Below are 54,156 nucleotides of genomic sequence, written 5' to 3'. Positions count from 1 at the left end.
GGCGGCGACGGTTCTGATCCAGAACCCCGCATAGTGGACGTGCTGGTCGACCGGCCGGGCATCCCAGACTGGCGGTGGTGGCGCCGCAGGGCCCGTACTTGGAACGCTTGCCATATCGACCTTCCAGAAATCGCGCTTACGCTTAGGGGTATTTGACGACCAGGGTCCCGGCGATCATGTCGTGCAGGCCCCGCTTGCGATCGGTGAAGGCGATCATGATGAAGCCGATGCACAGGATGATGGCTGAAAGGATCTTGGCGAAGTAGCGGCCGGTGGCGTTCAGGAAGCTGAGGCGCTGACCGCTGTTGGAGACCACCCGCAGGCCGAGCGCCATCTTGCCGAGCGTTGCGCCGCGTTCGGAACTCTCCATGAGGGCGAAATAGAGCCAGCCGATGACCACCGAAACCAGGTTCAAGGTCGGATCGAAGCTCGCGGCACTTTCCGGGTCGAAAATATTGAAGCCCATGATCGAGGCGATGACGCCCACGACGACGCTGAGCACGATGGCATCGATGATGTATGCCACGAGACGGATCCAGAAGCCGCCATAGGCGACCTGGCTTTGCCCCGCGGGTTGGGCATTCCAAACGGGCGGCGGCGGTGCGGCAGAACCTGACTCAGGAACGCTGGCCATTGGCAGTCTCCCTCGATTTTTGCGACACAATTCTACCACAAGGCGTGAAGCACTGCCCGTGTACAAAGAAAACGGGCGGTGCATCACTGCACCGCCCGCGAAATTACCTCGCTGCGTGAAACGACTTACTGGAAGTCTCTCACGTCGGCGAGCGTGCCGCGGATCGCGGCAGCGACAGCCATCGCCGGGCTCACCAGATGCGTGCGGCCACCGCGGCCCTGGCGGCCTTCGAAGTTGCGGTTCGAGGTCGAGGCGCAACGCTGGCCGGGTTCGAGGCGATCGGCGTTCATGGCGAGGCACATCGAGCAGCCCTGCAGGCGCCACTCGAAGCCGGCTTCGATGAAGATCTTGTCGAGACCTTCCTTCTCGGCTTCGGCCTTCACCAGACCCGAGCCCGGGACGATCATCGCCGAAACGCTCGACGCGACCTTGCGGCCCTTGGCGATTTCCGCCGCGGCGCGCAGATCTTCGATGCGACCGTTGGTGCACGAGCCGATGAAAACGCGATCGATCGGCACGTCGACCAGCTTCATGCCGGGCGTCAGGCCCATGTAGGCGAGCGAGCGCGCCCAGGCCTCGCGGCGGTTCTCGTCCGGCGCATTGGCCGGATCCGGCACCACGTCGGTGATCGGCAGCGCATCCTGCGGGCTGGTGCCCCAGGTCACCATCGGCGGAATGTCCGAGCCGTTGAGGTCGAGCTGCGTATCGAAGTGCGCAGCCTTGTCGCTCGGCAGGCGACGCCACTGGCTGAGCGCCAGATCCCACGCTCCGCCCTTGGGCGTATAGGGCCGGCCGGTGAGATACTTGAAGGTGGTCTCGTCCGGTGCGATCAGGCCGGCGCGCGCGCCTGCCTCGATCGACATGTTGCAGACCGTCATGCGGCCTTCCATCGTCATCTCGCGGATGGCGCGGCCGGCATATTCGATCACGTAGCCGGTACCGCCGGCGGTGCCGAGCTTGCCGATGATGGCGAGGATCACGTCCTTTGGCGTAACGCCCAGCGGCAGGCTGCCCTCGACCGCCACGCGCATATTCTTGGCGGGCTTCTGGATCAGCGTCTGCGTCGCCAGCACATGCTCGACCTCGGAGGTGCCGATGCCGAAGGCCAGCGCACCGAAGGCGCCGTGCGTCGAGGTGTGGCTGTCGCCGCACACGATCGTCATGCCGGGCAGGGTCAGGCCCTGCTCGGGGCCGATCACGTGCACGATGCCGCGGCGCGGGTCGTTCAGTCCGAAGTAGGGGACGTGGAACTCGGTCGTGTTCTTTTCGAGCGTCTCGACCTGGATGCGCGACTCCTCGTCTTCAATACCCTGGCTGAAGTCGGTGGTCGGCGTGTTGTGATCGGCCACGGCGATGGTGGCGTCGGGCCGGCGGACGGGACGGCCGGCCATGCGCAGGCCCTCGAAGGCCTGCGGGCTGGTCACCTCGTGCACGAGGTGACGGTCGATGTAGATCACGCAGGTGCCGTCGTCCTGACGATGGACGACGTGGGCATCCCAGATCTTCTCGAAGAGCGTACGCGGCTTCGGAGGTTCAGCGGGCGGCGTAGCCGCCTTCTTGCGGAACGCCATGGCGCACCTACTTCTTGCCGCCGCCCTTGGCGGCGCGAACGTTGCCCTCGGCCTTCGGCTTTTCCTTCTTGAGGCGCTCGCGACGCGGACGCTTCGCCTGCTCCTCGGCCTGAACGGCGATCAGCTCGCGCTGGGCCTCGACGTCCTCGGCGATGCGGCTCGCCTTACCACGCAGGTCGCGCAGGTAGTAGAGCTTGGCGCGGCGCACGATGCCCTTGCGGACGACTTCGATTTCCCAGATGCCCGGGCTGTAGAGCGGGAACACACGCTCCACGCCTTCGCCGAAGCTGATCTTGCGCACGGTGAACGAGGAGTTGATCCCGTCGTTCTTGCGGCCGATGCACAGGCCTTCGTAGACCTGAATGCGCTCGCGGTTACCTTCCTGCACCTTGACGTGCACCTTGAGGGTGTCGCCCGGCTCGAAGCGCGGCACCGGCCGCTCGGCGACCACCTTGTCCATCTGGGCCTGGCCCAGCGTATCGAGAATGTTCATCGCATCCATCCTTTCGTCACTTCTCTTCGTTTCCCGACGCGGTCCGGCGCGCTGCCCAAAGATCGGGCCGGCGCCGCCGCGTAATCTCTTCCCGCTGCTTCATCCGCCAGTCGGCGACCTTGCCGTGGTGCCCCGAGACCAGAACCTCCGGCACACGCCGTTCGGTTCCATCGGGGCCCGCCCAGGTCGCGGGCCGGGTGTAGTGCGGGTACTCCAACAATCCGTCCTCGAAACTCTCCTCGCTTGCCGACGCCGGTTCGCCCATCACCCCGGGCAGCAGCCGTACGCAGCAATCCATCACCGTCATGGCCGCGATCTCGCCGCCCGAAAGCACGAAATCACCGACCGAAATCTCCTCCAGCGCATGGGCCTCGATGACGCGCTCGTCCACGCCCTCGAACCGCCCGCACACCATCAACACGCCCGGCCCCGCGGCCAGCTTCCGCCCGCGCGCCTGACTGAATGGCGCGCCTCGCGGCGAAAGCAGGATCTTCGGCACTCCCGGCTCGGCGACCGCCTCGATCGCCGCCGACAGCACGTCCGGTTTCATCACCATGCCGGCGCCGCCCCCGAAGGGCGCATCGTCGACCGTGCCGTGGCGATCCTTGGCGAACCGCCTGATGTCGACCGCCTGCAGCGACCATACGCCTTCCTTCAGCGCCCGTCCGGCCAGGCTCTCGCCCAATGGCCCCGGGAACATCTCCGGAAAGAGCGTCAGCGCCGTTGCGCGCCACACGTTGCCTTACGCCTCCTTCGCTGACCCGCCCGGCAGGACCCCTGTCGGTGGATCGACCACAATCTTGCCGCCCGGGACGTCGATCTCGGGCACCGCCTCGTCGGTGAAGGGCAGCATCACCGATTGCCTCGATGCGCTGCCTCCCGACACTTCCATCGTCAGCCCGGCGCCGAAATCGTGGAAGGCCATGACCTTCCCCCAATCCCGGCCATCCCGGCCGATCGCGGCGAGACCGATTAGGTCCGCCTCGTACCACTCCCGCTCGCCCGTCGCCGGCAGCCGCTCGCGCTCCACATAGAGCCGCAAACCCCGCACTGCCTCGGCCGCCGTTCGATCGGCTACGCCCTCGATCCGGGCGAGCACCGCGCCTTTGACGGCGCTGAGAGCCTCGACCCGGTACCACTTCTTCCCCGTCTCGTCCGACAGCTCGCCGTAGGAGGCGATGGCCATCGGGTCCTCGGTGAAGCTCCTGATGCGCACCAGGCCGCGTACACCGTGTGGCGCCGCGACCACGCCCAGCAGGACGCGCCCCTCACTCATCGGAGCACGCGCTCATCAGCTCGCTGCGGCTTCACCCTCGGCTGCCGGCGCTGCGGCAGCAGCGGCTTCAGCCTTCATGCGCTCCTGCGCCTTGGCGCGGGGCTGGTTCTTCTTGGTCTGCTCGCGACGCTCGCGCGGCGCCATCAGCTCGGCCTGCGACAGGAACTTCGCGACGCGGTCGGACGGCTGCGCGCCGACCTTCAGCCAATGGGCGATCCGCTCGGTGACGAGCGTGATGCGCTGCTCATGCTCGCGCGGCAGCAGCGGATTGTAGGTCCCGACCTTCTCGATGAAGCGGCCATCGCGCGGGCTGCGCGAGTCGGCCACGACGATGTGGAAGTAGGGCCGCTTCTTGGTGCCGTGCCGGGTCATGCGGATTGCTAGCATTCTTCAAGTCCTCTCTTTGTCTTTCGATTCGTCGGATACGTTGCGTTCACTGAACCTTCAGCGCGGGAATCCCGGCGGCACTCCCATGCCTCCGAGGCTGCGCATGAATCCCTTGTCGCCGAGCTTGTTGACGCGCTTCATCATCTTCAGCATGTCGGCGTGCTGCTTGAGCAGCTTGTTGACTTCCTGCACCTGCACGCCCGAGCCTTTGGCGATGCGCTTCTTGCGCGAGGCGTGGATGACGTCGGGGTTGCGACGTTCCTTGGGCGTCATCGACAGGATGATCGCTTCCTGGCGCTTGAGCTGGCCTTCGTCGATCTTGGCCTTGGACATGGCGGCCTTGGCCTGCATGGCGCCCGGCAGCATCCCCATCAGTCCCGACAGGCCACCCATCTTGCGCAACTGGCGGAGCTGGTTCAGCAGGTCGTCCATATCGAACTGACCCTTGCGGACCTTGGCCGCGAGCTTCTCGGCGTCTTCCTTGTCGATCGTCTCGGCGGCGCGTTCGACCAGCGAGACGATGTCGCCCATGCCGAGGATACGGCTGGCGATACGGTCGGGATGGAACGGCTCCAGCGCGTCGAACTTTTCGCCGACGCCGATCAGCTTGACCGGGCGGCCGGTGACGGCGCGCATCGAGAGCGCCGCACCGCCGCGGGCGTCGCCGTCGACGCGGGTCAGCACGATGCCGGTCACGGCGAGTCGCTCGTTGAAGGCCTTGGCGACGTTCACGGCGTCCTGGCCGGTCATGGCGTCGGCGACGAGCAGCGTCTCCTTGGGCTGGGAGAGGGCGCTGATGTCGGCGACCTCCTTCATCAGCTCTTCGTCGATCGAGAGCCGGCCCGCGGTGTCGAGGATCAGGACGTCGAAGCCTTCGCGCTTGGCGGTCTCGAGCGCGCGCCGCGTGATGGCGAGCGGCATTTCGAGCGGCACGATCGGCAGCGTCGGCACGCCGGTCTGCTCGCCCAGGATCTTGAGCTGCTGCTGCGCGGCCGGGCGGCGCGTGTCGAGCGAGGCCATCATGACCTTGCGCCGCGTGGCGAAGGTGCCGGTGAACATCTCGGCCGCCATGCCTTGCGGGCCCTGGCTCAGACGGTAGGCGATCTTGGCGGAGGAGGTGGTCTTGCCCGAACCCTGCAGGCCGACCATCAGGATCACGACCGGTGGCACGGCGCCGAGATCGAGGTCGGAGACGGTACCGCCCAGCATCTCGACCAGGTGATCGTTGACGATCTTGATCACCATCTGGCCGGGCGTGACCGAGCGGATCACGTCGGCGCCGATCGCCTTGGGCCGGACTTCGTCGATGAACTGGCGCACGACGGGCAGGGCCACGTCGGCTTCGAGCAGGGCGGTGCGGACCTCGCGCAGGGCCGCATCGACGTCGGCCTCGGTGAGCGCTCCACGCCCCCGCAGCCGGTCGAAAACATCGCCCAGACGCTTACTCAGACCCTCGAACATCGCGCTCCTGTTCGCTCAAAGACGTATCGCGCCGATGCGCGAACCTTCGCGGATCAGCGGAGCTCCCCCTGAGGGGGGAACCTTGTAAATCGGCACGACCGATTGAGCGGCCGGGGTATAAGGCCTGCCGCGGAAGGAGTCAAAACACTTGGCCGACTCTTCTAACTCGTTGTTTCAGAAGGATTTATGCCCGGTCCCGGGGCGGTCGATCCTGACTTTCCTGGCGGCTGGAGGCCTGATTGGCGGGTCGGCGATCTGGCTGTTGCCTGATCGTTCCATGATGCCGTTGCTGACGGCCTTCTTCGGGGCGGGGCTGGTGGCGGTCCTGATTTCGGTGTCGCCGCTGGGGCTCGCGGCCGGTACCCAGGCTCTGGGCCTGCGCCGCTTCGGCTGGCGGCCGGTCGTGCTGGGGGTGGTCGGCACCACGATCCTGTCTTTCGCCGTCAGCCAGACGGGCGTCCAGCCCGAAGGCGTCCGGCAAGTTACCGACGCCGTGCGGGATCCGGCAGTGCTGATCCCCACACTCCTGATCCTGGCGTTGCTGGCGCCGGTGGTCGAGGAGCTGGTTTTTCGCGGCCTGCTCTACGGCTGGGTCGCCGGACGGTGGGGGCCACTGCCGGCTTTCCTCGTGAGTTCGCTGGCCTTTGCCGCCGCCCATGCCGAACCCGCCCACATCATCCTCGTTCTTCCCCTGGGTTTCTGGTTCGGCTGGCTGCGCTGGCGCACCAACTCGCTGTTGCCGAGCCTGGTGGCGCACGTGATCAACAACGGTCTCGCCGTGATCGGGGCGGCGTATCTCGCCGGCGGCTAGGTCCGACGACGAGGGCCTACGACGCCAGCTTCCGGTCGACGAAGTCGAGACGGTCCTGGCCCCAGAAGATTTCGCCATCGATCACGAAAGACGGCGCACCAAACACGCCCTGGGCGATGGCGTGCTTGGTATAGGCTTCGCGCTTGTCGGCGAGCGCCGGGGCTTCGCTCGCTGCGACGACGGCGTCTGCATCGAGGCCGCAGCCGGAGATGATCTCCTTCAGCGTCGCAGGATCGCCGGTGTTCTTCTCCTCAGCCCACAAGCCCGTCAGCACGGCGTGCGCCAGCTTGATGGCATCGGCCATGCGGCCCTGCTCGCGCAGCGCGATCACGCACTTGGCGGCCGGGACTTCGTTGGCCGGAAAGAATTTCGGTTCCAGCGTAGTCTTCACGCCGAGATGATCGCGCCAGCGCTTCAGCTCCATCATGCGATAGGCCTGACGCTGCGGCGCGCGCTTGGGCAGCGGCAGGCCGCCGGAGACGGCGAACACCGAACCGAAATCGACCGGCCAGATGGTGATTTCCGCACCGTGCTTCTTGGTCATGTCTTCGAAGCGCTTGGCACCGAGATAAGTCCAGGGTGAGTTCAGCGAGACATAATAATCGACATGCTTGGCCATCGTTTCCTCACCATCGTTTCAGCGGCGTCGCGACTGTGGCGGATTGGCAGGCGACAGCAAAGCCCTGTTCGGCCAAGGTCCCTCCGGTGAGCGAAAGAGCGATTGCCCTGACGGGCGGCGACGCCGCCTATTTCGATTTTATGCGCGACTGCATTGCCTCGCTGCGGATGACGCCGGAGGGTCGCGCGCTCGCGCTGGGTGTGCTCGATTGTGGTCTCACCGAAGAGCAGCGCATCTGGTGCCAAGAGCAAGGTGCCGAACTGGTCGTGCCGCAATGGGATTTCGATTTCCCCGGCCGCGCCGCGTTGAAGGACGGTTACAAAGCGTTGACGGCGCGGCCCTTCCTGCCGCGCTACTTCCCGGGCTTCGATCTCTATTTCTGGATCGATGCCGATTGCTGGGTGCAGCAGGGCGATGCGATCACGCTGTTTCTAGCCGCGGCCCGCACTGGTGCGCTGGCCGTCGCGCCCGAGATCCATCGCTCGATGCGCCACTATCACCATGCCTGGGGCGAGTTCTCCGCGGTCTGCGGTGCAGCCTATGAGGCTTGCTTCGACAAGGAGACGGCGGAGCGGCTGATCCGCTATCCCATGATCAATGCCGGCGTCTTTGCGCTTGCCGCCGATGCACCGCATTGGGCGGGGTGGGCGGAGGTCTATGGCGCGGCGCTGCAGCGTTCGACCGATCTCACCGACCAACTCGCGCTCAACGTGCTGGTCTACGACAAGGGCTTCCGCCACGAGCCGTTGCCCAGCCGCTGCAACTGGCCCGTCCACCACGCCACGCCGGCTTGGGACGCTGACCGAAGCCTGTTTGTCGAGCCGGCCATGCCCTACGAGGCATTGGGCATCCTGCATCTCACGATCTATACGAAGCGGCTGGCGACGCTCGATGTGCGCGAAATCGGCGGGCCGCACGCCGGCCAAGTCCGGCCGCGCTCGTTGCGCTGGCCCGGCCGAACCGCCATATAGCGCCGCATGGCCGGAACGCCTTTTCTCAAGATGCACGGGCTGGGCAACGATTTTGTCGTGCTCGATGCGCGGATCAGCAAGCTCGATCTCTCGCCGCCGCGCCGGCGCGCCATCGCCGATCGCCGCCTGGGGGTGGGCTGCGACCAGCTGATCGTGCTGGAGCCGCCGACCGAGGGCGAGGCCGACGTGTTCATGCGCATCTACAATCCCGACGGCACGGAGGCTCAGGCCTGCGGCAACGCCACGCGCTGCGTTGCCTCGGTGGTCATGGACGAGCTCAAGGCCGAGGAAGCGACCATCCAGACGATCGCGGGCCTGCTCGAATCGCAGAAGGTCGGCCGCGGCGCCAACGGCTTGCCGGTGATTTCCGTCGACATGGGACTGGTGCGCATGGACTGGCGCGAGATCCCGGTCGCCAAGGCCTGCGATACCAACCGCATGCCGGTCGGCATCGGTCCGCTGCAGGAGCCGGTCGGCACCAACGTGGGCAATCCGCACGCGACCTTCTTCGTCGATGACCTGGCCGCGATCCCGATCACCGAGCTGGGGCCGAAGCTAGAGCACGATCCGTTCTTTCCCGAGCGCGTGAACGTCGGCGTGGCCCAGGTCATCGGTGAGAACAAGGTGAAGCTCAGCGTCTGGGAACGCGGCGCGGGTCTGACGCTCGCCTGCGGGTCGGGCGCGTGTGCGGCCGGCGTGGCCGCGGCGCGGCGCGGGCTCACCGGCCGCAAGGTCGATGTCGTCGTCGAGCACGGCACGCTCACCATCGAGTGGATGCGCGACGATCATGTGTCGATGACCGGCGGCATCGCGCTCGCTTACCGGGGCGAACTCGACCGTTCGCTGCTTTCCTGAGGTGCCGCGATGAGCGAGACGGAACCCGAGAAGAAGGGTTGGTTTGCGCGGTTTCGCTCCCGGGGGACCCCGGCCGTCGAGACGCCCAAGCCGGCCGAGCCTGAGGTCGAGAAAACCGAACCGGTAGAGCCGGCCGTCGCGGCCGAGCCCGAGACACAGGTCGCTCTGTCGCCGAGCGAGCCGGTGGTGCGGACGGCGCCGCAGCCCGAGACGGCCCCTGTCGAAGCGGTGGCCGAGAAAGAACCCGAGGTCGAGAAGCCCGAGGTCGAGAAGAAGGGCTGGCTGTCGCGTCTGCGCGACGGCCTCGCCAAGTCGACCAAGCGCGTCACCGAGAGCATCACCGGCCTCTTCACCAAGAAGAAGCTCGATCAGGAGACGCTGAACGAACTCGAGGATGCGCTGATCCAGGCCGATCTCGGCGTCACGGTCGCCGCGCGGCTGGTCGAGAAGCTCGGCAAGGAGCGCTTCGGCAAGGAAGTCACCGACGAGGAAGTGCGCGGCGCCTTTGCCGACGATATCGCCGAGATCCTGCAGCCGGTTGCGGTGCCGCTGGCCATTGACGCCGCACGCAAGCCGCACGTCGTGCTGGTGGTCGGCGTGAACGGCAGTGGCAAGACCACGACCATCGCCAAGCTCGCCAATCTCTATAGGGGCGAGGGTCGCTCGGTGATGCTGGCGGCAGGCGACACGTTCCGTGCCGCCGCAGTCGAACAGCTCAAGGTCTGGGGCGATCGCGCCGGCGTGCCTGTGGTGTCCAAGGGTACCGGCGCAGATGCTGCCGGGCTCGCTTACGAGGCGCTGGAGCGCGCGCGCGCCGAGAAGACGGATGTGCTGCTGATCGATACGGCTGGCCGCCTGCACAACAAGACCAACCTGATGGAAGAGCTCGCCAAGATCGTGCGCGTGATCCGCAAGCTCGATCCCGATGCTCCGCATTCCTGCCTGCTGGTGCTTGATGCCACCACCGGCCAGAATGCCCACGCTCAGGTTGAGACCTTCAAGACCATGTCGCCGATCGATGCGCTGGTGCTGACCAAGCTCGACGGCAGCGCCAAGGGCGGCGTGCTGGTAGCGCTGGCCGAGAAGTTCAAGCTGCCGGTCGTCGCCATCGGCGTCGGCGAGGGCATCGACGATCTGCGGCCGTTCGAGGCGCGGGCGTTTGCCCGCGGGTTGATGGGACTGCCGGCATGAAGCAACAGGCATGAGGCAGCTTGCATGAGCAACGAGCGGACAAGCGAAGAGGGCGGCGCGCGCAAGCTCTTCGCCACGGCGCTGGAACTGGGGCCGCTGATCCTGTTCTTCGTCGCCAACAGCCGCTGGGGCATCTACTGGGGCACCGGCGTCTTCATCGTGGCGACGGCGATCGCTCTGCCCTGCTACCGCATGCTCGAAAAGCGCTGGCCGATCATGCCGCTGGTCGGCGGCTTCTTCGTGCTGGTGTTCGGTGGCCTCACCATCTGGCTGCAGGACGACACCTTCATCAAGCTGAAGCCCACCATCGTGAACTGCCTGTTCGGCGTCATCCTGGGCGGCGGCCTGCTGTTGTTCAAGAAGCCGCTGCTGAAGCCGCTGTTCGGGGCCGCCTTCAAGCTCACCAACGAAGGTTGGTATCAGCTCACCCTGCGCTGGACGGTGTTCTTCTTCGTGCTGGCCGCGGTCAACGAAGTGATGTGGCGCAACTTCCCGACCGATACCTGGATTGCCAGCAAGATGTTCCTGAGCTTCCCGCTCACGCTCGCTTTCGCCTTCTTTCAGATCCCGCTGCTCAAGCGCTACTGGGATGGCGACGACAATCCCTTCGTACGCGGAAGCTGAGGCTTCTACTTAGACGCCGTTCGGTTTGCGCGGCGGCCACATGCGGGCGAGGTCGCCGGTGGGATTGGAATAGGTCGCGAAGTCGGCCTTGTCGCGCGACTCGTGGAAATGGGCCAGCGCCCAGACCACGGTCGGGAAGGCAAGCTGGTCCCAGGGAATGTCGGCCCAGTCGACCAGCGCCACTTCCTCGCTCTCGATGCCCGGCGCCACGTCGGCGCTGACGAGTCTCGCGCGGTACATGATCTGTACCTGGCCGATGCGCGCCACGCTGTACATGGCGAGCAGCCGGTCGATCTCGATGGTGGCGCAGGCCTCTTCCTTGGCTTCGCGTTGCGCCGCCTGCTCCGTCGTCTCGCCCAGCTCCATGTAGCCGGCAGGCAGAGTCCAGAAGCCCTTGCGTGGCTCGATGGCACGTTTGGCGAGGAGGATCTTCTCGTTTGCGCCTTCGCCCCAGGTACAGACGGCGCCCGCGACGATCTTGGGGTTCTGGTAATGGATGAACTCGCAGCGGCCGCAGACCAGCCGCTCGCGATTATCGCCGTCGGGAATGCGCTTCTCGAAATGCTCGGGGGGATCCCACGGCAGCCGGGGACGGTCGGGCAGGGGGCGTTCTGAGGAAGGGGGCGCGCTCATGGCGCCCAGTCCTACGCCGCCCGTATCAGGGCTGCAACGCCGGGCAGGGTCTTGCCTTCCATCCATTCGAGGAACGCGCCACCTGCGGTCGAGACGTAGGAGAACTTCTCCTCCACGCCCGCTGCCGCCAGTGCCGCGACCGTGTCGCCGCCGCCTGCCACCGAGAGCAGCTTGCCCGCTGTCGTCAGCCGCGCCACTTCCTGCGCCAATTCAACGGTGCCGGTGTCGAAGGGCTTCATCTCGAAGGCGCCGAGCGGGCCGTTCCACACCACGGTCGCGCAGGCCGCGAGTTCCTGCCGGTAGAGTTCGATCGACTTCGGTCCGACGTCGAGGATCATCTGGTCGTCGGGACAGGCATCGGCCTCGACGGTCGCGTTCGCGGCGCCTGCCTTGAATTCGGCGGCAACCACGACATCGACCGGCAGCAGCACCTGGCACTTGGCGGCCTTGGCCTTTTCCAGGATCTCGAGCGCGGTGGGGGCGAGGTCCTTCTCCGCCAGCGACTTGCCGATCTTGATCCCCTGCGCATGCAGGAAAGTGTTGGCCATGCCGCCGCCAATGATCAGCTTGTCGACCTTGCCCACGAGGTTGCCCAGCAGGTCGAGCTTGGTCGAGACCTTGGCGCCGCCGACGATGGCGCAAACCGGTCGCTTGGGGTTGCCCAGCGCCTTGTCGAGCGCTTCGAGTTCGCCTTGCATCAGGCGCCCGGCGACGGCGGGCAGCCGGTTGGCGAGGCCTTCGGTCGAGGCATGCGCACGATGGGCTGCCGAGAAAGCGTCGTTCACATAGACGTCGCCGAGCAACGAGAGCTTGTCGATGAAGGCTGCGTCGTTCTTCTCCTCTTCCTTATGGAAGCGGAGATTCTCCAGCAGCAGCACGTCGCCGGCTTTCATGTTGCGCACGGCATCCTCGGCCAGCGGCCCGATGCAATCCTCGGCGAATCCGACCGGCTTGCCGAGGACCTTCTCCAGCGGCTCTACCAGCGGGCGCAAGGACATCTCCGGCACCCGCTTGCCGTCGGGCCGACCGAAGTGGCTAAGCACGATCACCTTGGCGCCCTTGGCGGCCAGTTCGGCGATCGTGGGTGCGGCGCGTTCGATGCGCGTGGCATCGGTGACCTTGCCATTCTTCATCGGCACGTTGAGGTCGACGCGCACCAGCACGCGCTTGCCAGCCATGTCGGTGGAGTCGATCGTCTTGAACGTCGCCTTGGGCATGAAGTCTCTCTGCGATTTCGTCGAATACGCTGCCTGCCTAGCGTTTCCGGATGATGAAGACCAGTACCTCGCCTTCGCAGTCTGCCGAGACGAGCTCATGGCCGGTCTGGCGGCAATAGGCCGGGAAGTCGGCTTCGGCGGCGGGATCGGTCGCGCGCACCGTGAGCAATCCGCCCACGGGCAACTCGCGCAGCTTGCGGTTGGCACGCAGGACGGGCAGCGGGCACAGCAGCCCCGTTGCGTCGTATTCCAGTGTGGCAGGGGTGTCGTTCATCGCGGCCGATAATACTTCATCGCTTCGGGAAGCCAGCGCTTAATGTCGTTGATGCGTGTCGTGTCGGCAGGATGGGTGCTGAGCCATTCCGCCTGCTGCTTTCCGGAATTCGCCGCGCGCATGCGTTCCCACAGACCCACCGCTTCGCGTGGATCGTAACCGGCCATGGCCATCAGCACGAGGCCGATACGGTCGGCTTCGGATTCCTGGGCGCGCGACATCGGCAGAATGAAACCGACCGTCGCGCCGGCGCCCACGGCCGCCATCATGGCCGGCAGATAGGTGCGGCTGCGTCCGCTCACTGTCGCCGACAGGGCGACGGCAGCCGCCGTGGTGCCGACCGCAGCCACCATCTGGTCGCTCATGCGCTCCGCACCATGGCGTGCCAGCGCATGCGCCACTTCATGCGCGACCACCACGGCGAGGCCTGCCTCGGTCCGGGTGATCGGCAGCAGGCCGGTGTAGACGGCGATCTTGCCGCCCGGCAGGCAGAAGGCATTGGGCTCGTTCTTGTCGATGGTCTTGAACTCCCATCGGAAGTGCGGCGCGCGCCACATATCCTCTGGCGGTCGTTCGGCGGCAGCGGCAATGCGGCGACCGACCTTCTCGACCAGGGCATTGGCCTGGGTGTTGCCCGACAGCGGTTCCTTGCTCAGCACCTCACGATAGGCCTTGAGGCCCATGTCGCGTTCTTCGCTCTCGCTCACCAGCATGATCTGCGAACGACCGGACACCGGTGCCGTTTCGCACGCCGTGAGAGCGGCGGTGAGGCCGCACAATGTCAACACCAGGCGCAGAGAGAAGAACGTCTTAAGCATCGCGGTAATGCCATCCTCTTGATGAGGTCTCGAAGGTCGCCAAAATAACGAATGCGTGAACACGTGCCAAAACCCCGTATTTGCAGCCTCTATCCTGAGAAATCTGCCATGCAACGCTGCATGGCTTCGAGGGATGCGCGTCGTTGTGATTCCGCACAAGATACGCAAGCTATGTTCACCGCAGTGTATTGGGTTCGCGGGGTATCGCCTTCAGCGGAATGGATGTCCGCATGAGCGCCGTGGCCGAGATCATTCCCCTGTTTGCCACGCCGCTCGTTGTTTACGACGTGCCGGATGCGCCTGCACTCAATTCAGATCTGCGCCGCGTGATCGAGGAGCGGGAGAAGTCGCATCCGACGACCCAGCATTCCAACGAAGGCGGCTGGCAGTCGAGCTGGGATATGGATCGTTGGGGCGGCGCGCCGGCGCTGAAGTTGCTGGCGATCGGCCGTAACACCGCAAATAAAATGACGACCGACCGCAAGGGCACGGCAGGTACTGGTCCCCACCCCGGTTACTTTGCGGTGACTTGGCGCGCCAACATGTGGGCCAATATCAACCGAAGCGGCAACGCCAACCTGATGCATTCGCATCCGGGTTCCTTCTGGTCGGGCGTTTACTACGTTGAGGACGGCGGGATCTCTGAAAATCCGGCCTTGGGCGGTGCGCTCGAGTTCATGGATCCGCGTGGCGCCGGGCCGGTGATGTATGCGCCGCATCTCGGTTTCGCCATGGAGGGCGGCCTGTCGGGCGGCGCCAACGAATCTGTGCTACCTAAAGCAGGTCGGCTGGTGATGTTCCCGTCTTGGCTTGCGCATCAGGTACGGGCTTATCGCGGCAACGCCGAGCGTATTTCGATCGCGTTCAACCTGAGCCTGTGAGCCTTATTTCGTGAGTATGAGCGGCGACGAGCTGTTCGCGGCTGGCCGCTTCGACGAAGCGATGGCTGCCTATCGCAGGGTGCTGGCGCAGGACCCTGGCAATGCAGAAGCGCGCATGGGGCTCGATGCGATCCTCGAACGGGCCCGCACGACCCAACCCAATGCGGGCCTGCGCGAACTGCTGCTGCAAGCCTATGCCGACGAAGGCGCCAACTGGGATGCTGTCGGTTGGGGCGCGGCCAATCAAATTGTCGTCGGGTGGCCTCATGACAACGACCTCCTGAAGCTCGCGGCCGACCCGCTCCTGCTCGAATTCCTGAAGAAGTCGCTGAACCGCGATGCGGCTCTGGAGCGCAAGCTGCTGGCATTGCGCCGTGCGGCGGCCGAAGCATTGCTGGCGACCGATGCACCGCCGCCGGAAGTCGTGGCTCTGGCGGAGGCACTCGCCGAGCAGGCGTGGCTCAACGAATATGTCTGGCCCGACGACGCCACGGTGCCCGACGGGCCGGCGTCGGCAATGTTCCGGCCGTCGGCGGCGCCACGGGCAGAGGTCGTCGAAGAACGGCGGCTGGCCTCGGAGATTCCCGAGATCGCGCCGATCGTCGACGCCGTCTCGCAATCGGTTGCGGCGATGTACGAGGCCAATCCCTATCCACGCTGGACGCATCTGGCGCGTCGTCCAATGGTTGACGTGCGGGCCGCCCTGATGCGCGACTTCCCGCACGCCCAGACGGTCGATTTCGGCAGTGGCCCATTGCAAGTGCTGATGCCCGGCGCCGGCACCGGCCAGCACCCGCTGACCGTGGCCTCGTCCTACGCCAACGCCCAGGTCACTGGCGTCGATCTCTCCCGCGCGAGCCTCGCCTACGGCAAGCGCATGGCCGGACGCTACGGCATCGACAACATCGAGTTCTTGCGCGGCGACATTCTCGATCTGAGCAAGCTTGGTCGCACCTTCGACCATGCGGAATGCGTCGGCGTCCTGCATCACATGGCTGATCCTCGCGCCGGCCTGTTGGCGATCGTGTCGGTGCTGCGCCCTGGCGCCTTTCTGCGCTTGGGCCTCTATGGCGAGAGCGCCCGCAGCATCGTCGTGAAAGCTCGACGCGACATCGAGGCGGCACGCCTGCCTTCTACACTCGATGGACTGCGCGAGTTTCGCCGCAAGGTGATGACGGGCGAATGGCGGCGGCTGCGCGCGCTCACCGACTGGGAAGATTTCTGGAGCGCGAGTCTGCTGCGCGATCTCTGCTTCCACGTGCAGGAGCATCGCTTCACCGTCTCGCGCGTGCGCAGCCTGCTCGAAGGCAGTGGCCTCAAGTTTCTCGGTTTCGAGTTCAATGTCGGGGCCTCGCAGCGCGCCGATGCGGGTGCCGGCCCCCTGGCGCTCTACGCGTCGCGCTTTCGCAACGAACCCACCCTGTCGGATCTCGCGAGCTGGGAACAGTTGGAGCGCGAGAAGTCCGGCCTGTTCCCGGGTTACGCCTTCGTCTGCCAGAAGGAATAGGTCGGCTCAGGTCGAAAAGAAGTCTGGCCCGCCTTTACGCTTCAGCTCCTGGCCGGCATCGCGGCCCATGGCTTCGGCGTCCGTGGCACTGCCGCGGCGCTCGGCGAAGATCACCTCTGAACCATCGGGCCGGGCGATCAGACCGCGCAGATGCAGGTTGTCGCCGATCAGCACCGCATGTCCGGCAATCGGCGTGCGGCAGGAACCATCGAGCACCGCCAGCATCGCGTGCTCGGCACTGACGCAGACCGACGTCGTGGCGTGATCGATGGCGGCCAGCCAGCCGCGTGTCCGGGCATCGTCGGCGCGCGCTTCGATACAGACCGCGCCCTGGCCGACGGCAGGCAGCATCTCGTCTTCCGGGATCGGCGCGCCGACATGCGCCATGCCGAGGCGCTTCAACCCGGCCAGCGCCAGGATCGTCGCCTGCACGATGCCGGCTTCGCGTTTGGCCAGCCGCGTTTCGACGTTGCCCCGCAAGGTCACGATCTCGAGGTCAGGCCGCCGGTGCAGCAGCAGCGCGCGGCGGCGCAGGGCGGAGGTGCCGACGATCGCTCCTTTGGGGAGGTCAGCGATACGCGTCACATCGCCTGCGATCAGCACGTCGCGCGTATCTTCGCGTGGCAGGAAGGCAGAGATGACAAGGCCGGCCGGCTGTTCCGTCGGCATGTCCTTCATGCTGTGCACGGCCGCATCGATACGGCCGGAGAACATCGCTTCCTCGATCTCCTTGACGAACAGGCCCTTGCCGCCGGCCTCCGAAAGCGGGCGGTCCTGGATCGCATCGCCGGTGGTCTTGATGGCCACGATCTCGATGGCATCGGGCACGGCAAGGGCCGGCACGGCCTTGGCCAGGGCGTCGCGGACCAGGCCGGCCTGAGTGAGCGCGAGCCGGCTGCCGCGCGTGCCGAGCCGGAGAAGGGGAGCCGTCATGGCGCTGCTCTAGCGTAAGCAGTCGCGTCATGCCAGAAGACCCGCATGTTGGTGCTGGGCATCGAAACGAGCTGCGACGAAACGGCCGTCGCCGTGGTCGACGGGCCGGCCGGGGCAGGTCCTGGCGGGATGGGGCCGGTCGGCAAGATCCTGTCGAACACGATCTACAGCCAGCTCACCGAGCATCGCCGATTCGGCGGCGTGGTGCCGGAAATTGCTGCACGCGCCCATCTGGAGCGGATCGATGGCTTGATCGAGCAGGCGCTCGCCGAAGCAGGCGTCGGCCTTGCCGATCTCGACGGCATTGCCGCAACCGGCGGGCCGGGGCTGATCGGCGGCGTCATGGTGGGCGTGATGACCGGCAAGGCGCTGGCTTTCGCCCATGACAAGCCCTTCCTGGCGATCAATCACCTCGAAGGTCACGCGCTGTCCGTGCGGCTCACCGAGCCGGTCGAGTTTCCTTATCTTCTGCTGCTGGTGTCGGGCGGGCACTGCCAGCTTCTCACGGTGCGCGGCCCCGGTGATTTCACGCGGCTCGGCACCACCATCGACGATGCGGCGGGTGAGTGCTTCGACAAGACCGCCAAGCTCCTGGGCCTCGGCTTTCCCGGCGGACCGGCGGTCGAGAAGGCGGCAGCGGGCGGAGACCCCAAGCGTTTCAATCTGCCGCGGCCGATGTGGCGCAAGCCCGGCTGCGATTTCTCTTTCTCGGGCCTGAAGACGGCGGTGCGCCAGACGGTGGAGAAACTCGATGCCAACGATCCGCGTGCCGTGGCCGATCTTTGCGCCTCCTTCCAGCGTACCGTGGGCGATGTCTTCGTCGATCGCTGCACCAACGCCTTGAAGCTGGCGCCGATGCCCACACTCGTGGTGGCGGGCGGTGTCGCGGCCAACGTCTATCTGCGCGGTCGATTGGAAGAGGCGGCGGCAGCGCATGGCGCGAGGCTGGTGGCGCCGCCGGTCCGCCTCTGCACCGATAACGGCGCGATGATCGCCTGGGCCGGCGTCGAGCGGCTGCGGCTCGGCCGCGTGGATGCTCTCGACTTCCGCCCGCGTCCACGTTGGCCCCTCGATCCGACCGCGACGACGGCCAATCGCGTATAGGATGGGCGCATGAGCAGCTCATCGCTTGCCTTTGAAACAGTCGCGGCGTTCGCCACGCCGATCATCGTTGTCGATCTGCCGGACGGCACGCAGCTCAACGCCGCGTTGCTGCCGGTGCTGCTGAAGCGCGAAGCTGAGCAGCCCAGCGAGTCCCGCAGTACGCTCGGCGGCTGGCAGTCGTCCCTCGATCTCGACAAGTGGGCCGGAGCCCCGGCGGTCAAGCTGCTGGCGATCGCGCGCAACATCGCCAATCGCATCACCACGGATCGGACGGGCAAGCCCGTCGCCATCCTGTGGCAGGCCAATATGTGGGCGAACATCAACCGCAGCGGCCACGGCAACGAATTCCATTCCCATCCCGGCAGCTTCTGGTCGGGCGTCTATTACGTCGATGACGGTGGCGTCTCAGCCCATCCGGCGTTGGGGGGCGAACTCGAATTCATGGATCCGCGCGGACCGGCGCCGGCCATGTATGCGCCGCACCTAGCCTTTGCACTGCCCGGCGGCCTCTCGGCCGGTACCAACCAGACGATTGTGCCCAAGGCCGGTCGGCTGGTGATGTTCCCGGCGTGGCTGTTGCATCAGGTGCGGCCTTATCTCGGGGCTGAGCAACGCATCTCCATCGCCTTCAATCTCAGCCTGTGAGTACGTTCGATCATATCGGCGTCGTGGGCGGCGGTGCCTGGGGCACGGCGCTCGCCTGTCTTGCCCGCCGCGCAGGCTGCAAGGTGACCTTGTGGTCGCGCGATCCTTCTGTTTCGCAGGCCGTCGCGCGCGAGCGCAGCAACGAGGTCTACCTGCCGGGGCAGTCGCTCGACGCCGGCATCGAGGCCGCCGCGAACCTTCGCGCGCTCGCTGCCTGCGATGCGATCCTGCTCGTCTGCCCCGCCCAGGCGTTGCGCGCCGTTGCACGCGACCTGCCGGGCGCCTCGCCCGTGGTGATCTGCGCCAAGGGCATCGAAGCGTCGACCGGCCTCCTGATGCCGGAAGTCTTGGCGGAGGTCTTGCCAGGGCGGGCGGTCGCCATGCTCTCGGGGCCGAGCTTCGCGGAGGAGGCGGTACAGGGCCTGCCGACCGCGGTCAGTATCGCCACCCATGATGCCGCGCTGGGCCGCGACCTCGCGGGCGCACTGGCCGCCGGCATGTTCCGGCCGTACTGGACCGACGATGTGACCGGCGTGTCGCTGGGCGGTGCGGTGAAGAACGTGCTCGCGATCGCGGCCGGCATCGTCGAGGGCCGTGGGCTTGGCCACAACGCCGCCGCCGCGCTGATCACGCGTGGCTTTGCGGAGATGGCGCGGCTTGGCCTCGCCATGGGCGCCAATCTCGAGACGCTCACAGGACTCAGCGGTCTCGGCGATCTCGTGCTGACCTGCCACGGTCCGCTATCGCGCAATCGCTCGCTGGGGGCTGCCCTCGGCAAGGGAACGAGCCTCGCCGCCTACATGGAAGGACGCCGCCAGGTCGTCGAGGGCGCGGCGACAGCGCCGGCAGTGCTGGCACGTGCCGCCAAGTTCGACATCGAGATGCCCATTTGCGCGGCCGTCGATGCTATCCTGCATCACGGCGCGGGTCTCGACGAAGCGATCCGCGCCTTGCTGGCGCGTCCATTGCGCCGCGAAGGCGAGTAGGGGGAAACAATGGCGCATTGGCTCATCAAGTCGGAGCCGTCTGTGTATGGCTGGGCGCAGTTCGTGAAGGAGAAGAAAACCTCCTGGACCGGCGTGCGCAACGCTCAGGCCGCGATCAATCTGAAGGCAATGAAGGTCGGCGATCGCTGCTTCTTCTATCACTCCAACGAGGGCAAGGAGATCGTCGGCATCGCCGAGGTGGTGAAGACCGCCTATCCCGATCCCACCGACAAGGAAGGCAAAGCCGTCACCGTCGACGTGAAGGCGGTCGAGCCGGTGAAGACGCCGGTGACGCTCGCGGCCATCAAGGCCGACCCCAGGCTCAAGGATTTCGGCCTTGTCCGCCAATCGCGCCTCTCTGTCGTACCGGTGAGCGACGAGCAGTGGAAGATGATCATGAAGATGGCTGCCGCCTAGCGATCAAACATGGTCGACAACACGCGCGGCATCCTTGCGATGGCGGCGTCGGTGGTGGTCTTCATCTTCAACGATGCGCTGATCAAGCTCGCCGCCGAGTCCATCCCGTCCGTCCAGGCAATCGGCGTGCGCGGCCTGTTCGCCACTCTCTGGTGTGGCCTCGCCCTGCTGGTGAGCGGCGCCTGGCGCCATCTCAGGCTGGCCGTGCATCCCCTTGTAATGCTGCGCGGCGGCCTGGAGTCGGGGGCGGCGATCTTCTACCTGATCGCGCTGTTCCAGATCCCCTTCGCCATCGCCACGGCCATCAATCTCTCGACCCCGTTGGTGCTGACAGTGCTGGCCGTGCTGATCCTCAAGGAGGATGTGCGCTGGCGGCGCTGGACCGCGGTGACCGTCGGTTTCCTGGGCGTCCTGCTGGTGATCCAGCCGCGTCCCGGCGACATCAATGCCTGGACCTGGCTGGTGCTGCTGGCGACGTTGATCGGCGCCTTCCGTGACATCATCGCCCGCTACCTGCCGCCTGCGGTGCCGACCCTGGTCGTCTCGTTCACGACGGCACTCGGCGTCGCTTTTGTCGGCTGCGTCTGGGCCCTCATCGAAGGCTGGCAGCCGATGGACTGGCGCGGTCTCGGCTACATCGTCGCTTCGTCGCTGTTGCTCGCTGCCGGTTACCAGTTCCTCGTGGTTGCGCTGCGCTCGGGCGGCGAGATCTCGGTCATGGCGTCGTTCCGCTACTCCTCGATCCTGTGGGCGCTGGGCATCGGCTACGTCGTCTGGGGCGAGGTGCCCAACGCGCTTGCCATCGCGGGCATCGTGGTGATCGTGGGTTCCGGCCTCTACATCCTGCACCGTGAGAGGGTGCGGCACTGAACGGCATTATCGAGTGGCGACTGCCTTCATCGACGGCCTTTGCCGGATTGGGCTGACGAGCCGGCCCGGCCACTCGCCTTCGTCGACCAGCTCCTGCGTGGTGCTGAGGATCAGCGCCTCCATAGCGGTCATCGCACTGGTCGCGGGGATATTCTCCAGGCGGCAGAGATAGACGGTTCGCACCGGCCTGGGCTGCACCAGCCGAACAGCTGAGACGCGCCGTTCGGCGAGGGCGTCGACGACCGAGGGATAGGAGAGGATCGTATGGCCGAGTCCGTCGCCCGCGATGGCGATGAGCTGCGGGATTGAATCGACGTCGGCCAGCACATTCAGTCTGACCTGCGCCTGCTGGGCATAGCGTTCGATCACCTGGCGCAGGCTGTTCTGTGACGAGGGTAGCATCAGCGGGATATCGGCCAGGTCGGCGAACCTGATGTTCCGGCTTTCGAAGGTACCCGTCTTGTGGCGGCCGGCAGGAGGCGGGCCAATCAGAACCAATTCCTCTTCGACGAGGCCGCGGTAGCGCAGGCCGCTGCTCTTGTCCCTCAGGAAGGTCATGCCGAGGTCGATGGTGCGGCCGACGAGCTGACTCGGCACATGGCCGGTCGACGTCTCGACGATCTGCAAGTGCAGACGAGGCCATCGCCGTATGACGTCACGCACCAGACGCGGCGTCAGGGCCATGCCGATGGATTGCGGCATGCCGATCGCGATCGACCCCACCGGTTCCGAGGCCCCTTCGCGCACGTCCTCGCAGGCAAAGCGAAGTTTCTCGAGCACGTCGCGGCTGTGAGCGAGGAAGCGCTGTCCTGCCGCAGTGGCGACGACGCCTCGGGACGATCGCTCAAGAAGTTTCACACCGAGCTCGGCTTCCATCCGCTTGAGATGGAGGCTGAGCGCCGGTTGCGCGATGTGCAGCTCGGCGGCGGCCCGGGAGATCGAGCCAGTCGTCACCATGGCAACGAAATAGCGCAGGCTTCGCACGTCGATGGACACGGCAGCAGACCTCTAGGGCATATCAAAAAATTATGGCCCGTATCCTAAGACTGTATTGGATCAATGGCGACCAGTTCCGGATTCTCCGCGCCGCCTCGACGATTCCAGCCTCGGGGCGAGGGAGGAAAAATCATGGTTACCCGTCGCACCGTCCTCGCAGGCGTCGCTGCTTCCACATTTGCCCGGCCAGCCCTTGCATCGTCGTGGCCCACCAAGCCTGTTCGCATCGTCGTTCCCTTTCCGGCAGGCGGTCCGACGGATTTCATCGTCCGCCTGCTGACGGCCAAGCTGTCGGAAATTCTGGGGCAGACGGTGCTGGTCGAGAATCGTGCCGGCGCGAGCGGCTATCTTGGCAACCAGGCGGTCGTCGACGGGCCGGCCGATGGCTACACGCTGGTGCACAACACGGTGGGCGTGCAGGCGATCAATCCGCTGATGTATCCCGACTCGCGCTTCAATCCGCAGCGCGACCTGGTCGGCGTCGCCACCACGGCGACCATGCCCAATGTGCTGGTCGTCAATCCGGCCAAGGTCGACGTGAAATCCCTGAAGGAGCTGGTCGAGCTCGGCCGCAAGGAGCCCCACAAGCTGAGCTGCGCCAATTTCGGCAACGGTACTTCGGCGCACATCTACGGCTCGCTGCTGCAGAAGGTCGGCGGCTTCCAGGCGACCGAAGTCTCCTATCGCGGCAGCGCCCAGGCACTGAACGACGTGGTCGGCGGCCAGGTCGATTTCCTGTTCGACAACATGACCACCTGCGTGAGCTTCGTTCAGTCGGGCAAGTTGCGCGGGCTCGCCATCACCGCGCCGACCCGATCCACACTGCTGCCGGACGTGCCCACCATGGCCGAAGCGGGACTGCCGGCCGTCGATCTCAAATTCTGGTTCGCGTTGCTTGCGCCCGTACGCACGCCTCCCGAGGTGATCGCCCGATTGCAGGACGCGGTCGGCAAGGCGATGGCCGACCCGGCCTATGCCGCCGCATTGCGGGCACGTGGCGCCGAACCGCTGGTAACTCCTCCTGCCGAGTTGGCCGCCTTCTTGACGAGCGACTCGAAGCGGTGGGCGGACGCTGCCCGGCAGATCGGCGTCAAGCCACAGGAGTGACGGTGAGCATGCAACCGCTGCGCGGGCTGCGCGTCCTGGATTTCAGCAAGGTCTTGGCGGGACCCATGTGCACCCAGGCTCTGGGCGACCTCGGCGCCGACATCGTCAAGGTCGAAGGCAAGGACGGCGGCGACGACACGCGCGGTTGGCCGCCGTTCCGCGAAGGCAGCGGTGCGGTCTTTCTCTCGGCTAATCGCAACAAACGCAGCTTGGCGCTGGACCTCAAGACGCCGCAGGGCCGGGAGGTCGTTCACCGGCTGGCGGCCACCGCCGATGTCGTGGTCGAGAGCTTCGGTCCCGGTGTCACCGAACGTCTGGGCATCGATTTCGCCACGTTGAAGCAACACAACCCGCGTCTCATCTACTGCAGCATCTCGGGTTTTGGCCGCACCGGCCCCCTGGCGCACGGCAAGGGTTACGACATGATCCTGCAGGCCTTCACCGGCATGGTGTCGATCATGGGCGAGCCCGACAACGGTCCGGTCCGGGCGCCGTTTTCGCCGGTCGATCAGGGCACCGGCATGCATGCCTATTCGAGCATCCTCGCGGCGCTGTTGAATAGAGATCGTACCGGTGAGGGATGTCGCATCGACGTTTCCCTGTTCGACACCGGTGTGAGCTTCCTTGGCTACATGCTGCAGGCTTACTGGGAGCGCGGGACCGAGCCGGCGCGCTACGGCTGTGCGCACGAATCGCTCTGCCCGTATCAGGCATTCGAGGCGTCGGATCGGCCCGTGCTGATCGGGATCGCCAGCGAATCCCTTTGGAGGCGCTTCTGCGAGGTGAGCGGCCTGCAGCAGCTTCTGGCGGATCCGCGCTTTCGCACCAACGCCGATCGCGTGCGCCATCGCGAGGAGACCGTCGCCGCTGTCGCTTTCGTGATTCGGCAACGCAGCTCGGCCGAGTGGGTCGATCTGCTCACGACGGAAGGCATTCCCTGCTCGCTGATCAACGGCTTCGCCGATCTGATGGCGCATCCGCACACGCGCCACAGCGGCCTCGTGGCGGCCTATGAAAGCGAAACCTATGGGCCTTTGCAGGCGGTCGTTCCGCCCGTCCGCTTCGATGGCGCGCGCGCGATGCCGGGCCGCGCAGCGCCGTGCTTGGGAGAGCATACGGCGGAAATCCTGCGAGACGCGGGATTCACGGGTGCGGAAATCGACCGGTTGGTCGACGCGAACGTTGTAGCGGTACGTGAGGCGAAACCGACCGAGGTGCAGAACACGCGCGCGCGAGCCCTCTAGACGGCATCATCGTGTCGCCCGATGGAGTATGGGGGCGCGCGATGTGGCAACGTGGTGACCGCGTGGCGCCTTGGCGTCATCCACAGTTCTAGTCGAGGTTTTTCAATGACGAACGCCGTCACCTATTCCGTATCCGAAGGTATTGCCGATATCGTCCTCACCCGTCCGCCGGTAAATGCGCTCGACCTTGTGACGGTGCGGGAGATCATCGCGGCGCTGCGCCGGGCGGCGGCCGATACGGATGTGGGTGCCGTCGTAATTTCAAGCGGTACGCCGCGCCGCTTCTGTGCCGGTCTCGATCTCGATCAGGTGCAGGGCAAGTCGGTCACCGAGATGCACACACTCCTGTCGGCGCTCTACGTCGAGCTGCACGACGTCCAGCTCGGCCTCGGCAAGCCCTCGATTGCGGCGGTGGCCGGCGCGGCTCGCGGCGCAGGGATGACCCTCTCGATTTCCTGCGACGTGATCATAGCCAGCGAGAAGGCGACCTTCGGCTATCCCGAGATCGATGTTGGGCTCATCCCCGGCATCCACTTCGTCCACCTGCCGCGCATCATCGGCAAGCATCGCGCCTTCGAGCTGCTGTTCAGCGGCCGCTCCTTCGATGCTGCCGAGGCTGCATCGCTGGGATTGGTGAGCAAGATCGTGCCGGATGCCGAGGTTCTCGCCGAGGCGCACAAGCTCGCGCGCACCTTCGCCGCCAAATCACCGGAGGTGATGCGGCTGGCCCGCGCTGCCTTTGGCCGGGCGTGCGACATGGACTATCGCAGGAACGTTGCGGAGATCGTCGAGGCGTTCTGCACCATCGCCTCGACATCCGATAGCCAGGAAGGTGTCAACGCCTTTGCGGCGAAGCGGCCTCCGGTCTGGAAGCCGCGCTGAGCGCGCAGCTTCTTCGAACGACTTGAAGAGTCACAGGCGCACCGTCCATACCCGTCAGCTTGACGAGGAGGTGTTTCTTGGTGGCTTCCATCCAGGCGCGTATTGCCGAAGAACTCGGGGTCAAAGAGCAGCAGGTCCAGGCCGCGGCCGATCTGCTGGATGGCGGGGCAACGGTCCCCTTCATCGCGCGCTACCGTAAGGAAGTCACCGGATCGCTGGACGATGTTCAGCTACGCACGCTCGAGGAGCGGCTGCGGTATCTGCGCGAGCTGGAGGCGCGGCGCAAGGTCATCCTCGATTCCGTCCGCGAGCAGGGCAAGCTCGATGCCAAGCTCGAAGCGGCGATCCTGGCGGCCGACAGCAAGGGCCGGCTCGAGGACATCTATCTTCCCTACAAGCCCAAGCGCCGCACCAAGGCCGAGATCGCCAAGGAGGCGGGCCTCGAACCGCTGGCGAACCTGCTGCTGCAGGAGCCGCAGAATGTGCCCCAGACCAGCGCGGAGCCTTTTGTTTCGGCCGAGAAGAACGTTGCCGACGTCGCGGCGGCACTGGACGGTGCGCGCGCCATTCTCACCGAGCGCTTTGCCGAGAATGCCGACCTGATCGGCGCCCTGCGCGAGGAATTCTGGGCCAATGCGCGCCTCAAGTCCGAGGTGCGCGAGGGCAAGAAGGAGGCGGGCGCCAAGTTCAGCGACTATTTTGATTTCTCGGAAGCCTTCGGCAAGATGCCGTCGCATCGCGTGCTGGCGCTTTTCCGTGGCGAGCGGGAAGAAGTCCTCGGCCTGACGGTCGAGCCGGACGATCCCGCGACGCGCCCTCCTGTCAGCCTGTACGAGCTGCGCATCATGCGCGCCTACGGCATCGTCGATCAGGGACGGCCGGGCGACAAGTGGCTCGCCGATACCGTGCGCTGGGCGTGGCGCACGAAGATCTTCGTCACACTGTCGATCGATCTCAGGCTGCGCCTGTGGAACGGGGCCGAGGAAGAAGCCGTACGCGTATTCGCGGCCAACCTGCGCGACCTCCTGCTCGCCGCGCCGGCGGGCGCCCGGCCGACGCTGGGGCTGGATCCCGGCTTCCGGACCGGCGTGAAGGTCGCGGTGGTCGACGCCACCGGCAAGGTGGTGGCGACCAGCACGATCTTCCCGCACGAACCGCAGCGGCGCTGGGACGAGGCGCTCGCCATCCTGGCGAGGCTTGTGCGCGAGCATAAGGTGGAGCTGATCGCGATCGGCAACGGCACCGCCTCACGCGAAACCGACAAGCTCGCGATCGAGCTGGTGAAGGGGCTGGCGGATCTCAAGCTGCACAAGATCGTGGTGTCGGAGGCCGGCGCATCGGTCTATTCGGCCTCGGCTTATGCGTCGGAGGAATTGCCTGAGCTCGACGTGACCTTGCGGGGCGCGGTGTCGATCGCGCGCCGGCTGCAGGATCCGCTGGCGGAACTGGTGAAGATCGATCCGAAGTCGATCGGCGTCGGCCAGTACCAGCACGACCTCAGCGAGTTCAAGCTGTCGCGCTCGCTCGACGCCGTGGTCGAGGACTGCGTGAACGGCGTCGGTGTGGATCTGAACACAGCGTCCGCGCCGCTGCTGGCGCGGGTGTCGGGCATCGGCCAGGGGCTGGCCCAGAGCATCGTGTCCCATCGCGATACGCACGGCCGGTTCCGGTCGCGCAAGATGCTGAAGGACGTGCCACGGCTCGGTCCCAAGGCGTTCGAGCAATGCGCCGGCTTCCTGCGCATCTCCGGCGGCGACGATCCGCTCGACGCCTCGGCGGTGCATCCCGAATCCTATCCGGTGGTGCGCCGGATCATCGACGCCACCAAGAGCGACATCGGCAGCCTGCTTGGAAATGCACATGTCCTGCGCGCGCTCTCGCCCGCATCATTCGTCGACGACAAGTTCGGCCTGCCCACCGTCACCGACATCCTGCGCGAGATGGAGAAGCCGGGACGCGATCCGCGGCCGGCCTTCAAGACGGCGGAGTTCAAGGCCGGGGTCGAGACGCTAAACGATCTCGAGCCGGGGATGGTGCTGGAAGGCGTCGTCACGAACGTCGCGGCGTTCGGGGCGTTCGTCGATATCGGCGTGCACCAGGATGGCCTGGTGCACGTGTCGGCGATGTCCAAGACCTTCGTGAAGGACCCGCGCGCCGTGGTGAAGTCGGGCGACGTCGTGCGCGTGAAGGTGCTGGAGGTCGACAAGCCGCGCAAGCGTATCAGCCTGACATTGCGGCTCGACGACCAGGCCGGCAGCCAGCCGGCGCGATCCGCCGGCGCCGACCGCGGAGCCAATCGAGGTGCCAATCCTGGAGCCTCCGGGCGCGGTCAGGGCAGCCCGCAGGCCGGCAAGGCGAGCTCTCCCGGAGGCGCGATGGCGGACGCCTTGCGGCGTGCCGGCCTCGGCACGCGCAACGGAACGAATTGATCAGGTCAATAGCGTCCGCAGCGCGACCGGTTCACGTCTGGTTTTGCTGAGGCCCAACCTCTAGCGCGCGATCCAAGCTTCGTAGTCGCGCGCTACTTCTTCGACGGCGGTGTCGTAGAAGCGCTTGCCGTGTTCGGGTGTCGCCTGGTTGGGGTCCGATCCGATGCGGCCATCGGGGAAGGCGCGGCGATAGTCCTCGGCGTCGGCGAAGGAGCCATTGGGCGCGATGCGCGGCTCCATCTGCTTCTGCTGCATCGTCTCGGGGTATTTGTACCAGGTGAGCGCCACTTCCGAGGCGGTGGCGTGGCTGCCCTCGCCGACCGGGTAGAGCTCCTGGCTGAGCCGCTTGATGCCGGGACCATCCCACCAGTTGCGCAAGGCGCACTTGATGGAGGGCTGGTTGCTGAGCTTCTCCATCGAGCGCTCGGCGTAGATTTCGGAGAACGCCGCCGTCACCGTGGCGATGTTGCCGCCATGCCCGTTCACGAAGAAGAAGCGGGTGAAGCCATGCCGTGCCAACGACACGACCGTATCGCGCACGACCGCGATCAGGGTCGTGGGCTTGAGCGTAATCGAGCCGGCAAAAGCCAGGTGATGCTGCGCCATGCCGACCGAGATGGTCGGCGCCACCAGTGCGCCTACCTTCTCGCCCGCGCCGCGGCCGATCATTTCGGCGGTCAACGCATCGGTACCGATCAGGCCGGTCGGCCCATGCTGCTCGGTCGAGCCGATCGGGATGATGATGCCGGTCTTGGTCTTGAGGTAGTCGTCGACGAACTGCCAAGTCTTGAGCTGAAGCTGCACGAAACGAAACTCCTGTAGGATTTGGCCCACAGGATGCTTCGCCCGTGATGATCAAGCAAGGCGCTCAGCTTGTCGGTATGACCTTCGCGCCGAGGCGCCGGCGGTCGAGGTCGGCAAGGGCCTTGTCGCGCGCGTCGGCGAGCTTCTTGAGTTCGATCGTGCACAACTCGCGATTGCCCGAATTGCAGCGGGTTTCGATTGTCTTGATCTCGGCGTTGGCGCCTTCCTCGATCCGAGACTTGATCCCGGCAAAGTGGGCATCACGTGCCTCGTCGGTCGGAAAACTTGCCGGTGTCAGCACGACCAAGACCCGGTCCGAGTACTTGTTGTTGGCGCCGGAAGCGGCGTCGACCATCACGCCAACCAGGCCACCTAGCAGGAGATTGCCTACAGTGGCACCGGTGAAGCTCGACACGAGGACTTCGTTCGATTGCTCGTAGCCCTCCCGCGTACAGCTCACGATTACGTCGTCCTTGGAACGGGCAACATTGACTCGTCCTGGCGTCGCCTTGACGAAACCAATAGTGGTGCCCAGCCGGTCGATTTTGCATTCGGCGCCTGGCGGTTGCGATTCGATAGATACGTCCTGAGTGGTGCCACCGACCACTGTGGCACAGGCGGAAGCGACGAAGCCCAACGCGACAACGGCGGCCAGACGGCCTGCCGCTGCCAATTTCTCAACTAACACGCTATTTCCTCCCTGGCCGTTAAGCCGGCCTGGGGGAACACTACTTTAACGATACAGAACTAATCAAGAACAACCTGAAGTTATGCCGGCTCTTCGCCGAGATTGCCCTCGCTGTTGATCAACAGCACGCGCGACTTCTTGTTGAGGCCGAGCGCCTTGAAAGCCGCTTCGTCGGTGCAGACGCGGGTGAGCCCGGCGAGGCCGGCGCACCCCGACGGGCCGGACTCGATGGCGGGGTCGTCCTCCAGCGGGTTTGCGAAGAGGTGCCGCGCCGGCGTCACGTCTTCTTCCTCGATGGTCATGAACCAGTCGGCAGCCTCGCCGACGACAGGCCAGGTGAGCGGCGAGATTTCGCGACAGGCGAGGCCGCCCATCACCGTGTCGGCCTTGCCGCTTGCCGGCATGGGTTTGCCGGCGAGGTTGCTCTGGAACCAGCAATCCGCACTGACCGGCTCGACGACGACGAAGATTGGCCGCTTGTCGCAGATAGCCCAGAGATAGCCGATCACTGCGGCGGCCAGCCCGCCGACGCCGGCCTGGATGAAGACATGGGTGGGCGCCACGCCCCATTGATCGACCCCCGCCTCGTGGACCAGCACGGTGTAGCCGCGCATGACGCTCTTCGGCACCCGCTCGTAGCCCTCCCACGAAGTGTCGGAGATGATCGTCCAGCCGTTCGTCTCGGATTGCCGGCGGCATTCGGCGACGGCGGTATCGTAATCGCCATCGACCCGGATCACCTCGGCGCCGCGGGAACGGATCGCGGCCTCTTTCGCCGCGCTGGTGAATTTCGGCAGGAAGACGACGCAGCGGTTGCCGAACAGTTTGGCGCCGGCCGCGACTGAGCGGCCGTGGTTGCCCGAGCTCGCCGTAGCGAAGACGTACTGGCTGGTGATGTCGCGGTCTTGGCCCTGCATCACTTGCTCGAAGCTCGCGGAGCTGTGATAGGCCTCGCCGATCGCGCCGGAAAGTTCGTTGTAGACGGCGATCACGCCACCGAGCGCCTTGAAGGCACCGAAGCCGAAACGCTGGCTCTCGTCCTTGACCCGGATCTCTCCTACGCCCAGCCGTTCGGCCAGCGCCGGCAGCTCGTACAGCGGCGTCGGCTTGTGCGCCGGGCACTTCCTGAGGTCCTCGCAGAGCTCGGGAACGCCGTTGGGATTGATCACGCGCTGCTGGGCGCTGCCGAATTCGAGGTTGCGCTTGGCACGGGGGTTGGGGGCCAGCCAGGGAGGGGTCGTCATGTCGGGGTCATAGCATGCTATGGTCGTGGAAACGGAGAGCAGACCATGAAAGTGAACGTCGAAGTGACCTGCACGCCCGAGGAGGCCCGCGCCTTTTTTGGCCTGCCGGATATCAAGCCGATGCAGGATCGTATCATGGGCGAGATCGAGGAGCGCCTGCGCTCCAGCCTGGGCGCCATGAATCCGGAGACGGTGTTCAAGACCTGGCTGCCTGCCTCCATGCAGGGCATCGACCAGATGCAGCAGATGCAGCAGGCCTTCTGGAGCCAGCTTGCCAATATCGCTACGGGCACGGGCGGCAAGAAGGAATAGCGTGATCATGAGCCAGCGTGACAAGCCAGCCGATCCCAAGCCTTATTACGAAGCCCACGTCTTCTGCTGCACCAATCGTCGCCCAGCCGGCCATCCGCGTGGCTGCTGCGCGGAGAAGGGTGGCGAGGCGCTGCGGGACCATATGAAGAGCCGCGCCAAGGCGCTCGGCCTCAAGAACGTGCGCATCAACAATGCCGGTTGCCTCGATCGCTGCGAGCTGGGGCCGACGTTGGTCATCTATCCCGAAGGCGTCTGGTACACGGTGCCGACCAAGGAGGATATCGACGAGGTGCTGGAAACGCATCTCGTGAAGGGTGATCGGGTCGAGCGGCTGATGTTGCAGCCCAACGAGAAGCTGCCGTCGGATCGCAAGGTGCCGACAACGGTCGGGTAACTGTTGCGCCGTCAGCCGCGCAATCGCTGCTTGGTGCCAGTGGGCAGATAAGCGAGGTCATCGACTACCTCGCCCCGCAGCAGATGACTTTCGACGATGCGGTCGACGCCTGCTTCGTCGACGCCGCCATAGAAGGTGCCTTCCGGCCAGACCTGCAGGACTGGGGCGAGCGAGCAGGGGCCGAGGCAGCTCGTCTTGGCGCTCATCGTGCCCTCGCCGGTCGTCCGCAGCGAAAGGCGCTTCTGCTCATTGCGCAGGTGGCCCCAGATCATCTCCGCCCCGGCGCGAATGCAGGGACCGCCCTGGCAGACGAGCACACGGCGGCGCTGTGCCGGCACGACCGATCCTTCGAGTGCCGGTGGTGTCGTCACCTTCTCGATCGTCACTGCTTCTCTCTCCGCAGCGTCGACGGTTGCCGCGAGCAGCTCACGCATCATCGTCTGCCGGCTGAACCCGGGAGCGATGCGGATTTCGGGCCAGGGCCGTGTGTCGGCGCCTTGCCAGCGCTGCAGCGAGCGCTTCACGCCGGTGATGAAGCTCGGCTCGACCGGGACGAGGATCGGCAGGATCATCACAGGCTCCTGCACCTGCATCAGCTCGTCGATCGCGGATCGCAGGGAGGGTGTGCCTTCCTCGGCGAAGGCAAAGAGGACGCGCGCGACACCTGGCAAGGAGACGGTCTGGTCGCGTAGCCCTTCCATCTCGCGCAAGGCGGCGCCCGTCGTGGCCGAGCGGGCAAGCAGCAGGATATTCTTCATTGAGGGATAGGCGCTATTCGACCAGCTCGGCCAGGCGCTTGATGATGCGTGTCGGCTTGGCTGTTGCTTGCACGGGCACGCCCGCCTCGAACGGGTCGTACCAGATACCGCACATGCCCAGCGCCTGTGGCGCCACGACTTCCCATTCGAAGTTGTCGCCGACCATCCAGGCATCGGCAGCGTCGACGCCCAGCCGTTCCAGCGCGTGGCGATAGACGGCCAGCTCGGGTTTGCCCTGGCCGAACTCGCCCTCGATCTGGATGTGGTGGAAACGATGCGCCAGCTCGAAGCGCTCGATCTTGGCACGCTGCGTCACGCCGGCGCCGTTGGTCACCAGCGCCAGCCGAACGCCGGCATCTCGCAGCGCGTCGACCGTGGCATGGGCGTCGGGATAGAGCCGGTATTCCTGGCGGCGCAGCTCGGTGAAGGAATCGGCGATGCGGTCGGCCAGCGCATCGTCGGGCCGGCCCAGCCGGGCAAGACCGCGACGCACCGAGAGGCGGCGGGCGCCGGGAATGTCGAGCCGCCATTTTGCGGCCGCGAGAGGGTCGCTCCAGAAGGCGCGTGCTTCCTCCATTACCGCGGCGCGCACACGCTCGATGGCGGCGGGCTCGTGGGCGTCGAGATGCGCGGCGAAAACGTTGAGCAAACGCGTCCAGGCTTCCTCGGGCTGGGCGTAGGCGCGGATCAGCGTGTCGTCGAGGTCGAACAGGATCGCACGGGGAAGGACGGGCATTGTCGGTTCGCAATCGTCAGTTGGTCGGCCGACCCGCGAAGCTCGTGGGCGCGGGGCTCACGACCACGCCGCGGTCGCCCTGGATTTCGATCACCGCCAGCGCGCGCTCGGAACGGCCGTCGGGGAAGAAACGGAAGATGCCGTCGACGCCTGACCAGCCGCTGGGGCTGGTGATCGCGTCGGCTGAGAAGTCGCCACCGGGCTTCAGGCGCGCCAGATGTCCGGCCAGCGCCACGCCATCATAGGCGAGCGTGGCGAGGCGATGCGGCGGACGGCCGTAGGTCGAGGCGAACTTGCGCTCGAAATCGGCGCGTCGCGCCGGATCGGGAGCGGCATACCAGGCGCCCCGCAGCATGGTTTCGTTGCCGATGCTCGGCGTATCCCACACGCCGGTGCCGATGAACTGCACGGCGCGGCCGTCGATCCCCGCCGTGGTAAGGGCTGCCAGCACGGCGGACACCCGCGGCGGCGCCACCGGCACCAGGATGGCGAGCTTGCCTTCGCCCTTGGTCTCCTCGGCGAGGCGGCGCGCCGGCGTGGCAAGATCGGTGGCGTTGGCATCGAAGAACTCGACGCCCACCACCGAGCCACCGCGCACTGCGACGTGGCTCTCCAGGGTGCGCGCCATCTGTTCACCGTAGGAGGTCTGCGGTGCAAAGGTGGCGAAGCGGCGGATGCCTGACTCGATCGCCCTGTCGACGACGCGGCGGACCTGCGGCGGCGCGGCGATACCCATGATCCAGACGCCGCGCTGCGCCACCTGCTCGTCGTTGGAGAAAGAAATGACATTGGCGCCGCCCTGGCTGACCAGTGGTACCAAGGCGGTCGCCGAAGTGCCGTAGAGCGGTCCAAGCACCAGGGCCGCACCGTCGGTGCGCGCCTTGCGATAGGCCTCGACGGCCGTGTCGGCGCTATCACCGCTGTCATAAGCGGAAAGCGCCAGATCCTTGGCGCCGGTATCGAACAGCGCCATCTCGGCAGCTTGCTGCATTTGCTGGCCGATGGGCGCGGCGCGGCCGCTGAGCGGCAACAGGAGGGCGATGCGTGCCTTGCCGGACGCTGTCGTGGTCGAACCGGCCTGCGGCGCAGTCGTGGTCAGCGAAGCAGGCGTGCTAGTCTTGGGCGACCCACCGCAGGCGCCCAACAAAAGGGCAGAGGTGGCGAGCGCGATGAGAGACCTGCGCATCATCGGTGCGAAACTCCGGCTAACGGCTGCAGAAAGATTGAGAACGGACGACGTGAGCGAACAAGTGCAAGCTGATGGCCAAGCTACCGGGGGGCAGGCCCCACGTAAACCGCCGCTGGAGGCGGGGTTGCACATTGTTGCCACACCGATTGGCAACATGGGCGACATCACGCTGCGTGCACTCGACGTTCTGCGCGCAGCCGACCTGATCGCCTGCGAGGATACACGAGTGTTCGCCAAGCTCGCCAGTCATTATGGCATCGCCGGTCCGACCGTGGCCTACAGCGACGCGACGCAGGACGCCGCCGAACCGCGCATCGTGCGCGCGCTGGCCGCCGGCAAGCGGGTGGCGCTGGTCTCAGATGCCGGCATGCCTTTGATTTCCGATCCTGGCTACCGGCTGGTCCGTGCCGCGCTGGCGGCCGGACACAAGGTGAGTTCGGCGCCGGGCGCTTCGGCCGTGCCTATGGCGCTGGCGCTCTCCGGTCTGCCGACGGATCGCTTCTTTTTCGCGGGTTTCCTGCCGGCCAAATCGACCGAGCGCCGCCGGGCGATCGGCGAGGCAGGCTCGGTGCCGTCGACCCTGGTCTTCTTCGAGGCGCCGCATCGGCTCGCGGAGTCGCTGCAGGATCTCGCCGAACTGCTGGGTGACCGTCCGGCTGCCGTGGCACGCGAACTCACGAAACTGTTCGAGGAAGTGCGTCGCGCCTCGTTGCACGAGTTGGCAGCCTACTATGCCCGCCATCCCGATGTGAGAGGCGAGATCGTGATCGTGATCGGCCCGCCTTCCGAAGAGACGACACAGAGTGGTGAAACGATCGACGCTGCATTGCGCACGGCGATGGAAGGGGCTTCAGTAAAGGATGCCGCGGCCGAAGTGGCGGCGCGTTACGGACTCAAACGCCGAGACGTCTATGCCCGGGCGCTGGAACTGAAGCGGGGTGCCGCATGAGTGTTGTCGTATGACTGTGGAGGCGCGCCAGCGGGCCCATCGGCTGGGCCATGCCGCGGAATGGCGCGCGGTGTGGCGGCTTCGGATCGCGGGCTACACGATCCTGGCACGACGCTACAAAACGCGGCTGGGTGAGATCGACATCGTGGCGCGGCGCGGCAACGTGCTGGCCTTCGTCGAGGTGAAGGCACGGCGACAGGTGACGGCGGCCGCCGACGCGTTGGGGCAGCGGCAGTTCGGCCGGGTGGCGCGTTCCGCCAGCCTGTTCCTCGCAGAGCATCCGCGCTATGCCGTCTGTGCGGTGCGATTCGATGCGGTGCTGGTGGGGGGCTTCTGGCCGCGACACTTGCCCGATGTCTGGCAACCGCCGGAGTGAGATGTGTCGGACACCGAGCACCATAGCCAGCAAGGCCTGTCGCGGTTGCGCGATCTCTGTGCCGGCGATGGGGATCGGCTGGACTTGCTGGAGGCGGGCTTTGCGCTCAGCACGCTGCATGCGGCGGAGAGCCTCGATCTCGTGCCGTTCCGCCAGCATGTCGCGTCGATGGCCGACGCCGTCGCCGACCTGGTACGCCGGCGCGGCCCGGCGCCCGAGATGCTGGCTGAGGTAATCGCACGCGCCTATGCCTATCGTGGCGACAGCGAAACCTACGACGATCTGCAGAATGCCGACCTCGTGCGGGTCATCGAGCGGCGCAAGGGCCTGCCGGTGGCGCTGTCGATCCTTTACTTGCACGTCGCGCGCGCTCAGGCGTGGCAGGCCGAAGGCTTGGCTTTCCCAGGCCATTTCCTGATCCGCATCGGCATCGACGGCGCGCGGCACGTCATCGATCCCTTCCATGAAGGCAGTGTGCGCGATGCAACGGAGCTGCGCGCCTTGCTGCAGCAGGTGCTGGGACCCGATGCCGAGCTGCAACCCAGCCATTTCGATCCTGTGTCTGATCGCGACGTGCTGCTGCGTCTGGAGAACAATGTACGGCTACGGTTGGCCAAGCGCGAAGACTGGGCGCAGGCGGCGCGTTCGCTCGACCGCATGCTGGCGATCGCGCCGGACCGTGCCGACCTGCTGTTCGAGGCTGGCCAACTCAACGCCCGCCTCGACAAACGCCGAGCCGCCATTGCCGCCTATGAGCGTCTGCTCGGCCTCGGGGAGGGGACAGGCGATCCCGAATTGCGCCGCCGCGCCGCGATCCTGTTGCAGGAACTGCGTCGCGGCCTTAACTGAAGCCTGCGACGCTCCCGGCGTCATCGCTGCCCATCTTCCTTATCGATTGCGCAAGGAAATCTCATGAAGCTCAAGGTCGCCATCCAGATGGACCATGTGTCGACGATCGACATCGACGGCGACTCGACCTTCGTGTTGGGGCTGGAGGCGGAACGCCGCGGCTACGAGGTTTGGCACTATACGCCGCCAGACCTGATCTTCCGCGATCGCAAGGTGATGGCGCGCGCCCAGCCGATGAAGCTCCGGCGCGAGAAGGGCAATCACTTCACTCTGGGCGCGCCTGAGATGCTCGACCTTTCCAAGGTCGATGTCGTGCTGCTGCGCCAGGACCCGCCGTTTGACATGTCCTACATCACGACAACGCATCTCCTGGAGCATGTGCATCCCAAGACCCTGGTGGTGAACGATCCGGCGAGCGTTCGCAATGCACCGGAAAAGCTCTACGTCACGCATTTCGACGGCGTGATGCCGCCGACGCTGATCACCTCCGACGTGCGCGCCATTCGCGAGTTCCGCGACGAGCACAAGGACATCATCCTGAAGCCACTGTTCGGCAACGGCGGCGCCGGCGTTTTTCGTGTCCGGCCCGATGACGAGAATTTTGCGTCCCTGCTCGAGATGTTCTCGCAGAAGAGCCGCGAGCCGGTGATTGCCCAGCGCTACCTGCCGGAGGTGCGCAAGGGCGACAAGCGGATCATCCTGATCGACGGCAAGGCGGTCGGCGCCATCGATCGCGTGCCGGCGGCCGGCGAGGCACGCTCCAACATGCATGTCGGTGGCAAGGCGGTGAAGGCATCGCTCACCAAGCGCGACATCGAGCTTTGCGAGACGATTGGGCCGGAACTCGCGAGGCGTGGGCTGATCTTCGTCGGCATAGACGTCATTGGCGACTACCTTACCGAGATCAATGTCACGTCGCCGACTGGCCTTCAGCAGATCAATCGTTTCGATGGCGTCTCGCTGGAGGCACAAATCTGGGACCGTATCGAAGTCCGCTACCAGGAAACACGCCAGCCATAGTCGGGAGGAAGTGATGATTCGCCGTGCGTTCGTTTGTGGTTTCGTTGCATCGCTCGCGGCTTTGCCCGCCGGCACCGTTTTCGCGCAAACGGACATCTTCGCCCCGAAACCGATCGTGAAGGCCGTGCTCGAGGGTGACGAAGAAAAGGTGCGCCAAGCGCTGCTCAAGAATGAGAATCCGAATCAAACGGCCAATAACGGCACGCCGCTGCTGATCGTGGCCGTGCAGTCTGGCTCCATCCCCGTCGTCGAAACCCTGCTGAAGGGTGGAGCGATCGTCGATAGCATCGATCGCGAAAACTACACGGCCTTGATGCGAGCGACCGAGAAGAACGACGTCGACATCGTCGAGATCCTGCTGCGGCGGAACGCCAGCACACGCCCGCAGAATCGCCAGGGACAGACGGCGCTGATGATCGCCTCGGGGCGTGGCTATGCCGATATAGTCAAGCTGCTGCTCGACAAGAAGGCCGATCCCAACATGCGTGACTTCACTGGCCGCTCCGCCCTGGGCTACGCCAAACAGAACAATCGCGGCGCTGTCGATGCCATGCTGCGCCGCGCCGGCGGCAAGGAATGACCGTCGCCGCCGGGACCGCGCCGCTGCGGATCACCGGCGGCCTCAGCATCGATCCGTCCGAAATCCAGGAAAGCTTCGTGCGCGCTGCCGGGCCGGGCGGCCAGCACGTGAACACGACCTCGACAGCCGTGCAGCTACGCTTCGACGTGCGGCACTCACCCTCGCTACCCGAAGCCGTGCGGCAGCGGCTCGAGCGATTGGCGGGGCGGCGGCTGACGCGGGAGGGGGTGCTGGTCCTGGTGGCGCAGGGCCAGCGTAGTCAGCTCCGCAATCGCGAGGAGGCGCTCGCCCGCCTGATCGAGCTGATCAAAGAGGCCGCTCGTCCGCCAATCCCGCGCAAGAAGACCAAGCCGACCAAGGCCAGCAAGCGCCGGCGTGTCGATGACAAGAAGCGGCATGGCACGATCAAGTCCCTACGGCGCAAAGGGGCGCACGATTAGCTTTCATCCGCGTGGGCTATGCTAGTGTTGCCTCGTCCAATCAGGAGGTGCCCGGATGGCTGATGTTCGCAAGGAAACCGACAGCCTGGGCGAGGTGAGTGTTCCAGCCGACAAGCTCTGGGGCGCGCAGACCCAACGCTCGCTGGAGCATTTCAGCATCGGTCGAGATCTGATGCCGCGTGAGATGATCACGGCCTACGCGACGCTCAAGAAGGCCTGCGCCATCGCCAACCATGCCGACGGACGGCTGGACGCTACGGCGCACAAATTGATCCTGCAGGCCTGCGACGAGATCCTGGCGGGTCAACATCACGACATGTTCCCCCTGCATGTCTGGATGACCGGCAGCGGCACGCAGTTCAACATGAACGTGAACGAGGTGATCTCGAATCGCTGCTGCGAGCTTGCCGGGACGCCGCTCGGCTCCAAGAAGCCGGTCCATCCCAACGATCACGTGAACATGTCGCAATCCTCGAACGACACGTTCCCCTCGGTCATGTACATCGCCGCCGCCGTGAACACGGCGGAGCGGCTGCTGCCCGCGGTCAAGGCGATGCACGACGCGATCGCCGCCAAGGCAAAGGAATGGGACGGCATCGTCAAGATCGGCCGCACCCATATGCAGGACGCGACGCCCATCACCTTGGGGCAGGAGTGGTCAGGCTATGCCGGCATGCTGTCGGACAATGTCGGGCGCATCCAGGATGCGCTGAAGGACGTCTATCATCTGGCGTTGGGCGGCACGGCGGTCGGCACCGGCATCAATGCGGCCCCCGGCTTCGCCGAGGCGGGTGCCGCAGAGATCGCCAAGCTTACCGGGCTGCCCTTCGTCAGCGCACCCAACAAGTTCACCGTCCAGGGCGCGCACGATGCGCTGGTGCAACTTTCGGGCTCGTTTCGCACGCTCGCGGTCTCGCTCTACAAGATCGCCAACGATATCCGGCTGATGTCCTGCGGCCCGCGTGCCGGTTTTGCCGAGCTCGAGATCCCCGAGAACGAGCCCGGCTCGTCGATCATGCCGGGCAAGGTCAATCCGACCCAGGCCGAGGCGCTCACCATGATTGCCGTCCAGGTGATGGCCAACGACGTGGCGGTGGGCTTCGGCGGCGCCGGCGGCTACCTCGAGATGAACGTCTACAAGCCGCTGATGATCTACAACATCGCCCATTCGATCACCCTGATGACCGACGGCTGCGACAACTTCCGCAAGTACCTGATCGAGGGCACTAAGCCCAACCTCAAGAAGATCAAGGAGTATGTCGACCGTTCGTTGATGCTGGTGACGGCGCTGGCGCCGGTGATCGGCTACGACAAGGCCTCGCAGATCGCCCACTATGCCACCGACCACGACCTGACCTTGAAGCAGGCCGCGCTGAAGCTGGGCTTCGTGACCGAGGCCGAGTTCGACCGCGTCGTCGATCCGTCGAAGATGGTGCATCCCTACGTGGCGAAGGCCTAGCGTAGAAGGCGGGTGGCAAGGGGACGGGTTTACCTCTCGACCATCCAGTGCCGTTCCGTCGCAAATCGCGCGGCGGCCAGGCCCAGTGCCATCGCGCCCACCACGAAGCAGCAGATGGCACCGGCCTCGACGGCGGCCAGCACCTCGCCCTGGTTCAGGAGTACGATGGTTCGGAAGGCATAGATGCCGGGCGTCATGATGATGATGCCGGGCACCGTGAGGACGATCCGGGGAACGTGCAGGGTAGCGCGCGCCAGCGATGCGAGCAGCCCGACGACCAATGCGCCCAGGAAAGTGGCAGGTGGCAGATTCATGCCGAGATCGTGCAGCGCCAGTCGAAGTTCGTTGCCGGCCAGCGACAAGAGACCTACCGCCAGCACGATGCGGAGCCCGCTATTGTAGAGCAGGGCAAAGCCGCAGCCGCCGGCAAAGCTCGCAATCGCCCGCCACAGCAGGCTCATCGGCTCGATGCCCTGGCCTGGCGCTGGTGCTGGGACCGACGGCAGGCTCGCGATGCCGGCCACGACCGACAGGCCGAAGGCTGCCGCCAACAGGATCATCAACGCATAGAAGAGACGCGCCATGCCGGCGGTGGTCTGGTGTTGCACCAGATCGAGCAGGGCAGCGACCAGCGGGAAGCCCGGCACCAGGAAGAGGGCGGACGAGATGAAGCCCACCGCATGGGCTGCCGAAAAGCTGCGCCCTGCAACCGCGAACACGATAAGGCAGTAGAGGCCGGAGGCCAGCAGGGCGACGAAGGCACTGACGGCATACTGGTTGAGCCGTCGGCGAAAGAGCAGTGCGCGCACCGCCTGCCCGGTTGCGCCGGCAACCATTGCCGCCGCCGTGCCCAGCACGTCGCCGCCGTTGAGGTAGGAGAAGGCGGCTGAAGCGAGCCCGATGGCGATCGCCACCGTCGTGATGGAATGCAGGGGTCCCTTGGCTTCGATGCGATCGAGCTCGGTGTTGAGGACGGCAGGCGTGAGGTTCGAGGGGGTGTGATGGGCGAGCGTCTCGAGAGCTGAAATGCGCGCGGCATCGATACCCGGCGGTGCGATCTCGATCGCCAGTGTCGTGGCGCGGCCTTGTTGCCAGGCCGTTGCGGTGATGCCGCCCAGCGTAATGTGCAGCGCCAGCCGCTCGACGCCGAGTCGGGTTGCCAGCAAGTCCATGGCCTGGCGCACGCGGAAGGCCGTGTCGCCCGCGCGCAGCATCATCGCGCCGAAGCGCAGCAGGACGGGGAGGGCGTCGGTCACGGAACCCGTCAGACGGTGCGCAGGCCCAACACCTCGGCAGTTTCCTGGCGCACGCGCTCGACCAGAGCGGCATCCGTCTTCAGGTCGTGGCCGTAGGAGGGGATCATCTCCTTGAGCTTGGGCACCCAGTGGCCGACGAGCTCCTTGTGGAAGCAGTTCTCCAGCATGTGAACCATGATCCACACCGCGGTCGAGGCGCCGGGTGACGCGCCGAGCAGCGCCACGATGCTCGAATCGGCGGAATGCACGATATCGGTGCCGAACTCGAGCTTGCCGGTATGCAGCGCGTCCTTGCGGATGATCTGCACGCGCTGGCCGGCGACGTCGAACTCCCAGTCCTTCTCGTCCAGGCTGGGATAGAACTCGCGCAACGCCTCGAAGCGATGGCTGTCGCTCTGCAGCACCTGGCCGACGAGATATTCCTCGAGCGGAAAGTTGTCACGTCCCACGGCCAAGAGAGGCAGCAGATTGTCCGGCCGCACCGACTTTAGCAGGTCAAGCGGCGAGCCGTGTTTCAGGAACTTGGTCGAGAAGCCGGCATAGGGACCGAACAGCAGCCAGCGCTTGCCGTCGATGATGCGGGTATCGAGATGTGGCACGGACATCGGCGGCGTGCCGGTCGCGGCCATGCCGTAGACCTTGGCGTCGTGGCGGTCGGCGATCTCGGGTTTGCCGCAACGCAGCCAGATGCCGCTCACCGGGAAACCCGCGAAACCGTGAGCTTCGGGGATGTCCGACTTCTGCAAGAGCGAGATGGCTGCGCCGCCGGCACCGAGGAAGACATACTTGGCGCCGATGCGGCGCTTCTCGCCGGACTTCTCATCGGTCACATCGACCTGCCAGCCGCCATCCGACCGGCGGTGCAGGTCGGTCACCTCGTGATTGAAATGGATGTCGAAGCCGTCCTGGCGGCGAAGATAGGCGAGCAGGGCGGAGGTGAGGGCGCCATAGTTCACGTCGGCGCCAGTGATCATGCGCGTCGCGGCAACCGGTTGGCTGGGATCGCGACCTTCCATGATCAGCGGTACCCACTCGGCGATCTGCTTGTGGTCCTCTGAATATTCCATGCCGCGATAGCAGTGATGGGCACTCATCGTGGCGTGGCGCTTCTTCAGGAACGCGACACGGTCGGCGCCGGTGATGAAGCTCATGTGTGGCACCGGATGGATGAAGGCGTCGGCCGACGAGATTGCACCCTTGCGGATGAGGTACGACCAGAACTGGCGCGACATGTCGAACTCGACATTGACCTCCAGCGCCTTGGCGATGTCGACGCTGCCGTCAGGCCGCTGCGGCGTGTAGTTCAGCTCGCAGTTGGCGGCGTGGCCGGTACCGGCATTGTTCCAGGCGGCCGAGCTTTCCTGTGCTTCACCCGGCAGGCGTTCGATGATCTCGAGCCGGAGATGCGGCTGGAGCTCTTTCAGGAAGGTCGCCAGGGTCATGCTCATGATCCCCGCGCCGACTAGGACGACATCGGCGTCGTCTGGCTGATTGTCTGCCATTGCAGTCTCCCGGGATTCTATTTCTGTTGCACGCGCTTGAAGGGCACGACGGCGTCCTTGGCCAGCACGACGTAGAGCCGGCGCCATGGCTGGTCGTCGACCAGTTTCCAGGTATGGCCGCCACCGGCGGTGTCCTCGGCCAACAGGATGTCGCCCGGCGTCAGGACGAAGTGGTTGCCGCCGCGCGTCTGGAATTTGAGCGTTCCGCTCAAGGTGATCACGAGCTGGCGGACCGGCGCTGTATGCCAGGCGAGCGTGCCGCCGGCGCTGGTTTCCTGAAAGGAGGCCGTAGAGGTGCCGACCTTGCCGCTGAGCAGGTCGCCATGCGTTCCCGGCGTCAGCTCGATGGAACCTTCCTCGAAATGGGAATTCTCGTCCTCACCCGTCCAAATCCGTACGCACCGGATCATCTTGCCGCCCTGGGTTACCCGTTTGCCTCACTGTGGAGGAAGATAACACGGAAGACGCCGGCGTGGTGACACCACCACGACGACGTGGTGCCACGACATAGCGATATCGGCCATCGGGGAGGCCGATACGCTGGGCAATGCGGCGCTTACGGCGACCAGGCTCGGGTGGCAGCACGATTTGCTGGTAGAACTCGGCATCGGGACAGGTGGCGCGCAGCGCCGTGTCCGGCTTGATCTTGGGCGATGCGGCGAGGGCCGTCAGCGGGTCGAGAGCGGCAGGCCTGCTTTCGACGTGCAGGCGCCGCAAGCCGAGGGCGAGCCGCGCGGTCGCAATGAGCAGCCAGGCGAGGAGAGCCGGCAGGCCAAAACGGAAGAAGGGGTGAGTGCCCGGCTCGTTCCATACCCACGCAGTTGCGCCACCGAGAGCAAGAGCGGTGACGGCAGCGACTGCGAAGACAGCAATGGTGGCAAACTTGAAACGACGGGACGACATGCGGTCTCCTGGCGACGATCGCACGTGGTCCCCTGCTGCATAGTAGCGTGCCGAGCCGCGAGGTCGACCCTTTCTATCCCCCGATTCCTGTCTGCGGTTTGCCTTTGTCTTACGGTGTGGAAGGACGCAAATACGCGCCGCTCAGGAATCGCGTCTTCGCTTGCGTACGACTGAGCTTGCCGGACGATGTGAGCGGCAGGCCGATCTGGCGCGAAACCAGCTCGACACGACAGTCGACGCCGGCGGTTTCCTTCACGACCTGGCGAATATTGCCGATCAGCGCGTTGGTCTCGTCGGGTTCTGCAGGGAAGCTCTGGACCAGAACAACGACTTCCTCAATTCCACCATCAGTGGCCTCGAGCGAGAAGGCGCAGGCGTCGCCGCGGCGCAGGCGCGGCAGCGCTTCGACCGCCCATTCGATGTCCTGCGGCCAGATGTTGCGGCCGTTGACGATCATCAGGTCCTTGGCACGGCCGGTGATCACCAGCTCGCCCTCGGACCAGTAACCGAGATCGCCTGTGTCGAGCCAGCCGTCGTCGAGCACTGCGCGGCTCTCCTCGGCCTTCAGGTAATAACCGGGCATGACGCTGGGACCGTTGGCGAAGATGCGGCCGACGTGGCGCTCGGCCAGCGGCATGCCGCTTTCGCCGCGGACCTGCACGCGATGCCCATCCATTGGCCGACCGCAGGAGACGAACTCGCGATCACCGAATGTGTCGGTGCGGAAACCGGTGAAACGTCCGCCAAAGGTCAAGCCAACGCAGACTTCGGCCATGCCGTAGCTCGGCATGAAGGCGTGCGCGTCGAAGCCCCGCGAGGCGAAAGTCTCGGCGAAGCGGCGCAGCACGGCGGGCTGGATCATGTCGGCGCCGATGCCGGCCAGCTTCAAGCAGGAGAGGTCGATGTCGCCAGGCATCTGCGCCTGGGCGCGGCGCGCCACCAGGTCGTAGCCGAAGCCCGGGCTGTAGGTGATGGTGGCACGGCGGCGCGAGATCAGTGACAGCCACTGCATCGGTCGACGGGCGAACTCACGCGGCGCCAGCAGGTCGACGCTGCGCTGCGCGCACATCGGCGCCAGCACGAAACCGATCAAGCCCATATCGTGATAGAGCGGCAGCCAGCTCACGCCGGCGTCGTGTTCGTCGAGTTCCTGACGCGCGATCGAGCCGTCGATATTGGCCATGAGCTGGTCCTGGCGGATATCGACACCCATCGGCGCGCGCGTGCTGCCCGAGGAGAACTGAATGTAGCAGCGCTCACCGGCCGACAACGGTTGCAACTCGACAGGTGCTTCGGGCAGGGCATCAAAGAACGACATCGGCCCGATGAAGCGTGCCCAGGTGCCCATGGCCGCTGCTTCGGCAAAGCCCACGAGATCATCGGGCGCTACGACGCCGATGGCACCGGCCGCCACGATCTGGCGACGCAGCTGGGCGATGTAGCTTTCCTTGGCACCGAAACCGACCGGCACCGCGACCGGCACGGGCAGCACACCGGCGTATTGCGCGCCGAAGAAGGCAACGCAGAAGCCTGGCCAGGTATCAGCCACGATCACCAGCCGTTCGCCGCGGCCAATGCCGGCACCGATCAGCCGGCAGGCGAAGCGTCGTGCCTGCACACTGAGATCGGCATAGGACAGGCGGCTCAAGAGCTTGCCGCGTGCATCGAAGAAGTTGAGACCGGTTTCACCGCGAGCGGCATAGTCGAGCGCTTCGCAGAGACTTGAGAAACCACCGCGACGAAAGGGCAGGGACGTGTTCAACGTCGGTGTCGGCACCAACGCTTCTGGCGCCGCGGCAGAAGGTAGTGTCGAGGCATAACGTTGCAACCGGCTGGCCTCGCTGTCTGAAGCGAGGGTTTCCGGAAAACGCGCAGGCAAGACTTCACGGATCGACGTCATCGGACGATCTCCCAAACGGTTCGCACTAAGCGCGTCACCGCTCGGTTGACCGTCCCAATGGATCATCCCGTCCATCAGAAGAGCGACGCTATCGCCGGCAGGTCTTCTGGCTCACGGGTCGTTGCTCCTGCCCGTCTTCCCAGACCGTGAGGTCCAGTGACATCTGGGCATTCGCTCGCCGCTTACAGCTGCGGGTACAGCTGCCGATTGGCTCCAAAGAAGGGAGCGGCACGGCATTCCCTGTTCGCCCCCGGTTAAGGGGGACCGTCGATGCCGTCCTCGTTAAGGCCGGCAACGGCTGCGGTCAAGCGAGGTTGATCTTCTCCGTTGGACTTCGATGATCTACTGGTCGCCTCAATTCGAAGCCGCGAAGAGCCCTGCCATGCCGTATGACCTGCTCGCCGAACACATCAATAATCCAGACTCGAGCTGGATGGCCGGCCGTTTCGGTGCTGTCGCCGAATTCCATCGCGACAAGGAAGAGCCTGTTACGATCGTCACATCGCCCGCCATTGCGGCGGCGACGGATCGTGGAGCGATCCACATTGAACGGCTGCCGGGCCTACGCCCCGTCGCCTACGAGACCGTGAGCAAATGCATGACTTGGGGCCAGGGCGTGGCACTCTGTTTGCCCGACGCTATGGCGCGCATGAGTGGGCGCGCGATCGTGACGGAGCTTGGGCCTGATCGTGATGCTGTCCGCGAGCAGGATCGCGACGCCATCCTTTTCGACCTGGGCCTTGGCGGACGAAACACGGAAATCTGCGTGCGTTCGGCCGAGCCGGAAACAGTGGCACTGCTTCGCAGCATTTGCGGCCACCCGCTGTTCACACACGGCCATGCTTTCCTGCACCGCTTGCCCGAGCTTAGCCCGCATCGTGTCTTTCGCTGCCGGCTCGGACGCGTCGAGGTCTATCAGAAGGTGCCGCCAGCCGACGGCAAGTCACCGCCAGGTCCGCATACCCATGTGCGCGCCAAGCTGCTCGCGTTGCGCCGCAACCATGCCGCCACCGTTCCCGTGCCCGAGGGTTACTTTGCCGGCATGACGCTTTATCCGGCGCACCCGTTGCAGCGGGCCGGCGACGATCATGAGGGCGAACCGATCGGTTTCGACATGTCGCGCTACGAGGCGTTTCAGGCGCTGTTGGAGCGCTACGGCGATCCCGTTCTGTCGAGAGGCAAACAGGCGGTCCGCGAAGGCCAAGCCACTGAGCGCGATCTCGCGACGCGGACGGAGCGCATCGGCTTTCGCATCGGTCAGCGACAACGCCGCTGGCTGCCATCGTCTTGACGCAAAGACTCGATGTGCGTAACGATTGAGTATCGACGGTCCTCCTTAACCGGAGGTGAAAAGGGAACGCCGTGCAGTCCTTATGGGACCAATCGGCGGCTGTACCCGCAGCTGTAAGCGGCGAGCGACTGCCCGCACGTCACTGGACCTCGCGGTCTGGGAAGACAGGCAGAAGCAACGACCCGCAAGCCAGAAGACCTGCCGGCGATAGCGTCGCTCTTCCGATGGACGGGATGATCCATTGGGACGGTCAACCGAGCGGTGACGCGCCTTGTGCGTGTGCTGTCGGGGAGATCGTCAAATGACGCCGATTCGTCGAATCTTGTCTGTAGTGTTTCTTTCGTCGCTGGTTCCGCTTGCTGCGCGAGCGCAGACCGAAGCCGATGTCGTGCTGCCATCGCTGGTCGTGACGCCCGACCGCGTGCCGACCGAGGCTGGCAAGACCACCGGCACTGTCACGGTGATCACCAACGAGGAGATGCAGAACCGGCAACTCCGCACCGCGACCGACGTGCTGCGTACCGTGCCGGGCGTGTCGGTCCAGCAGTCGGGCGGGCCGGGCACGCAGACCTCGGTGTTCGTGCGCGGCTCCAACTCCAACCACGTGCTGGTGCTGATCGATGGCGTCAATGTCAGCGATCCGTCCACGCCCAATGGCGCCGTCGACTTCGCGCACTTCCTCACCGAGAACCTCGACCGCATCGAGGTGGTGCGCGGACCGATGAGCACGCTCTACGGCAGCCAGGCGATCGGCGGCGTCATCAACATGGTGACCAAGGCCGGCAAGGGCCCGCTCAATGTCGGCGCCTATACCGAGCTCGGCACGCGGCTGACCAGCAACAGCGGTGGCTACCTGCGCGGCAGTGTCGGCCGGTTCGACTACAATCTCACGGCCGCCTTTACCTATTCGCCCAACGACACGATTGTGCCGGCACGCTTCTGGCCGCAAAACGGCTTCGTCGATAACGATCCCTACCGCAACGTCACCTTGGCGGGCCGGCTGGGCTTCCAGATCGACGACAATACGCGGGTCAACTATTTCGGCCGCTTCATCGACACGCAGGTGAAGTACGACCAGGTCGGTCTGGAAGATCCGAATGCCGGTGGCTTCACGCAGCAGTTCTTCAATCGCCTGGAGTTCGACGGCAGCTATTTCGAGGGACGCTGGAAGCCGACCATCGGTATCAACTATTCGACCATCTATCGTCACGATCAGGATTTTCCGAGCTTCCAGAACCCGCTCCCCTTCACGCAGGACGCCTACTACAACGGCCGCCGTCTGGCAGCCGACTTCAAGAACCAGATCAACGTCACCGACAATGTGATGGTGCTGGCCGGCGTCGACTACGATCGCACCTGGGCCTACAGCAACGCCGACGGCGCGCAGGGCTGGGGCACCATGGCGCAGACCGGCCTCTATGGTCAGGTGAAGGCGACGCTGTTCGACGATCTCACCCTGTCGCTGGGCGGCCGCGTCGACCTCAATGACACGTTCGGCACCGTCTCGACCTGGCGCGCCGGCGCGACATACCTGTTCCGGCAGACCGATACCCGGCTCAAGGCATCCTACGGCACGGCCTTCAAGGCCCCGTCGCTGTTCGAGCTGTACGGCACGGGCTTCTTCTGCGGCGGCAACCGCAACATCCAGCCGGAATACAGCCGCGGCTGGGAAGCCGGCGTCGAGCAGAGCCTGTTCAACAAGAAGGTGAATGTCAGCGTCACGTACTTCTTCAACACCTTCAACAACCTCATCCAGTGCCCGCCGCCGTTCCTGGCGCTGCAGAACGTCGCCAACGCCCAAAGCCAGGGCTTCGAGTTCGTGCTCGACGCGGCGATCACCAACTGGCTCGACTTCCATTTCGACTACACCTACACGCTGGCGCGCAATGTCGACACCGACCAGCCGCTGGCGCGCCGACCTGTGAGCGTCTTCAACGTGCGCGCCGTGGCGCGCCCGTGGAGCAACGTGCGTCTGGGCGCTGGTGTCCTGCAGGTGAGCGAGCGCAACGACTTCAACGCCGTCACTGGCGCGCCGATGCAGCCCGCGCCCTATACGCTGGTGCGGCTCACGGCCGCTTACGATGTGCGGCCCAATATCGAACTGTTCGCCCGCGCCGAGAACGTGCTGAACCGTGTCTACGAGGAGCCGGAAGGCTTCCAGGCGCCGTACTTCCAGGCCTTCTTCGGTGTGAAGGCCAAGTTTTGAAGCCTGGAAGCATAGGGTAGTTTGTCGGCGATGGCTCCACAGACGATTGCCCTGCTGCACCTTGCGCCTGAACCCGGCGAGATCGAGCGCAACATGCACGCGCTCGACACAGCCGTGCGCGCGGCGGCACGGCAGGGCGCGGCGCTGGTCGTAACGCCGGAGTTGGCGGTGAGCGGCTACGGCTTCCGCGATCGCATCGGCACAGACTGGATCGAACGCGATCAGGCAGCGATGTTGCGACGCATCTCGGGGGTGGCACGCGAAGCCGGAATCTTCCTGGTGCTGGGCACGCCGCTCGCTGAGGGCGGATCGCTGTTCAACGGCATGGCCGTTTTTGCGCCCGATGGTCGGGAGATCGGCCGCCACCGCAAGATCAATGTGCTGAGGGTCGGCGCCGAATCCTGGTCGATGCCTGGCGACCGCGCGACGGTGCTGCCGCTGGAGGGATTGGGACGGCTCGGCCTCTTCGTCTGTGCCGATATGTATTCCGAACGGTTGGTGGCGGAGACGGCCGCCTTGGGCTGCGATCTGCTTGTCTCGTCGGCGGCCTGGGCGCCGGGCGAGCATGGGCCCAACGGCGAATGGGAGCGGGCGTCACTGGCGGCGGCGCGGCCGGTTCTCGTCTGCAATCGCACGGGGCTGGATGGTCTCGACTTCAGTCGCGCGCAGTCGGTCGCCGCAGTCGATGGCAGGTTAACCGCCGCACATGCCTCGGCCGAGCCGGCGACCGTGCTGGTCGACTGGACACCGGCGACGCGCGGCCTCGACAACTGGCGCGTCATGGCGGGCAGGGCATAGGCGATGCAGCGTCTCCTGCTCGTGCTCACCCTCATGTTCGCCGGTCTTCCGGCCGTGGCGCAGACGCCGCAACGCGTGGTCACCGTCAATCTCTGCCTCGACCAGATCGCCCTGCGTCTCGCGGCCCCCGGCCAGCTCGTGGGGGTGAGTTATCTTGCTCACGATCCGCGCATCTCGGTGCTGGTCGATCGAGCCAGAGAGGTCATGCCGGTTCGGGCCACGGTCGAGTCGATCCTGGCACTCCGTCCCGACCTCGTGATCATGGATGCGGCCAGCCACGCCAATATCAAGCGCCTGCTGCGCGGCGCCGGCGTGCCTATCCTCGAAGTGCCATGGGCTGCCTCGCTCGAAGAGGCCGAGGCGTTGATCACCCGAATCGCAGTAGCGCTGGGTCACGAAAATGAAGGACGGGTGCTGGCCGAGAAGATGCGGGCGGAACGGCTTGCTCTCACCTGGACAAAGCCGCCGATCGCGACGGCGGCGGTGCTACAGCCCAACAGCGGCACCACCGGGAAGGGCAGCCTGATGGACGAACTGCTGGGTCTCGCGGGCCTGCGCAATCTCGCGGCCGAGATCGGCCTGCCCGCCTATGGTCGCATGTCGCTGGAGACCGTGCTGGCAGGTCAGCCTGATCTCCTGGTGTTCGACACGGGCGCCAACATCAATCCCACACGCGCCACGGAGTTCGTCGATCATCATGCGCTCAAGGCGCTCGAAGGGCGGGCGAAGGTGGTGACAGTGCCGTTCAAGTACGCCGTCTGTGCCGGACCGGAGAACTTCGAAGTGTTGCGGCGGCTGGCGGGGGCGAGACCGTGAACAGGTCGTTGCTGCTGCCGCTCGTTGCGTTGGTCGCCGCGCTCTATGCGCTGTCGCTCGCCGTCGGCCCGGCCTGGTGGCCGTGGCGGCTCGGCAACGAGGTTGGCTGGGCGATCGTGTGGGAATTGCGAGTCCCGCGCGCGACCCTGGGCCTGCTGATCGGTGGCGCGTTGGGCCTGAGTGGCGCGATCCTCCAAGGTTGGCTGCGCAATCCGCTGGCCGAACCCGGCGTGATCGGCGTCTCTTCTTGTGCGGGCTTCGCCGCCGTCTGTGCCTTCTACTCGGGGCTCGCGGCGGCCTTCACACTGGCCCTGCCTCTGGCCGGCATCATCGGTGCGTCGGTCGCCGTGGCTCTGTTGATGAGCGCGGTGCGCTCGGGCACCGGTACGGTCTCGCTGTTGCTGATGGGTGTGGCGATCAACGCCATCGCTGCGGCCGCCATCGCGCTGGTCCTTGCACTGTCGCCCAATCCCTTCGCCTATCAGGAGATTTCGCTCTGGCTCGCCGGTTCGATCGTCGATCGCGATCTTTCCTATCTCGCCATCGCCACGCCATTCATTGTGGCGGGCGGCGCGATCGTTCTGGGCGCCGGCCGTTGGCTCGATGCGCTGTCGTTGGGCGAGGACACGGCGCGCAGCCTGGGCGCCGACACGAAGTCGCTGGGGCTGCGCCTGACCTTGGGCGTGGGCCTAATGGTGGGGGCGGCCACATCGGTCGCGGGCGTGATCGGCTTCGTGGGCCTGGTGGCGCCGCATCTCGTGCGCGCCAAGGTCGGTTATCGACCGGGAGCGACGCTCGTGCCGTCGATGCTGATGGGCGCCGCCCTCGTGCTGGCAGCCGACATCGCGGTGCGTCTGCTGCCCACGGCCTACGAACTGCAGCTCGGTGTCGTCACGTCGCTGGTCGGCGCGCCTTTCCTGGTGCGCGCCGTACGTAAGGCGCGAGCGGCATGGTTGGCGGCATGACGACACTCGCCGTCCGGCAATTGGTTTGTCGCCGCGAGGGCAAGGCGATCCTCGACCGGATCGATATCGCGTTTGCCGAAGGCCAGCTCACGGCGATCGTCGGGCCCAACGGTGCAGGCAAGACGACGCTTCTTCGCCATCTCGTCGGTCTCGAGGTGCCAGAGGCGGGCACGATCGAGCTGAACGGGCAGTCACTCGCGGCGCTGCCATCGGCGGTGCGTGCTGGGCGCATCGCCTACCTGCCGCAGGCTGCGTCCGTCTACTGGCCGCTCACCGGACACGATCTCGTGGCGCTGGGCCGCCTGCCGCATGGCGCTGACTTGAGCCGGCCATTGAAGGCCACCGACCAGGAAGCGGTGACCCGCGCCCTCGAACGGGTCGATGGCGTCGCCCTGGCCGATCGCGCCATCGACACGCTGAGCCAGGGCGAGCGCGCACGATTGATGCTGGCGCGCACGCTGGCCACTGAAGCCGCGATCCTGCTGGCCGACGAACCAGTGGCCAGCCTCGATCCCGCTTACGCGCTGCAGGCCATGGACGTGCTGCGTGCCGAGGCGGCGCGCGGTGTGACGGTGATTGTGGTGCTTCACGATCTCGGCCTCGCCGCTCGCTTCGCCCATCGCATCCTGGTGTTGGCCAACGCAGGTATTGCCGCCGATGGGCCGCCGGCCGAGGCGCTGGACGCCGGCGTGATCGACGTCGCCTACGGCGTTGGCTTCCGCCATGTCGAGGTCGACGGCGTGATGCAGCCGGTGGCATGGGAGCGGCGGTAGCGCGGGAACGAACCTTCAGCGGCCGCGTAATCCGCAGGCCGCTGGTCAATCCCGGATTGATAACTGGTCAATCCAAGGACCTACACGCCCATGAGTTCGTCCCAGTCGAGCACACGGAAAATGCGGAGGATGCGGCGGCGGTCGACCTCGAAATCCTTGGCAGGAGTGTACTGGCGCAGGCGGACGCGCGTCGGCGTGACGGCCAGCAGACGTTTCACCAGGGCGGGCCGCACATCATCGCCATTGTTCGGTTTGAGCTCGACCAGCACATAGTCCATGGCCCTGGGCGGGCGGGCGCCTTCCAGGTAGATGAGCTGGCCGGGCTCGCGCCACGGTGACACCGAATTGCCCTGGACGTAGGCCGCGAAGACGTCGGCGCGGCCGATCAGGCGCGGCGGGCGGCGCACATAGTCGACGATCTGGCCGTTCAGCTCGAAATCGGCCGGATTCTCGGCATCCCCTCCGGAAACCGTGCCCAGCACCGGCACGTCCTTCGGCATCTCCTGGCGCGCCGGCGGCCGTGGCACGCCGGGCGCTTCGCGGGCATTCGCCGGCGGCAAGGGGTCCTCGTCATGGAGGCCGATCGCCACCGCAGGATCGAGTTCCAGCACGCGCGTCAGCTCGGCCATCTTGCGCTGGTCGGGGATATTCTTGCCCGACTCCCACATGGCGACTGCCGCCTTCGAAATGCCGAAGCGTTCGCCCAGCTCGGCCTGTGTCATGCCCTTGGCCTGGCGGCTGGCTCTGATGGCATCGCCCAATATCGACATGTGGGCATTTTGACTTAACCGATGGTTAATCATTAGCCTATTGTTAATTGACTATTGGTCAATTGTCAATTAACATTGGGATATGTACTTCCCAAGACAAGACGATATCGGCCACTTCGCGTGGCTGCAGGAGCGCAAGGCGCGCATCGTTGCCGCCAACCCGCACTTTGCTTCAAAGATCCTGGGAGCATCGTTCCCGGATCCTGCTCTCGAGCCGCCCTTGCCCAGGCCCGTCCTGGCGGGGGAGGGCTATATCGGCGGCCGAAAGCGCAGGCGGTGCCGACGGCCTCGTCGAGACCGTCAGGCTCATCTGCCAGCTCCGCCACCCGCGCTTTACGCGCTGGCAATGCAAGTCGCTGCGGCCTGCGGTGTGACGTTGGCGTGCCTGCGTGGCCGCCACCGTCACGGTACGCTCACCCATGCTCGCGCCTGTGTCGCCGTGCTGGCACAGGAATTTCTGCCTGACGTGCCGGCACGTGCGGTCGACACGGTGCTGAACCGGTCCGTGCGCATGACCGAATGGTACCGCCAGGCCCACGCCAGACGGCTGTGTGATTTTCCCGACTATGCAGCGCTCTTCAGTCGTTGCCGCGCGCTACACCAGCCGGCCGTGACCACTGGCACTGGTGAAGTCGAGCTGCACGATCAGATCGTTGAAGTCCCGGTCGCCACCGCCGTGTAGGTCTTCCCAACCCCAGGTGTTGGCGCCGTAGTTCCAGAGATGGCCGACGCCCGCACCTTCGACCTGCTCGTTGGCTTGGGAGCGTAGTTGCCGTAGCCTGGGCCATCGACCGCGGTGCCACCTTGCTGTGTGGCATACATCCGGGCCGTCGCGTGCTGTCCATGATCGCCCGCGTGCGGTCGCAGTCCCCTCTGGCGCGTCACGTGTGGCGATTGTTCGCCGAAGGGTGAGACCGACGGCATTGCGCAGAAGGAAACCGCCATCGTTCATCGCGACGATTGGAGCACAGGCTTTCTTCGCTCCGCACATCTTTGGTTTTCCAGATTATTTACGCCGCGAGCCTCTCGCCCGATCTTAGAGGCCATGAGCAACCTGCTCCCCACGACGATCTGTTGTCGTTGCTGTTGCGGCTGAAAGCCGCCGCGCTGCGTCGTCCCTGACGCACATCTTCACGTTTCCTTCCGATCCTGCGTGTCCCTGGAGTAACCCATGTTCCGTCTGCCCACCCGGCGTACGTTCCTTCGCGCTGCTGCCGTCACCGGCACCCTTCTGCCGGCAGGTGTCGTCGCACAACGCGGTCTCGGCGGCGGTCTGCCAACCGATCTGCTCGATCCTGCAATCTGCCGCGCCTCGTTCGGTGAGCCAGTCGTGCTGCCTGAG

Annotated in this window: 61 protein-coding genes and 2 riboswitches (2 of these 63 running past the window's edge); of the genes, 33 read left to right on the top strand and 28 right to left on the bottom strand. The window is 65.6% G+C overall.

All coding sequences use genetic code 11. The features are described 5' to 3' along the window. From EPO50_RS28350 to ffh, 8 genes are all read right to left on the bottom strand, one after another. A protein-coding gene (locus tag EPO50_RS28350; RefSeq protein ID WP_296349901.1) for an RDD family protein crosses the window boundary here: on the bottom strand, window positions 1-114 show its 5' portion. 465 nt of this gene lie to the left of the window's left edge; 114 of the gene's 579 nt are visible here — the first part of the coding sequence; its start codon is at window positions 112-114; its stop codon lies beyond the left edge, outside the window. A 28-nt stretch (window positions 115-142) separates the two neighbouring features. After that, window positions 143-634, bottom strand: a complete 492-nt coding sequence (locus EPO50_RS28345; RefSeq protein WP_296349899.1) for an RDD family protein — start codon at window positions 632-634, stop codon at window positions 143-145. Between the two features lie 125 nt (window positions 635-759). Continuing rightward, the gene (gene leuC / locus EPO50_RS28340) at window positions 760-2,205 is read right to left on the bottom strand and encodes a 3-isopropylmalate dehydratase large subunit (protein WP_296349897.1); all 1,446 of its coding nucleotides are present in this window, start codon (window positions 2,203-2,205) and stop codon (window positions 760-762) included. Between the two features lie 7 nt (window positions 2,206-2,212). After that, a complete protein-coding gene (rplS, locus tag EPO50_RS28335; RefSeq protein ID WP_296349895.1) occupies window positions 2,213-2,698 on the bottom strand; it encodes a 50S ribosomal protein L19 in 486 nt (161 codons plus the stop codon). 16 nt (window positions 2,699-2,714) lie between these two features. Then, window positions 2,715-3,434: a tRNA (guanosine(37)-N1)-methyltransferase TrmD gene (gene trmD / locus EPO50_RS28330; protein ID WP_296349893.1), complete on the bottom strand. Its 720-nt coding sequence runs from the start codon at window positions 3,432-3,434 to the stop codon at window positions 2,715-2,717. Between the two features lie 6 nt (window positions 3,435-3,440). Next, window positions 3,441-3,974 (bottom strand): ribosome maturation factor RimM, encoded by a 534-nt coding sequence (gene rimM, locus EPO50_RS28325; protein ID WP_296349891.1) that lies wholly within the window; start codon window positions 3,972-3,974, stop codon window positions 3,441-3,443. A 15-nt stretch (window positions 3,975-3,989) separates the two neighbouring features. Beyond that, window positions 3,990-4,346, bottom strand: coding sequence for a 30S ribosomal protein S16 (gene rpsP, locus EPO50_RS28320; RefSeq protein ID WP_296349890.1), 357 nt, complete (start codon window positions 4,344-4,346; stop codon window positions 3,990-3,992). 72 nt (window positions 4,347-4,418) lie between these two features. After that, window positions 4,419-5,822 (bottom strand): signal recognition particle protein, encoded by a 1,404-nt coding sequence (gene ffh / locus EPO50_RS28315; RefSeq protein ID WP_296349888.1) that lies wholly within the window; start codon window positions 5,820-5,822, stop codon window positions 4,419-4,421. 148 nt (window positions 5,823-5,970) lie between these two features. On the opposite strand from ffh, the gene EPO50_RS28310 reads away from it, so the two are divergent. Then, entirely contained in the window at window positions 5,971-6,633 is a 663-nt protein-coding gene (locus tag EPO50_RS28310; protein WP_296349886.1) for a CPBP family intramembrane glutamic endopeptidase, read from the top strand. A gap of 16 nt (window positions 6,634-6,649) precedes the next feature. Here the strand turns inward: EPO50_RS28310 and EPO50_RS28305 are convergent, their stop codons facing one another. After that, complete coding sequence (locus tag EPO50_RS28305; RefSeq protein WP_296349883.1) at window positions 6,650-7,252, bottom strand: 2-hydroxychromene-2-carboxylate isomerase; 603 nt, start codon at window positions 7,250-7,252, stop codon at window positions 6,650-6,652. A gap of 86 nt (window positions 7,253-7,338) precedes the next feature. On the opposite strand from EPO50_RS28305, the gene EPO50_RS28300 reads away from it, so the two are divergent. The 4 genes from EPO50_RS28300 to EPO50_RS28285 are packed head-to-tail and all read left to right on the top strand — an operon-like array spanning window position 7,339 to window position 10,893. Next, the gene (locus tag EPO50_RS28300; protein WP_296349881.1) at window positions 7,339-8,223 is read left to right on the top strand and encodes a hypothetical protein; all 885 of its coding nucleotides are present in this window, start codon (window positions 7,339-7,341) and stop codon (window positions 8,221-8,223) included. A 6-nt stretch (window positions 8,224-8,229) separates the two neighbouring features. Continuing rightward, a complete protein-coding gene (dapF, locus tag EPO50_RS28295) occupies window positions 8,230-9,078 on the top strand; it encodes a diaminopimelate epimerase (protein WP_296349879.1) in 849 nt (282 codons plus the stop codon). A gap of 9 nt (window positions 9,079-9,087) precedes the next feature. Further along, entirely contained in the window at window positions 9,088-10,269 is a 1,182-nt protein-coding gene (ftsY, locus tag EPO50_RS28290; protein ID WP_296349877.1) for a signal recognition particle-docking protein FtsY, read from the top strand. 24 nt (window positions 10,270-10,293) lie between these two features. Next, on the top strand, window positions 10,294-10,893 hold the full coding sequence (locus EPO50_RS28285; protein ID WP_296349874.1) for a septation protein A: 600 nt from the start codon (window positions 10,294-10,296) through the stop codon (window positions 10,891-10,893). Window positions 10,894-10,902: 9 nt separating this feature from the next. Here EPO50_RS28285 and EPO50_RS28280 read toward each other — a convergent pair whose 3' ends face one another. The 4 genes from EPO50_RS28280 to EPO50_RS28265 are packed head-to-tail and all read right to left on the bottom strand — an operon-like array spanning window position 10,903 to window position 13,835. Continuing rightward, window positions 10,903-11,526 (bottom strand): NUDIX hydrolase, encoded by a 624-nt coding sequence (locus EPO50_RS28280; RefSeq protein ID WP_296349872.1) that lies wholly within the window; start codon window positions 11,524-11,526, stop codon window positions 10,903-10,905. 11 nt (window positions 11,527-11,537) lie between these two features. After that, window positions 11,538-12,743 (bottom strand): phosphoglycerate kinase, encoded by a 1,206-nt coding sequence (gene pgk, locus EPO50_RS28275; protein WP_296349870.1) that lies wholly within the window; start codon window positions 12,741-12,743, stop codon window positions 11,538-11,540. 37 nt (window positions 12,744-12,780) lie between these two features. Continuing rightward, on the bottom strand, window positions 12,781-13,017 hold the full coding sequence (locus EPO50_RS28270; protein ID WP_296349868.1) for a sulfurtransferase TusA family protein: 237 nt from the start codon (window positions 13,015-13,017) through the stop codon (window positions 12,781-12,783). After that, window positions 13,014-13,835, bottom strand: coding sequence for a M48 family metallopeptidase (locus EPO50_RS28265; RefSeq protein WP_296349866.1), 822 nt, complete (start codon window positions 13,833-13,835; stop codon window positions 13,014-13,016). Before EPO50_RS28265 ends, EPO50_RS28270 begins: the two co-directional genes overlap by 4 nt. A gap of 230 nt (window positions 13,836-14,065) precedes the next feature. Between EPO50_RS28265 and EPO50_RS28260 the strand changes: the two genes are divergently transcribed. After that, the gene (locus EPO50_RS28260) at window positions 14,066-14,716 is read left to right on the top strand and encodes a 2OG-Fe(II) oxygenase family protein (RefSeq protein WP_296349864.1); all 651 of its coding nucleotides are present in this window, start codon (window positions 14,066-14,068) and stop codon (window positions 14,714-14,716) included. A 16-nt stretch (window positions 14,717-14,732) separates the two neighbouring features. After that, the gene (locus EPO50_RS28255; protein WP_296349862.1) at window positions 14,733-16,223 is read left to right on the top strand and encodes a methyltransferase domain-containing protein; all 1,491 of its coding nucleotides are present in this window, start codon (window positions 14,733-14,735) and stop codon (window positions 16,221-16,223) included. Between the two features lie 6 nt (window positions 16,224-16,229). On the opposite strand, the gene hemC is transcribed toward EPO50_RS28255, so the two are convergent. After that, a complete protein-coding gene (gene hemC / locus EPO50_RS28250; RefSeq protein ID WP_296349859.1) occupies window positions 16,230-17,156 on the bottom strand; it encodes a hydroxymethylbilane synthase in 927 nt (308 codons plus the stop codon). Window positions 17,157-17,201: 45 nt separating this feature from the next. Between hemC and tsaD the strand changes: the two genes are divergently transcribed. From tsaD to EPO50_RS28225, 5 genes are read left to right on the top strand one after another with little or no spacing between them, the layout of a single operon-like run. Next, window positions 17,202-18,260 (top strand): tRNA (adenosine(37)-N6)-threonylcarbamoyltransferase complex transferase subunit TsaD, encoded by a 1,059-nt coding sequence (gene tsaD / locus EPO50_RS28245; protein WP_296349858.1) that lies wholly within the window; start codon window positions 17,202-17,204, stop codon window positions 18,258-18,260. 9 nt (window positions 18,261-18,269) lie between these two features. After that, the gene (locus tag EPO50_RS28240; protein WP_296349856.1) at window positions 18,270-18,905 is read left to right on the top strand and encodes a 2OG-Fe(II) oxygenase family protein; all 636 of its coding nucleotides are present in this window, start codon (window positions 18,270-18,272) and stop codon (window positions 18,903-18,905) included. Further along, window positions 18,902-19,891, top strand: coding sequence for an NAD(P)H-dependent glycerol-3-phosphate dehydrogenase (locus EPO50_RS28235; RefSeq protein WP_296349854.1), 990 nt, complete (start codon window positions 18,902-18,904; stop codon window positions 19,889-19,891). The genes EPO50_RS28240 and EPO50_RS28235 overlap by 4 nt, the downstream gene beginning before the upstream one ends. 9 nt (window positions 19,892-19,900) lie before the next feature. Beyond that, window positions 19,901-20,308 (top strand): EVE domain-containing protein, encoded by a 408-nt coding sequence (locus EPO50_RS28230; protein WP_296349851.1) that lies wholly within the window; start codon window positions 19,901-19,903, stop codon window positions 20,306-20,308. A gap of 9 nt (window positions 20,309-20,317) precedes the next feature. Beyond that, the gene (locus EPO50_RS28225; RefSeq protein ID WP_296349849.1) at window positions 20,318-21,178 is read left to right on the top strand and encodes a DMT family transporter; all 861 of its coding nucleotides are present in this window, start codon (window positions 20,318-20,320) and stop codon (window positions 21,176-21,178) included. 6 nt (window positions 21,179-21,184) lie between these two features. Here EPO50_RS28225 and EPO50_RS28220 read toward each other — a convergent pair whose 3' ends face one another. Beyond that, window positions 21,185-22,174: a LysR family transcriptional regulator gene (locus EPO50_RS28220; protein ID WP_296349847.1), complete on the bottom strand. Its 990-nt coding sequence runs from the start codon at window positions 22,172-22,174 to the stop codon at window positions 21,185-21,187. A 132-nt stretch (window positions 22,175-22,306) separates the two neighbouring features. Here EPO50_RS28220 and EPO50_RS28215 point away from each other — a divergent pair, with 132 nt between their 5' ends. From EPO50_RS28215 to EPO50_RS28200, 4 genes are all read left to right on the top strand, one after another. Beyond that, the gene (locus EPO50_RS28215) at window positions 22,307-23,281 is read left to right on the top strand and encodes a tripartite tricarboxylate transporter substrate binding protein (protein WP_296349846.1); all 975 of its coding nucleotides are present in this window, start codon (window positions 22,307-22,309) and stop codon (window positions 23,279-23,281) included. An 8-nt stretch (window positions 23,282-23,289) separates the two neighbouring features. Further along, on the top strand, window positions 23,290-24,525 hold the full coding sequence (locus EPO50_RS28210) for a CaiB/BaiF CoA-transferase family protein (protein ID WP_296349953.1): 1,236 nt from the start codon (window positions 23,290-23,292) through the stop codon (window positions 24,523-24,525). 105 nt (window positions 24,526-24,630) lie between these two features. Further along, the gene (locus tag EPO50_RS28205; protein WP_296349844.1) at window positions 24,631-25,407 is read left to right on the top strand and encodes an enoyl-CoA hydratase/isomerase family protein; all 777 of its coding nucleotides are present in this window, start codon (window positions 24,631-24,633) and stop codon (window positions 25,405-25,407) included. Between the two features lie 80 nt (window positions 25,408-25,487). Beyond that, window positions 25,488-27,836, top strand: a complete 2,349-nt coding sequence (locus tag EPO50_RS28200) for a Tex family protein (RefSeq protein ID WP_296349952.1) — start codon at window positions 25,488-25,490, stop codon at window positions 27,834-27,836. A gap of 60 nt (window positions 27,837-27,896) precedes the next feature. Here the strand turns inward: EPO50_RS28200 and EPO50_RS28195 are convergent, their stop codons facing one another. The 3 genes from EPO50_RS28195 to EPO50_RS28185 all read right to left on the bottom strand — a co-directional run bounded on the left by EPO50_RS28195 (window position 27,897) and on the right by EPO50_RS28185 (window position 30,572). Beyond that, a complete protein-coding gene (locus EPO50_RS28195; protein WP_296349842.1) occupies window positions 27,897-28,640 on the bottom strand; it encodes a creatininase family protein in 744 nt (247 codons plus the stop codon). 64 nt (window positions 28,641-28,704) lie between these two features. Beyond that, window positions 28,705-29,328, bottom strand: a complete 624-nt coding sequence (locus tag EPO50_RS28190) for a hypothetical protein (protein ID WP_296349841.1) — start codon at window positions 29,326-29,328, stop codon at window positions 28,705-28,707. A gap of 80 nt (window positions 29,329-29,408) precedes the next feature. Next, window positions 29,409-30,572 carry a diaminopropionate ammonia-lyase gene (locus EPO50_RS28185; RefSeq protein WP_296349839.1) on the bottom strand — a complete coding sequence of 388 codons (1,164 nt, stop codon included), beginning with the start codon at window positions 30,570-30,572 and terminating at the stop codon, window positions 29,409-29,411. Between the two features lie 45 nt (window positions 30,573-30,617). Between EPO50_RS28185 and EPO50_RS28180 the strand changes: the two genes are divergently transcribed. Together EPO50_RS28180 and EPO50_RS28175 are read left to right on the top strand one after the other, a co-directional pair. Next, window positions 30,618-30,884 carry a DUF6489 family protein gene (locus EPO50_RS28180; protein WP_020699140.1) on the top strand — a complete coding sequence of 89 codons (267 nt, stop codon included), beginning with the start codon at window positions 30,618-30,620 and terminating at the stop codon, window positions 30,882-30,884. Window positions 30,885-30,891: 7 nt separating this feature from the next. Then, window positions 30,892-31,278, top strand: a complete 387-nt coding sequence (locus EPO50_RS28175; RefSeq protein ID WP_296349837.1) for a (2Fe-2S) ferredoxin domain-containing protein — start codon at window positions 30,892-30,894, stop codon at window positions 31,276-31,278. Window positions 31,279-31,289: 11 nt separating this feature from the next. Here EPO50_RS28175 and EPO50_RS28170 read toward each other — a convergent pair whose 3' ends face one another. The 3 genes from EPO50_RS28170 to EPO50_RS28160 are packed head-to-tail and all read right to left on the bottom strand — an operon-like array spanning window position 31,290 to window position 33,961. Continuing rightward, entirely contained in the window at window positions 31,290-32,036 is a 747-nt protein-coding gene (locus tag EPO50_RS28170) for a (2Fe-2S) ferredoxin domain-containing protein (RefSeq protein WP_296349835.1), read from the bottom strand. Window positions 32,037-32,049: 13 nt separating this feature from the next. Then, window positions 32,050-32,772, bottom strand: coding sequence for an HAD family hydrolase (locus EPO50_RS28165; protein ID WP_296349833.1), 723 nt, complete (start codon window positions 32,770-32,772; stop codon window positions 32,050-32,052). Between the two features lie 16 nt (window positions 32,773-32,788). Further along, entirely contained in the window at window positions 32,789-33,961 is a 1,173-nt protein-coding gene (locus tag EPO50_RS28160; protein ID WP_296349831.1) for a penicillin-binding protein activator, read from the bottom strand. 124 nt (window positions 33,962-34,085) lie between these two features. Here EPO50_RS28160 and rsmI point away from each other — a divergent pair, with 124 nt between their 5' ends. From rsmI to fumC, 7 genes are all read left to right on the top strand, one after another. Then, window positions 34,086-34,910, top strand: coding sequence for a 16S rRNA (cytidine(1402)-2'-O)-methyltransferase (rsmI, locus tag EPO50_RS28155; protein ID WP_296349829.1), 825 nt, complete (start codon window positions 34,086-34,088; stop codon window positions 34,908-34,910). Window positions 34,911-34,920: 10 nt separating this feature from the next. Then, window positions 34,921-35,286: a YraN family protein gene (locus EPO50_RS28150; protein WP_296349827.1), complete on the top strand. Its 366-nt coding sequence runs from the start codon at window positions 34,921-34,923 to the stop codon at window positions 35,284-35,286. A 3-nt stretch (window positions 35,287-35,289) separates the two neighbouring features. Further along, on the top strand, window positions 35,290-36,135 hold the full coding sequence (locus EPO50_RS28145) for a SirB1 family protein (protein WP_296349826.1): 846 nt from the start codon (window positions 35,290-35,292) through the stop codon (window positions 36,133-36,135). Window positions 36,136-36,198: 63 nt separating this feature from the next. Beyond that, a complete protein-coding gene (gshB, locus tag EPO50_RS28140) occupies window positions 36,199-37,155 on the top strand; it encodes a glutathione synthase (RefSeq protein ID WP_296349824.1) in 957 nt (318 codons plus the stop codon). Window positions 37,156-37,168: 13 nt separating this feature from the next. Then, the gene (locus tag EPO50_RS28135) at window positions 37,169-37,735 is read left to right on the top strand and encodes an ankyrin repeat domain-containing protein (protein WP_296349822.1); all 567 of its coding nucleotides are present in this window, start codon (window positions 37,169-37,171) and stop codon (window positions 37,733-37,735) included. Next, window positions 37,732-38,175: an alternative ribosome rescue aminoacyl-tRNA hydrolase ArfB gene (gene arfB, locus EPO50_RS28130; protein ID WP_296349820.1), complete on the top strand. Its 444-nt coding sequence runs from the start codon at window positions 37,732-37,734 to the stop codon at window positions 38,173-38,175. The genes EPO50_RS28135 and arfB overlap by 4 nt, the downstream gene beginning before the upstream one ends. A 55-nt stretch (window positions 38,176-38,230) precedes the next feature. Continuing rightward, on the top strand, window positions 38,231-39,634 hold the full coding sequence (gene fumC, locus EPO50_RS28125; RefSeq protein WP_296349818.1) for a class II fumarate hydratase: 1,404 nt from the start codon (window positions 38,231-38,233) through the stop codon (window positions 39,632-39,634). Between the two features lie 29 nt (window positions 39,635-39,663). On the opposite strand, the gene EPO50_RS28120 is transcribed toward fumC, so the two are convergent. The 5 genes from EPO50_RS28120 to EPO50_RS28100 form a co-directional block, all read right to left on the bottom strand. After that, complete coding sequence (locus tag EPO50_RS28120) at window positions 39,664-40,890, bottom strand: threonine/serine exporter ThrE family protein (protein ID WP_296349816.1); 1,227 nt, start codon at window positions 40,888-40,890, stop codon at window positions 39,664-39,666. Window positions 40,891-40,898: 8 nt separating this feature from the next. Further along, entirely contained in the window at window positions 40,899-42,392 is a 1,494-nt protein-coding gene (mqo, locus tag EPO50_RS28115) for a malate dehydrogenase (quinone) (protein WP_296349814.1), read from the bottom strand. A 17-nt stretch (window positions 42,393-42,409) separates the two neighbouring features. After that, a complete protein-coding gene (locus tag EPO50_RS28110; protein ID WP_296349812.1) occupies window positions 42,410-42,802 on the bottom strand; it encodes a hypothetical protein in 393 nt (130 codons plus the stop codon). Next, window positions 42,771-43,295 (bottom strand): hypothetical protein, encoded by a 525-nt coding sequence (locus EPO50_RS28105; protein WP_296349810.1) that lies wholly within the window; start codon window positions 43,293-43,295, stop codon window positions 42,771-42,773. The genes EPO50_RS28110 and EPO50_RS28105 overlap by 32 nt, the downstream gene beginning before the upstream one ends. 109 nt (window positions 43,296-43,404) lie before the next feature. Further along, window positions 43,405-45,195 carry a fatty acyl-AMP ligase gene (locus EPO50_RS28100; protein ID WP_296349808.1) on the bottom strand — a complete coding sequence of 597 codons (1,791 nt, stop codon included), beginning with the start codon at window positions 45,193-45,195 and terminating at the stop codon, window positions 43,405-43,407. Window positions 45,196-45,273: 78 nt separating this feature from the next. Continuing rightward, window positions 45,274-45,479, bottom strand: a riboswitch (cobalamin riboswitch). A gap of 98 nt (window positions 45,480-45,577) precedes the next feature. Here EPO50_RS28100 and EPO50_RS28095 point away from each other — a divergent pair. The 6 genes from EPO50_RS28095 (at window position 45,578) to EPO50_RS28070 (ending at window position 52,044) form a co-directional block, all read left to right on the top strand. Continuing rightward, entirely contained in the window at window positions 45,578-46,486 is a 909-nt protein-coding gene (locus EPO50_RS28095) for a hypothetical protein (protein ID WP_296349806.1), read from the top strand. Window positions 46,487-46,505: 19 nt separating this feature from the next. After that, a riboswitch (cobalamin riboswitch) is annotated at window positions 46,506-46,707 on the top strand. 80 nt (window positions 46,708-46,787) lie between these two features. Beyond that, the gene (locus EPO50_RS28090; RefSeq protein ID WP_296349804.1) at window positions 46,788-48,692 is read left to right on the top strand and encodes a TonB-dependent siderophore receptor; all 1,905 of its coding nucleotides are present in this window, start codon (window positions 46,788-46,790) and stop codon (window positions 48,690-48,692) included. Between the two features lie 30 nt (window positions 48,693-48,722). Beyond that, a complete protein-coding gene (locus tag EPO50_RS28085) occupies window positions 48,723-49,490 on the top strand; it encodes a carbon-nitrogen hydrolase family protein (protein ID WP_296349801.1) in 768 nt (255 codons plus the stop codon). A gap of 3 nt (window positions 49,491-49,493) precedes the next feature. Next, window positions 49,494-50,306, top strand: coding sequence for an ABC transporter substrate-binding protein (locus EPO50_RS28080; protein WP_296349799.1), 813 nt, complete (start codon window positions 49,494-49,496; stop codon window positions 50,304-50,306). Continuing rightward, window positions 50,303-51,271 (top strand): iron ABC transporter permease, encoded by a 969-nt coding sequence (locus EPO50_RS28075; protein ID WP_296349797.1) that lies wholly within the window; start codon window positions 50,303-50,305, stop codon window positions 51,269-51,271. The genes EPO50_RS28080 and EPO50_RS28075 overlap by 4 nt, the downstream gene beginning before the upstream one ends. Then, complete coding sequence (locus tag EPO50_RS28070) at window positions 51,268-52,044, top strand: ABC transporter ATP-binding protein (RefSeq protein WP_296349796.1); 777 nt, start codon at window positions 51,268-51,270, stop codon at window positions 52,042-52,044. Before EPO50_RS28075 ends, EPO50_RS28070 begins: the two co-directional genes overlap by 4 nt. A gap of 80 nt (window positions 52,045-52,124) precedes the next feature. Here EPO50_RS28070 and EPO50_RS28065 read toward each other — a convergent pair whose 3' ends face one another. Continuing rightward, complete coding sequence (locus tag EPO50_RS28065; protein ID WP_296349794.1) at window positions 52,125-52,814, bottom strand: XRE family transcriptional regulator; 690 nt, start codon at window positions 52,812-52,814, stop codon at window positions 52,125-52,127. Window positions 52,815-53,160: 346 nt separating this feature from the next. On the opposite strand from EPO50_RS28065, the gene EPO50_RS28060 reads away from it, so the two are divergent. After that, window positions 53,161-53,496, top strand: a complete 336-nt coding sequence (locus tag EPO50_RS28060; RefSeq protein WP_296349793.1) for a hypothetical protein — start codon at window positions 53,161-53,163, stop codon at window positions 53,494-53,496. Here the strand turns inward: EPO50_RS28060 and EPO50_RS31600 are convergent. After that, window positions 53,410-53,766, bottom strand: a complete 357-nt coding sequence (locus tag EPO50_RS31600) for a DUF4114 domain-containing protein (protein ID WP_367268069.1) — start codon at window positions 53,764-53,766, stop codon at window positions 53,410-53,412. The two genes, EPO50_RS28060 and EPO50_RS31600, sit on opposite strands and share 87 nt — an antisense overlap. Before the next feature lie 219 nt (window positions 53,767-53,985). Between EPO50_RS31600 and EPO50_RS28055 the strand changes: the two genes are divergently transcribed. Then, window positions 53,986-54,156 carry the 5' portion of an ABC transporter substrate-binding protein gene (locus EPO50_RS28055; RefSeq protein WP_296349791.1) on the top strand. The gene runs 891 nt beyond the window's last position, so the window shows 171 of its 1,062 coding nt (coding positions 1-171); its start codon is at window positions 53,986-53,988; its stop codon lies off the right edge, out of view.

Source organism: Reyranella sp., from assembly GCF_004297405.1.
Taxonomy (GTDB): Bacteria; Pseudomonadota; Alphaproteobacteria; order Reyranellales; family Reyranellaceae; genus Reyranella.
The sequence above is the reverse complement of the archived record's forward strand: the minus strand, read 5'-3'. Positions and strand labels throughout refer to the sequence as shown.

Excerpts from the sequence above, each read along its gene's own strand:
- EPO50_RS28345 (WP_296349899.1), bottom strand. The coding sequence starts at position 634 with ATGGCCAGCGTTCCTGAGTCAGGTTCTGCCGCACCGCCGCCGCCCGTT.
- leuC (WP_296349897.1), bottom strand. The coding sequence starts at position 2,205 with ATGGCGTTCCGCAAGAAGGCGGCTACGCCGCCCGCTGAACCTCCGAAG.
- rplS (WP_296349895.1), bottom strand. The coding sequence starts at position 2,698 with ATGAACATTCTCGATACGCTGGGCCAGGCCCAGATGGACAAGGTGGTC.
- rimM (WP_296349891.1), bottom strand. The coding sequence starts at position 3,974 with ATGAGTGAGGGGCGCGTCCTGCTGGGCGTGGTCGCGGCGCCACACGGT.
- rpsP (WP_296349890.1), bottom strand. The coding sequence starts at position 4,346 with ATGACCCGGCACGGCACCAAGAAGCGGCCCTACTTCCACATCGTCGTG.
- ffh (WP_296349888.1), bottom strand. The coding sequence starts at position 5,822 with ATGTTCGAGGGTCTGAGTAAGCGTCTGGGCGATGTTTTCGACCGGCTG.
- EPO50_RS28305 (WP_296349883.1), bottom strand. The coding sequence starts at position 7,252 with ATGGCCAAGCATGTCGATTATTATGTCTCGCTGAACTCACCCTGGACT.
- dapF (WP_296349879.1), top strand. The coding sequence starts at position 8,230 with ATGGCCGGAACGCCTTTTCTCAAGATGCACGGGCTGGGCAACGATTTT.
- ftsY (WP_296349877.1), top strand. The coding sequence starts at position 9,088 with ATGAGCGAGACGGAACCCGAGAAGAAGGGTTGGTTTGCGCGGTTTCGC.
- EPO50_RS28285 (WP_296349874.1), top strand. The coding sequence starts at position 10,294 with ATGAGCAACGAGCGGACAAGCGAAGAGGGCGGCGCGCGCAAGCTCTTC.
- EPO50_RS28280 (WP_296349872.1), bottom strand. The coding sequence starts at position 11,526 with ATGAGCGCGCCCCCTTCCTCAGAACGCCCCCTGCCCGACCGTCCCCGG.
- pgk (WP_296349870.1), bottom strand. The coding sequence starts at position 12,743 with ATGCCCAAGGCGACGTTCAAGACGATCGACTCCACCGACATGGCTGGC.
- EPO50_RS28270 (WP_296349868.1), bottom strand. The coding sequence starts at position 13,017 with ATGAACGACACCCCTGCCACACTGGAATACGACGCAACGGGGCTGCTG.
- EPO50_RS28265 (WP_296349866.1), bottom strand. The coding sequence starts at position 13,835 with ATGCTTAAGACGTTCTTCTCTCTGCGCCTGGTGTTGACATTGTGCGGC.
- EPO50_RS28260 (WP_296349864.1), top strand. The coding sequence starts at position 14,066 with ATGAGCGCCGTGGCCGAGATCATTCCCCTGTTTGCCACGCCGCTCGTT.
- EPO50_RS28255 (WP_296349862.1), top strand. The coding sequence starts at position 14,733 with ATGAGCGGCGACGAGCTGTTCGCGGCTGGCCGCTTCGACGAAGCGATG.
- hemC (WP_296349859.1), bottom strand. The coding sequence starts at position 17,156 with ATGACGGCTCCCCTTCTCCGGCTCGGCACGCGCGGCAGCCGGCTCGCG.
- tsaD (WP_296349858.1), top strand. The coding sequence starts at position 17,202 with ATGTTGGTGCTGGGCATCGAAACGAGCTGCGACGAAACGGCCGTCGCC.
- EPO50_RS28240 (WP_296349856.1), top strand. The coding sequence starts at position 18,270 with ATGAGCAGCTCATCGCTTGCCTTTGAAACAGTCGCGGCGTTCGCCACG.
- EPO50_RS28230 (WP_296349851.1), top strand. The coding sequence starts at position 19,901 with ATGGCGCATTGGCTCATCAAGTCGGAGCCGTCTGTGTATGGCTGGGCG.
- EPO50_RS28225 (WP_296349849.1), top strand. The coding sequence starts at position 20,318 with ATGGTCGACAACACGCGCGGCATCCTTGCGATGGCGGCGTCGGTGGTG.
- EPO50_RS28215 (WP_296349846.1), top strand. The coding sequence starts at position 22,307 with ATGGTTACCCGTCGCACCGTCCTCGCAGGCGTCGCTGCTTCCACATTT.
- EPO50_RS28210 (WP_296349953.1), top strand. The coding sequence starts at position 23,290 with ATGCAACCGCTGCGCGGGCTGCGCGTCCTGGATTTCAGCAAGGTCTTG.
- EPO50_RS28205 (WP_296349844.1), top strand. The coding sequence starts at position 24,631 with ATGACGAACGCCGTCACCTATTCCGTATCCGAAGGTATTGCCGATATC.
- EPO50_RS28185 (WP_296349839.1), bottom strand. The coding sequence starts at position 30,572 with ATGACGACCCCTCCCTGGCTGGCCCCCAACCCCCGTGCCAAGCGCAAC.
- EPO50_RS28180 (WP_020699140.1), top strand. The coding sequence starts at position 30,618 with ATGAAAGTGAACGTCGAAGTGACCTGCACGCCCGAGGAGGCCCGCGCC.
- EPO50_RS28175 (WP_296349837.1), top strand. The coding sequence starts at position 30,892 with ATGAGCCAGCGTGACAAGCCAGCCGATCCCAAGCCTTATTACGAAGCC.
- EPO50_RS28170 (WP_296349835.1), bottom strand. The coding sequence starts at position 32,036 with ATGAAGAATATCCTGCTGCTTGCCCGCTCGGCCACGACGGGCGCCGCC.
- EPO50_RS28165 (WP_296349833.1), bottom strand. The coding sequence starts at position 32,772 with ATGCCCGTCCTTCCCCGTGCGATCCTGTTCGACCTCGACGACACGCTG.
- EPO50_RS28160 (WP_296349831.1), bottom strand. The coding sequence starts at position 33,961 with ATGATGCGCAGGTCTCTCATCGCGCTCGCCACCTCTGCCCTTTTGTTG.
- EPO50_RS28150 (WP_296349827.1), top strand. The coding sequence starts at position 34,921 with ATGACTGTGGAGGCGCGCCAGCGGGCCCATCGGCTGGGCCATGCCGCG.
- gshB (WP_296349824.1), top strand. The coding sequence starts at position 36,199 with ATGAAGCTCAAGGTCGCCATCCAGATGGACCATGTGTCGACGATCGAC.
- EPO50_RS28135 (WP_296349822.1), top strand. The coding sequence starts at position 37,169 with ATGATTCGCCGTGCGTTCGTTTGTGGTTTCGTTGCATCGCTCGCGGCT.
- arfB (WP_296349820.1), top strand. The coding sequence starts at position 37,732 with ATGACCGTCGCCGCCGGGACCGCGCCGCTGCGGATCACCGGCGGCCTC.
- fumC (WP_296349818.1), top strand. The coding sequence starts at position 38,231 with ATGGCTGATGTTCGCAAGGAAACCGACAGCCTGGGCGAGGTGAGTGTT.
- mqo (WP_296349814.1), bottom strand. The coding sequence starts at position 42,392 with ATGGCAGACAATCAGCCAGACGACGCCGATGTCGTCCTAGTCGGCGCG.
- EPO50_RS28110 (WP_296349812.1), bottom strand. The coding sequence starts at position 42,802 with ATGATCCGGTGCGTACGGATTTGGACGGGTGAGGACGAGAATTCCCAT.
- EPO50_RS28105 (WP_296349810.1), bottom strand. The coding sequence starts at position 43,295 with ATGTCGTCCCGTCGTTTCAAGTTTGCCACCATTGCTGTCTTCGCAGTC.
- EPO50_RS28100 (WP_296349808.1), bottom strand. The coding sequence starts at position 45,195 with ATGACGTCGATCCGTGAAGTCTTGCCTGCGCGTTTTCCGGAAACCCTC.
- EPO50_RS28095 (WP_296349806.1), top strand. The coding sequence starts at position 45,578 with ATGCCGTATGACCTGCTCGCCGAACACATCAATAATCCAGACTCGAGC.
- EPO50_RS28090 (WP_296349804.1), top strand. The coding sequence starts at position 46,788 with ATGACGCCGATTCGTCGAATCTTGTCTGTAGTGTTTCTTTCGTCGCTG.
- EPO50_RS28085 (WP_296349801.1), top strand. The coding sequence starts at position 48,723 with ATGGCTCCACAGACGATTGCCCTGCTGCACCTTGCGCCTGAACCCGGC.
- EPO50_RS28080 (WP_296349799.1), top strand. The coding sequence starts at position 49,494 with ATGCAGCGTCTCCTGCTCGTGCTCACCCTCATGTTCGCCGGTCTTCCG.
- EPO50_RS28070 (WP_296349796.1), top strand. The coding sequence starts at position 51,268 with ATGACGACACTCGCCGTCCGGCAATTGGTTTGTCGCCGCGAGGGCAAG.
- EPO50_RS28065 (WP_296349794.1), bottom strand. The coding sequence starts at position 52,814 with ATGTCGATATTGGGCGATGCCATCAGAGCCAGCCGCCAGGCCAAGGGC.
- EPO50_RS28060 (WP_296349793.1), top strand. The coding sequence starts at position 53,161 with ATGCAAGTCGCTGCGGCCTGCGGTGTGACGTTGGCGTGCCTGCGTGGC.
- EPO50_RS31600 (WP_367268069.1), bottom strand. The coding sequence starts at position 53,766 with ATGAACGATGGCGGTTTCCTTCTGCGCAATGCCGTCGGTCTCACCCTT.